Annotated in this window: 42 protein-coding genes (2 of these 42 only partly in view); 30 read left to right on the forward strand and 12 right to left on the reverse strand. The window is 57.9% G+C overall.

The genetic code is table 11. The features are described from left to right. Both MTX78_RS22805 and MTX78_RS22810 read right to left on the reverse strand, forming a co-directional pair. Window positions 1-1,879: the 5' portion of a vWA domain-containing protein gene (locus tag MTX78_RS22805; RefSeq protein ID WP_243798640.1), read on the reverse strand. The gene continues 113 nt to the left of window position 1, outside the view; only the first 1,879 of its 1,992 coding nucleotides appear in the window; the start codon lies at window positions 1,877-1,879; its stop codon lies beyond the left edge, outside the window. Window positions 1,880-2,040: 161 nt separating this feature from the next. Beyond that, on the reverse strand, window positions 2,041-4,269 hold the full coding sequence (locus MTX78_RS22810) for a beta-1,3-glucanase family protein (protein ID WP_243798641.1): 2,229 nt from the start codon (window positions 4,267-4,269) through the stop codon (window positions 2,041-2,043). A gap of 587 nt (window positions 4,270-4,856) precedes the next feature. On the opposite strand from MTX78_RS22810, the gene MTX78_RS22815 reads away from it, so the two are divergent. From MTX78_RS22815 to rpiB, 3 genes are all read left to right on the forward strand, one after another. Beyond that, entirely contained in the window at window positions 4,857-6,149 is a 1,293-nt protein-coding gene (locus tag MTX78_RS22815; protein WP_243798643.1) for a serine hydroxymethyltransferase, read from the forward strand. Window positions 6,150-6,345: 196 nt separating this feature from the next. Continuing rightward, on the forward strand, window positions 6,346-7,164 hold the full coding sequence (gene tatC, locus MTX78_RS22820; RefSeq protein ID WP_243798645.1) for a twin-arginine translocase subunit TatC: 819 nt from the start codon (window positions 6,346-6,348) through the stop codon (window positions 7,162-7,164). A gap of 138 nt (window positions 7,165-7,302) precedes the next feature. Then, window positions 7,303-7,731: a ribose 5-phosphate isomerase B gene (rpiB, locus tag MTX78_RS22825; protein ID WP_243798647.1), complete on the forward strand. Its 429-nt coding sequence runs from the start codon at window positions 7,303-7,305 to the stop codon at window positions 7,729-7,731. A gap of 66 nt (window positions 7,732-7,797) precedes the next feature. Here rpiB and MTX78_RS22830 read toward each other — a convergent pair whose 3' ends face one another. Beyond that, window positions 7,798-9,210 carry a hypothetical protein gene (locus MTX78_RS22830; protein WP_243798648.1) on the reverse strand — a complete coding sequence of 471 codons (1,413 nt, stop codon included), beginning with the start codon at window positions 9,208-9,210 and terminating at the stop codon, window positions 7,798-7,800. Between the two features lie 168 nt (window positions 9,211-9,378). On the opposite strand from MTX78_RS22830, the gene MTX78_RS22835 reads away from it, so the two are divergent. The 12 genes from MTX78_RS22835 to cobA all read left to right on the forward strand — a co-directional run bounded on the left by MTX78_RS22835 (window position 9,379) and on the right by cobA (window position 27,740). After that, complete coding sequence (locus MTX78_RS22835; RefSeq protein WP_243798650.1) at window positions 9,379-9,813, forward strand: ribosome-binding factor A; 435 nt, start codon at window positions 9,379-9,381, stop codon at window positions 9,811-9,813. Between the two features lie 51 nt (window positions 9,814-9,864). Further along, window positions 9,865-10,725 carry a class I SAM-dependent methyltransferase gene (locus MTX78_RS22840; RefSeq protein ID WP_243798652.1) on the forward strand — a complete coding sequence of 287 codons (861 nt, stop codon included), beginning with the start codon at window positions 9,865-9,867 and terminating at the stop codon, window positions 10,723-10,725. A 271-nt stretch (window positions 10,726-10,996) separates the two neighbouring features. Beyond that, window positions 10,997-12,229 carry an FtsX-like permease family protein gene (locus MTX78_RS22845; protein WP_243798654.1) on the forward strand — a complete coding sequence of 411 codons (1,233 nt, stop codon included), beginning with the start codon at window positions 10,997-10,999 and terminating at the stop codon, window positions 12,227-12,229. Between the two features lie 179 nt (window positions 12,230-12,408). Then, window positions 12,409-15,384, forward strand: coding sequence for a DEAD/DEAH box helicase (locus MTX78_RS22850; protein WP_243798655.1), 2,976 nt, complete (start codon window positions 12,409-12,411; stop codon window positions 15,382-15,384). A gap of 112 nt (window positions 15,385-15,496) precedes the next feature. Beyond that, a complete protein-coding gene (locus MTX78_RS22855; RefSeq protein ID WP_243798657.1) occupies window positions 15,497-16,081 on the forward strand; it encodes a hypothetical protein in 585 nt (194 codons plus the stop codon). Between the two features lie 617 nt (window positions 16,082-16,698). After that, complete coding sequence (gene nirB, locus MTX78_RS22860; RefSeq protein WP_243798659.1) at window positions 16,699-19,203, forward strand: nitrite reductase large subunit NirB; 2,505 nt, start codon at window positions 16,699-16,701, stop codon at window positions 19,201-19,203. A 151-nt stretch (window positions 19,204-19,354) separates the two neighbouring features. Next, window positions 19,355-19,705, forward strand: a complete 351-nt coding sequence (gene nirD, locus MTX78_RS22865) for a nitrite reductase small subunit NirD (RefSeq protein WP_243798661.1) — start codon at window positions 19,355-19,357, stop codon at window positions 19,703-19,705. Window positions 19,706-19,753: 48 nt separating this feature from the next. Next, complete coding sequence (locus MTX78_RS22870) at window positions 19,754-21,070, forward strand: MFS transporter (protein ID WP_243798663.1); 1,317 nt, start codon at window positions 19,754-19,756, stop codon at window positions 21,068-21,070. 41 nt (window positions 21,071-21,111) lie between these two features. Further along, the gene (locus MTX78_RS22875; RefSeq protein ID WP_243798664.1) at window positions 21,112-24,624 is read left to right on the forward strand and encodes a nitrate reductase; all 3,513 of its coding nucleotides are present in this window, start codon (window positions 21,112-21,114) and stop codon (window positions 24,622-24,624) included. Window positions 24,625-24,668: 44 nt separating this feature from the next. Continuing rightward, on the forward strand, window positions 24,669-26,168 hold the full coding sequence (locus MTX78_RS22880; protein WP_243798666.1) for a rubredoxin: 1,500 nt from the start codon (window positions 24,669-24,671) through the stop codon (window positions 26,166-26,168). A 44-nt stretch (window positions 26,169-26,212) separates the two neighbouring features. Continuing rightward, the gene (locus MTX78_RS22885; protein WP_317258918.1) at window positions 26,213-26,926 is read left to right on the forward strand and encodes a precorrin-2 dehydrogenase/sirohydrochlorin ferrochelatase family protein; all 714 of its coding nucleotides are present in this window, start codon (window positions 26,213-26,215) and stop codon (window positions 26,924-26,926) included. Window positions 26,927-26,948: 22 nt separating this feature from the next. Continuing rightward, window positions 26,949-27,740, forward strand: a complete 792-nt coding sequence (gene cobA / locus MTX78_RS22890) for a uroporphyrinogen-III C-methyltransferase (protein WP_243798668.1) — start codon at window positions 26,949-26,951, stop codon at window positions 27,738-27,740. Here cobA and MTX78_RS22895 read toward each other — a convergent pair. Further along, on the reverse strand, window positions 27,697-28,290 hold the full coding sequence (locus MTX78_RS22895; protein WP_243798669.1) for a DUF4202 domain-containing protein: 594 nt from the start codon (window positions 28,288-28,290) through the stop codon (window positions 27,697-27,699). The genes cobA and MTX78_RS22895 overlap by 44 nt on opposite strands. 156 nt (window positions 28,291-28,446) lie before the next feature. Between MTX78_RS22895 and MTX78_RS22900 the strand changes: the two genes are divergently transcribed. Then, a complete protein-coding gene (locus MTX78_RS22900) occupies window positions 28,447-29,031 on the forward strand; it encodes an HPP family protein (protein WP_243798671.1) in 585 nt (194 codons plus the stop codon). Window positions 29,032-29,119: 88 nt separating this feature from the next. Here MTX78_RS22900 and MTX78_RS22905 read toward each other — a convergent pair whose 3' ends face one another. Next, window positions 29,120-30,778: an FAD-binding dehydrogenase gene (locus MTX78_RS22905; protein WP_243798673.1), complete on the reverse strand. Its 1,659-nt coding sequence runs from the start codon at window positions 30,776-30,778 to the stop codon at window positions 29,120-29,122. Window positions 30,779-31,277: 499 nt separating this feature from the next. Here MTX78_RS22905 and MTX78_RS22910 point away from each other — a divergent pair, with 499 nt between their 5' ends. Both MTX78_RS22910 and MTX78_RS22915 read left to right on the forward strand, forming a co-directional pair. Continuing rightward, window positions 31,278-31,916 (forward strand): hypothetical protein, encoded by a 639-nt coding sequence (locus MTX78_RS22910; protein ID WP_243798674.1) that lies wholly within the window; start codon window positions 31,278-31,280, stop codon window positions 31,914-31,916. A 71-nt stretch (window positions 31,917-31,987) separates the two neighbouring features. Then, a complete protein-coding gene (locus MTX78_RS22915) occupies window positions 31,988-32,458 on the forward strand; it encodes an SRPBCC family protein (protein WP_243798676.1) in 471 nt (156 codons plus the stop codon). Here MTX78_RS22915 and MTX78_RS22920 read toward each other — a convergent pair. Continuing rightward, window positions 32,446-33,432: a Na/Pi cotransporter family protein gene (locus MTX78_RS22920; protein WP_243798678.1), complete on the reverse strand. Its 987-nt coding sequence runs from the start codon at window positions 33,430-33,432 to the stop codon at window positions 32,446-32,448. The two genes, MTX78_RS22915 and MTX78_RS22920, sit on opposite strands and share 13 nt — an antisense overlap. 188 nt (window positions 33,433-33,620) lie before the next feature. Between MTX78_RS22920 and MTX78_RS22925 the strand changes: the two genes are divergently transcribed. After that, the gene (locus MTX78_RS22925; RefSeq protein WP_243798680.1) at window positions 33,621-34,163 is read left to right on the forward strand and encodes a hypothetical protein; all 543 of its coding nucleotides are present in this window, start codon (window positions 33,621-33,623) and stop codon (window positions 34,161-34,163) included. 62 nt (window positions 34,164-34,225) lie between these two features. On the opposite strand, the gene MTX78_RS22930 is transcribed toward MTX78_RS22925, so the two are convergent. Continuing rightward, window positions 34,226-34,687 carry a GNAT family N-acetyltransferase gene (locus MTX78_RS22930; RefSeq protein ID WP_243798681.1) on the reverse strand — a complete coding sequence of 154 codons (462 nt, stop codon included), beginning with the start codon at window positions 34,685-34,687 and terminating at the stop codon, window positions 34,226-34,228. A 175-nt stretch (window positions 34,688-34,862) separates the two neighbouring features. Here MTX78_RS22930 and MTX78_RS22935 point away from each other — a divergent pair, with 175 nt between their 5' ends. Next, the gene (locus MTX78_RS22935; RefSeq protein WP_243798683.1) at window positions 34,863-36,050 is read left to right on the forward strand and encodes a class I SAM-dependent rRNA methyltransferase; all 1,188 of its coding nucleotides are present in this window, start codon (window positions 34,863-34,865) and stop codon (window positions 36,048-36,050) included. Window positions 36,051-36,074: 24 nt separating this feature from the next. Here MTX78_RS22935 and MTX78_RS22940 read toward each other — a convergent pair whose 3' ends face one another. Further along, window positions 36,075-36,596, reverse strand: coding sequence for a hypothetical protein (locus MTX78_RS22940; RefSeq protein WP_243798685.1), 522 nt, complete (start codon window positions 36,594-36,596; stop codon window positions 36,075-36,077). A gap of 242 nt (window positions 36,597-36,838) precedes the next feature. On the opposite strand from MTX78_RS22940, the gene crtD reads away from it, so the two are divergent. The 4 genes from crtD to MTX78_RS22960 all read left to right on the forward strand — a co-directional run bounded on the left by crtD (window position 36,839) and on the right by MTX78_RS22960 (window position 40,690). Continuing rightward, window positions 36,839-38,341, forward strand: coding sequence for a 1-hydroxycarotenoid 3,4-desaturase CrtD (gene crtD / locus MTX78_RS22945; protein WP_243798687.1), 1,503 nt, complete (start codon window positions 36,839-36,841; stop codon window positions 38,339-38,341). Window positions 38,342-38,419: 78 nt separating this feature from the next. Next, window positions 38,420-39,103, forward strand: coding sequence for a carotenoid biosynthesis protein (locus tag MTX78_RS22950; protein WP_243798689.1), 684 nt, complete (start codon window positions 38,420-38,422; stop codon window positions 39,101-39,103). Window positions 39,104-39,199: 96 nt separating this feature from the next. Next, window positions 39,200-39,811, forward strand: a complete 612-nt coding sequence (locus MTX78_RS22955) for a TetR/AcrR family transcriptional regulator (RefSeq protein WP_243798690.1) — start codon at window positions 39,200-39,202, stop codon at window positions 39,809-39,811. Window positions 39,812-40,105: 294 nt separating this feature from the next. Continuing rightward, window positions 40,106-40,690 carry an arylesterase gene (locus MTX78_RS22960; RefSeq protein WP_243798692.1) on the forward strand — a complete coding sequence of 195 codons (585 nt, stop codon included), beginning with the start codon at window positions 40,106-40,108 and terminating at the stop codon, window positions 40,688-40,690. Window positions 40,691-40,796: 106 nt separating this feature from the next. Here the strand turns inward: MTX78_RS22960 and glgP are convergent, their stop codons facing one another. Continuing rightward, a complete protein-coding gene (gene glgP, locus MTX78_RS22965) occupies window positions 40,797-42,449 on the reverse strand; it encodes an alpha-glucan family phosphorylase (RefSeq protein ID WP_243798694.1) in 1,653 nt (550 codons plus the stop codon). A 451-nt stretch (window positions 42,450-42,900) separates the two neighbouring features. On the opposite strand from glgP, the gene MTX78_RS22970 reads away from it, so the two are divergent. The 5 genes from MTX78_RS22970 (at window position 42,901) to MTX78_RS22990 (ending at window position 51,438) form a co-directional block, all read left to right on the forward strand. Continuing rightward, complete coding sequence (locus MTX78_RS22970) at window positions 42,901-44,343, forward strand: hydrolase (protein WP_243798695.1); 1,443 nt, start codon at window positions 42,901-42,903, stop codon at window positions 44,341-44,343. A gap of 189 nt (window positions 44,344-44,532) precedes the next feature. Next, the gene (locus tag MTX78_RS22975) at window positions 44,533-46,437 is read left to right on the forward strand and encodes a glycoside hydrolase family 13 protein (protein WP_243798697.1); all 1,905 of its coding nucleotides are present in this window, start codon (window positions 44,533-44,535) and stop codon (window positions 46,435-46,437) included. Between the two features lie 230 nt (window positions 46,438-46,667). Continuing rightward, a complete protein-coding gene (locus tag MTX78_RS22980) occupies window positions 46,668-48,431 on the forward strand; it encodes an alpha-amylase family glycosyl hydrolase (protein ID WP_317258919.1) in 1,764 nt (587 codons plus the stop codon). Between the two features lie 263 nt (window positions 48,432-48,694). Beyond that, on the forward strand, window positions 48,695-50,104 hold the full coding sequence (locus MTX78_RS22985; RefSeq protein WP_243798699.1) for an MFS transporter: 1,410 nt from the start codon (window positions 48,695-48,697) through the stop codon (window positions 50,102-50,104). Between the two features lie 233 nt (window positions 50,105-50,337). Next, window positions 50,338-51,438, forward strand: a complete 1,101-nt coding sequence (locus tag MTX78_RS22990; RefSeq protein ID WP_243798701.1) for a glycosyltransferase — start codon at window positions 50,338-50,340, stop codon at window positions 51,436-51,438. A 119-nt stretch (window positions 51,439-51,557) separates the two neighbouring features. Here MTX78_RS22990 and MTX78_RS22995 read toward each other — a convergent pair whose 3' ends face one another. Both MTX78_RS22995 and MTX78_RS23000 read right to left on the reverse strand, forming a co-directional pair. Further along, window positions 51,558-53,258: a M28 family metallopeptidase gene (locus MTX78_RS22995; protein ID WP_243798703.1), complete on the reverse strand. Its 1,701-nt coding sequence runs from the start codon at window positions 53,256-53,258 to the stop codon at window positions 51,558-51,560. 163 nt (window positions 53,259-53,421) lie between these two features. Further along, window positions 53,422-53,835, reverse strand: a complete 414-nt coding sequence (locus tag MTX78_RS23000; RefSeq protein ID WP_243798704.1) for a hypothetical protein — start codon at window positions 53,833-53,835, stop codon at window positions 53,422-53,424. Between the two features lie 272 nt (window positions 53,836-54,107). Between MTX78_RS23000 and MTX78_RS23005 the strand changes: the two genes are divergently transcribed. Then, window positions 54,108-57,140: a M16 family metallopeptidase gene (locus tag MTX78_RS23005; protein ID WP_243798706.1), complete on the forward strand. Its 3,033-nt coding sequence runs from the start codon at window positions 54,108-54,110 to the stop codon at window positions 57,138-57,140. Window positions 57,141-57,311: 171 nt separating this feature from the next. Here MTX78_RS23005 and MTX78_RS23010 read toward each other — a convergent pair whose 3' ends face one another. After that, window positions 57,312-57,671 carry the 3' portion of a hypothetical protein gene (locus MTX78_RS23010; protein WP_243798707.1) on the reverse strand. It continues 3 nt past the right edge of the window, so only the last 360 of its 363 coding nucleotides appear in the window; its start codon lies beyond the right edge, outside the window; its stop codon occupies window positions 57,312-57,314.

Here is a 57,671-nt window from a genome sequence, read left to right on the forward strand (position 1 = left end):
GCTGGGCTGTACTCGCGAAAGTAGCAGTGCCTCTGTGGGTTGACTCCCGTAGTAGCATTCCAAATTGAGCAACAGCAGTAGCGAAACGTATGTTTTCGGAAGCTCGTTCCAATGGCATTACAGGTCCGCGCAAGGTGCGCTCAAACAACCGGCTGGTACTGCCCTGCGGCTCTTTATAACGCAACTTCACCGTCATCACGTCGGCGGATGCTGGGGCTGGCTTTTCGGGGTTGGAGCTGGGCTGGTATTTCAGCTTATCAACGGTAGTGGGAGCCCCAACGGGCACCACTTCGTAGAGGGCCGTGACGGTGTGACCCGCGCCCATTTCGCCGGCGTCTTTGCGGTCATTGTTGAAGTCTTCGGCGGCCAGGGTGCGGTTCTCATAGCCGATGAGGCGGTACTCGCGCACCCGGGCGGGGTTGAACTCCACTTGCAGCTTCACGTCTTTGGCTAGTGTGAAGAGCGTGCCGCCGAACTGCCGCACTAGCACCCGCCGGGCCTCGTCGAGGTTGTCGAGGTAGGCGTAGTTGCCATTGCCTTTGTCGGCCAGCAGCTCCATTTTCTTGTCTTGGTAATTGCCCTGACCCACGCCGAGCACCGTCAGGAACACGCCTGATTCCCGCTCCTGCTCTATCAGGTGTTCCATGGCGTCGTCGCTCTGCTCGCCTACGTTGAAGTCGCCGTCGGTGGCGAGCAGCACGCGGTTGTTGCCGTTCTTGGTGAAGTTTTCGCGGGCTACTTGGTAGGCCAGGCGCAACCCGGCTCCGCCCGCTGTGGAGCCACCGGCCCGTAAGTCGTCAATAGCCCGCAGAATCTCGTTGCGTTTGTCGCCGGCTGTGGGAGGCAGCACCAGGCCAGCAGCCCCGGCGTACACCACCAAGGCCACCTTGTCCTGGGGTCGTAATTCCTTCACCAGCAGCCGTAAACCAGCCTGCACGAGCGGCAGCCGGTCTTCTTCATCCATGGAGCCCGACACGTCCACTAGAAACACCAGATTGGCGGGCGGCAGCTTATCGGTAGCGACTTGCTTGCCTTGTAATCCCACGTGCACCAGCTGATGCGCCGGGTTCCAGGGGCAGGCGGCCAGTTCGGTAGTCACCGAGAATGGCTCGGGGCCGGTGGGCTGTGGGTAGTCGTACTGAAAGTAATTCAGCATCTCCTCGATGCGGACGGCGTCGGGGGGCGGAAGTTGGCCCTGGTTGAGGAAGCGGCGTACGTTGCTGTAGCTGGCTGCATCCACATCAATGCTAAAGGTGCTAAGGGGGTCTTTGGTGGTGAGATGAAACCCGTCTTCCTTGACGTGCGCATACGACTCCCCAGCACCAGGCACCGGGCGCGGCGTAGGAAAAGAGTGCTGACCTATTATAGAGCTTGCACTCTGGCTGCGGGCACCTGACTTCTTTGATTTAGCGCCCCTCACTCTTGAACCGGATGTGACGCGCACGCCGGCAACTCTGCCGGATAATACTTGGCTTACGTGTGCGGGCGCAGTACCCGATACCACCACTTCCTGTAGTTGGTGTACGCTCGGAGTAAGCGTCACATCCAGTGTACGGAGGCTTCCTACTTTCACTTCTCGCGGATCATACCCCACAAAGCTCACGACCACCGTGCGGCAGCCCTTCGGCAACAGCAACGCGTACGTACCGTCTTGGCTGGTGGAAGTACCTGTGCTTGTACCCTTAGCAACCACTGTCACGCCAGGCAAGCCTTGTCCCGTGCTGGCATCGGTTACGCGGCCGCGAACGGTTAGGGTGTCGGCCGGGGCTGCCAGACGGGATGACTTGGTGGGTTTGCGTTGCGCTTCGGCAACCGGCGCAAAACTGAACACCATACTACCAGTGGCAACCAGCAGCGGCAGAAGCAAAGAGTTCTTCATAACAGACAGGATTAGGTGAAGCGGATACCTGTCTGATGCTCACGCATTCCGGATTCCATACCGAGACGCAAGAATTTTTGTGGGGTACTCTACTAGTGTCCCACAAAAAAGCAGGCCACCCAATCTGTGGGTGGCCTGCTTTTCGTGCTAGCTAAGTTTGTTTATTTCTGGAAGCGGCGGACAAGGATTTGCTGGTCTTTTGTACTGACTTCCAACAGGTATAAGCCAGCCGGCAACGTGCTAACCGGGGCCGTACCCTCGTTGAACGTACCGCTGCCCACCACGCGGCCGCGCACATCGAGGATGCGGTAGCGGCTACCGACCAGCTTCAGCCCCGAGTTGCTGAGGTGCAGTTGGTCGACTACGGGGTTGGGGTAAAGCTGTACATCGGCGGTGGCGGCATCAGAGTTTTTGGTGGCCAGTGCCGTGCGGGCACTACCGTTCTGGGTGATGCGCACCCAATTGATGTTCCAGCCGCCGGTCTGGGCGTAGATGCCGAAGTTGTAGGTGCCAGCATTGACGGTGACGGTCCGCGACACGGTGGTCCAGTTCTGCCAGCCGCCCGTGCCGGGAATCGTGGTGTTGCCAAGTTGGACGGTGCCCCCATTCAGGTCGGCCGACACGGTACCGCCCGCCGCGCCGCTGGCTACGCGGTACTCGATGGTATAGGTGCCTGAGGTCGGGAAATTGATGCCGTTCCACACCAGATAGTCGCCCTGGTCAACGAAGCCCATATTCTGGCCACCCTCGGCGCAAGCTTCCACGGTCATGCCGTTGTTTACGTTGGCGGCTTCGGCTTCCAGCTGCCGGCTGGAGGCGGCGGTAGCCGTTTGCACTCGCACCGAAGTAGCCTTGTCGTTCCAGTTGCCGGTCCCGAGTGGGGTGTTCACTAGGCAGCTGTTGCCAGCACTGCCCACCGTGAGAGAGGCGCCCGTGAAGTTGTCGTTTTCATAGAGCACCACCTGGTAGCCACTGTTGACCCGGAGCGAAGAAATGTCGTTGTCCAGTATGCCCCGGCTCTGGAGCTGGCTTAGCGTGTAGTTGCCGACCGGCAGCGCAACGGCGGTACCGGTGTAGTTGCAGTCTTTATAAGAGGTAGCCACGCCGCCGCTCGGAGTGGTGCCCGTGCCTGCGTAGCCGCCGAACGTGGCCACCACGCGGGTTGGCTGCGGAGTTTGGAGCGTAGCCGACTGGTCGTTCACGTCGTCGTAGGCGAAGCCGTAGCTAAGCTGGTCTACGCTGATGCCGGGCAAGTGCCAGAAGCGCGCGTAGTAGTTCATAGGCGCGGTTTGGTAGTAGCGGCTGGCGTCGTACCAGTTCTGCTGACCGGGGTTGGGCGTGGTGGTATTTACTACGTGGCGGTTGATGGCGGCCGTTAGCTGGGCCTGCACCACCAGGTCGCAGTCTCCGTCGCCCACGCGGTTGTCGAGCACTCCTTTGCCCTCGAATGCTTCTTGCGTGGTAGGCTTGCGTGCCACAACCCCCGTCCGGCCCGTGAAGGCCCCCGACTGCCCCACCACCGTGAGCCGGCCGTTACTGATGCGCCCCTTGAATACGCCCGCGTTGCCGGCGAAGAAAATCAAATCCTCGTTCACGTACTTGTTCCAGATGGCGTCGATGTAGGAGCCGAAATAGTTGCCATAGGGGCCGGGGGTGGTGCCATTGGTACCGTCGTAGAAAGCCGCCGTTTTGGAGGGGAAGGTGATTTCGCCGGTGGTGTTGTTTACCGTACCCTGAAACTCAGTGGGCACGTTGGCTTTGTAGGCCGCCACAATATCGGGGTGCGACTTCAACTCGCCGGTGCGCTTCTGGTAGCCGTTGCCGAACAGCTCTAACCCCATCGGGTACTTGTAAGAATCGACGCGGGTGGTGTTGCCGAAGAAGCCGAACTGGTTGTTGGTCAGCTCGATGAACTCGTACAGAATACCGCGGTTGGGGTCACTCGGGTTCTGGGCGTTGGGCGCTGCGTAGCCCGAGGGCGCCCCCGTCGAACCGTAGAAATAGAAGTACAGCTGCTGCCCCTGCGCAATGAACACCCGACAACCCGCAATGTAGGGCAAGGTGAAGGTCTTGTTCGGGATGTCGCTCAGCCGATAAAAACAGGAGGCATAGCGCGAGTTCTGCCCCGGTCCGGTGTTGCCGTTGTAGGTCGGGCCGAGTACGGTGTTGTACGAGGAGTTCATGGGCAGCACTTGGCTGGTCCGCGGGTCAATCCAGACGTGCTGCCCCGCGGGGTTGAGCCCCACAATGGCCACGTACAGCGTGTTGTCGGCATAAGGCGAGTTGTTGGCAATCGTAAACGGAATGCTGCCCTGGGCCAAGCTGCTGGCAGGCAGCAGCCAGGCGCCTAGCAGCAAGACAAGGATGGATAGTAGAGGTAGCTTTTTCATACGGGTAAGGGTTGTGGTGGGAAAAGGATTGGACAGGGCACGCGGACTAGTTCTACCTCAAGGGCAGGCAAAACCAGTGTGTAGGGGTGCTTTCTCGGCAGCAGAACGCCAGAAACAGGCGAGATTATCCTCTATCAGTTAAGCAGTTGCTTTGCAATAGTGCTACTAGGTGCGGGCCAAGAACGGAAGGGGTATGCCGAGACGCTGATAGGATATTGCCAAGGTAATGGTGTTCAACCGGAAAGAAAAAGCCGGGAAATGTAGGCCAACTGCCCGCTAGTTGGTGGCTGCTCACTTACGTCACACGGCGCCAAGGCGCGCTGTACTTCTTACCCACCCACTGGCCCGCGCTACACTGTTCTAAACCCCATATATGCAGCGCGGTTGAACACTTACAGCACAAGTAGCCGGCTGCTTACATCACCACCCCACCCCCAAATCTTGTAACATTTTTCAGGAGAGTGTACTGGGCAAAGGAAGTGGGCGACTTCATCTGCTCGCTCCCTACGTGGCAGCAACAGCATCCTCTGTTCTACCAGTTGCCTCGCAACTTGGCAGTTCCGGGCGGTGGGTGTACCTTTGAACTTATGGAAACGCAAGCCCCAACCCTGACCCAAGACACCGCCATCTTCGACCTGATTCAGCGCGAAAAAGAGCGGCAAACGCATGGTATTGAATTGATTGCCTCCGAGAACTACGTCTCGGAGCAGGTGATGCGGGCACAGGGCTCCATCCTAACCAACAAGTACGCCGAAGGCCTACCCGGCAAACGCTACTATGGTGGTTGCGAAATCGTCGACCAAATCGAGCAGCTGGCTATCGACCGCGCCAAGGAATTATTTGGCGTGGAGTGGGTGAACGTGCAGCCGCACTCCGGCGCGCAGGCCAACGCCGCTGTTATGCTGGCCATCCTCAACCCCGGCGACAAAATTCTAGGCTTCGATTTGAGCCACGGTGGTCACCTCACCCACGGCTCGCCTGTCAACTTTTCGGGCAAGCTCTACCAGCCTAGCTTTTATGGTGTGGAGCGCGAAACAGGCCTCATCGACTGGGAAAAAGTAAAGGAAACTGCCCGCCGTGAGCAGCCGAAGCTTATCATCTGCGGCGCCTCGGCCTACTCCCGCGACTGGGACTACAAAGCCCTGCGCGAAGCTGCCGATGAAGTAGGCGCCTTGCTGCTAGCCGATATTTCGCACCCCAGCGGCCTGATTGCCAAAGGCTTGCTCAACAACCCCTTCGAGCATTGCCACATCGTCACGACGACCACGCACAAAACCTTGCGCGGCCCCCGCGGCGGCCTTATCCTATTGGGTAAAGACTTCGAGAATCCGTTTGGCTTGAAGACGCCGAAAGGTGAGCTCCGCATGATGTCGGCGCTACTGGACTCAGCCGTATTCCCCGGCACACAGGGTGGCCCCTTGGAGCACGTTATCGGCGCGAAGGCCGTGGCCTTCGGTGAATGCCTGAGCGACGCGTATACCGACTACACCCAGCAAGTGATTCGCAACGCGCAGGCGCTAGCCAAAGGCTTCACCGACCGTGGCTACGAAATCATTTCGGGCGGCACCGACAACCACCTCATGCTAATTGACTTGCGTAGCAAAGGCCTTACCGGCAAGCTAGCCGAGAACACGCTCATCAAGGCCGACATCACCATCAACAAAAACATGGTGCCCTTCGACGACAAGTCGCCCTTCGTGACCAGCGGTATGCGCATCGGGTCGGCGGCGGTTACTACCCGTGGCTTGCGCGAAACCGACATGGCGCGCATCGTCGATCTGATTGACGACGTGCTCATGCACAACGACGACGACGCTTACTTGCTGCGCGTACGTGGCCAAATAAACGAGTGGATGCAGCAGTTTCCACTCTTCGCCTAAATTCAGTACCTGAGTAGCGGAGTAACGGCGTATTTACCAGTGAATCGAGGCTTGGTACATCTTGGATGCTCCAGATTTCGTTTGTGCTGTACGCTTTGCCTTTCGGCTTACTCAGTTACCCCGCTACTCAGTTACTTTTTCCGTGGATCAACAACACCTTTCTTCCGGGCACCCTGTGATGGGGCAACAGCAGGAAATGTCTTTCATTGACCACTTGGAGGCCCTGCGGTGGCATATCATCCGCTCGGCTATTGCCATTGTGGTGTTTACTACGGCTGCTTTCTTAGCCAAGGATTTTCTGTTTCATGACTTGATCCTGGGCCCATCCCGCGGCGACTTCTGGACTTACCGCGCTTTCTGCAAGTTCGGCCAGTGGGTTCACGCCGAGGGGTTGTGCATCGGGGAGCCAACCTTCGATTTGCAGAACCGCCAGATGAGCGGGCAGCTAACTATGCACATCAGTTCCTCCTTTGTGGTGGGGCTGGCGCTGGCGTTTCCGTACACGTTCTGGGAAATCTGGCGCTTCATCAAGCCGGGGCTTTACCCACACGAGCAAGCCAACTCGCGCGGCGCGGTGTTCTTCGTGTCGGTGTTGTTTATAATTGGGTTGCTGTTTGGCTACTTCATTGCTGCACCGCTCAGTATCAACTTCTTGGCCTCGTACCAACTGGATTCAACCATTGAAAACCAGATCGACTTGCAGAGCTACATCAGCACGCTGACCACCATGAGTTTGTCGTGCGCCGGGGTGTTTGAGTTGCCCATGATCGTGTTTTTCCTGGCTAAGGCCGGCATCGTGACGCCCGAAATCATGCGGCTTTATCGCAAACACGCCATTGTGGTTATCCTCGTCATTGCAGCCGTCATCACGCCTCCCGACATTTCGGCTCAGATCATTGTCACGATTCCGATTGTGCTGCTTTATGAGCTGAGTATCAACATTGCTCGCGTCGTGACCCGCAACCGCACCAAAATGCTGAACGACCGGCTAGCCGAAAACGGCGGGGTAAGCTAAATTCTACAGCATGCATTAGTTCTGGATGTGCAGAAGAAAAGAAACTACAGCTGTAACGGCTCCTGCTTCTCTCCTTCTGCACATTCTTATTTTTACGCGCCACTACTTCTTCACATCGAACCACATTTTCACTGCTCTATGATTATTGCCCTCGGTTCCGACCACGCTGGCTTCGAGTACAAGCAAATGCTAGCCCACTGGCTGCGCGACAACGGCTACGAAGTGCGCGACTTCGGCACCCACTCCCCCGACTCGGTGGACTACCCCGATTTTGTGCACCCCCTCGCTGAATCCATTACCAGTGGCGAGCTGGAACGCGGCATTTTGGTATGCGGCTCAGCCAACGGGGTGTGCATCACGGCCAACAAGCACCGCGGCATTCGGGCGGCTATTGCCTGGGAACCGGAATTGGCTTCCCTTGCTCGTCAGCACAACGACGCCAATATCTTGTGCGTGCCCGCTCGTTTCATCAGCGAAGAAAATGCCCGTGCTATTGCCAGCCAGTTCCTCAACACCGCTTTCGAGGGGGGCCGGCATCAAACCCGCGTCAGCAAGATTGATTGCTAGGCGCCTAGCTGCTGCCATAGGAAAGGCGGGTTGCTGTTCCCCTGGAACGGCAACCCGCCTTTCCCTTTATTTTAGTTGGTATACCCGGGGGGTTTTGGTGAGCTGATAGCGGCCGAAGATGGCGGGTGCCTTGTATTGCAGCTCTTTGAGGTGGTTGGTTTGATCGATGATGACTGTGGGCGGGGCGGCCGACAAATTGCGGGAGATACGATAGATAGCAGCGTACTGCCCCAGGTGGCCGAAGTCCGCTTGCGCCAGGCGCCAGTCGAGGTAGGGAGACCCGATGGAGTTGGTGAGGTAGGGGCGCAGGTCGGCGCCGAGTACCAGCAAGCGCTGTCCGCGCAGGTTGGCGTAGTGCGGGTTGGGCTGCACGGCGTACCGAGCTTCCAACGGAAACTGCAGCAACCCATCGAGGGCTAGCACACCCCGGTAGCGCACACCTACTACCAACCCTAGCAGCCCCAGAAACAGCACTTCAGCCACCCAGGCCCGCGGCGCCTTCTGCCACAGAAACAAGCTGAAGTACGTTACGGGCGGCAGCAACAGTCCGAGTGTACCGGGCGCTGTGCCTCGGCCAACCGCCATCATGAGGGCCGCTACCAGCAGCCACACCAGCATCAGCTGCTGAAACTTCACTTGGAATACCAACCCAAGCGCGGTGGTGAACGACCGGGCTAGCGCCAACACCAGCACCACGCCTGGCAAGATCAACAACCGCCACTGCAAGGGCAGCGGCAAGCCGTCGGCCCCCATCACGAGGCCACTAAGGGTGGGCACCAAGTGAAACTGCCGGAAAGGGGGTATGGCGTCGTTGTAGAGGAAGAACGTGGCGACCACCGCATACGGAAACCCAAAGCCGCACAGCAGCAGCAAAAAGCTTCGGAACGAGTTGGCCGCAAACACGATAACGGCAAACAAGCCAACCAGCAGAAACAGCGCGAGCGGCAGGTAGCATAGCGCCGCCACTCCTATCAGAAACCCCGCTCGAAACAGCCGGCGGTTGTCGTAGCCCTCACGCGAAGTAGGCAGCAAGGCACTGAGTCCCAGAATAATAAACGTGTGCCCCACCAACAGCGGCGACAATGTATCCAAGTCGGTGGTGACGCTGGCCAGCAGCAGGTACGTAACGGCCGCCAAGTACCCCCGCTCGGGATGTACATCGGCACGGTTGAGCACGAAGTTCAGGCGGAACGCTTGGGTTAGGAGGAGGGCCAGCGCCAGAACGCGGTACAGCCACAGGGGCCGCGACGCTACCACGTCGAGCGAAGCGAAAAGCGCAGCAGCCAGCGGGGCCGTAGCGTCGTACAAGTCGCGGTAGGGCAGGGCCCCGGCGTGCAGCCGCTCCCCTACCAGCATGGCGCGCAACTCGGCCATGGTGAGCGGCACGCCAAACCACAGCAGCGGCAACCGCACCGCCAGCACCAGCAGCAGCAGCAGTACCAGACGAGTTGGCAGTGGGCTTTTAAAGAATTGAAGCACTATTCAGGCAACGGGATTGACAGGTGAGTAGCGGACAAGGGCTTGGGTTGCAAAGCTACGTGCATCGCCACGTATTAGTCCGGTATTCTCTTCCAACAGTATAATACCCGTTGCCTTTTCACTTCGCACCGCATCACCTCATCCCCTTTCGTACCTTTGTCGACTCTTATGGAAAGCAAACGACAGCAAAAAGTATCCAGCTTGTTACAACAAGAGCTGGCCACCGTATTTCAGCGCGATTTACCGCACTTGTTTCCGGGCCTAGCACCAGGTATTGCCGGGGTGCGCGTGTCCCCCGATTTGGGGGTAGCCCGCGTGTACCTAAGCCAGTTGCTGATGCGGGAAGGCAGCGGGCAGGAGATGCTGGATCTGGTGCAAGACAACCTGAAACAAATCCGCCAGGCCTTGGCTAAGCGTGTCCGTCAAACGCTACGCATTGTGCCCGACTTGGTGTTCTTCCTCGACGACTCGGCGGCATACGCTGCCAAGATGGACGAGGTGCTTAGCAAGCTCGATATTCCAGCCCCCGAGCCCGAGGCAGAGGATCAGCCTGAACCGGAGGCCCCCAAACGCCCCAAACTCTTCACCGACGACAGCGAGTAACTGTGAAGCGGTGGCACAACATCCGGTGGTGGGTGTCGATAACTCACCTGTTTGTTGTTCCTATTTTCGCAACTTCACACCTTCACAAACGCACCAGATACCTTGCATTACGACCCGATAAAACGCTCTTTGGGCGAGGTCTTCAACCGCACTCCGTTGCTGCGGCGCCTGTTCTATCACATGCTCGACCTGCTCTTGTTGCGCACGTGGCATGTGCATCGGGAGCTACGGCAGTGGGCGAAAGGCCGCACCAACGAAGCGCTCAATATCCTGGATGCCGGCTCTGGCTACGGGCAGTACACCTACTGGCTTTCCGGGTTAAGCGAGAAGTGGCACATTCTGGCGGTTGACGTGAAAGACGAGCAGATTGCCGATTCCAACAAGTTCTTCCGAGAGATTGGCCGCACCAACGTGCAATTTGCTGTGCAAGATCTGGTGCTCTACCAGGAGCCCAACACCTTCGACATGGCGCTGGCCGTGGACGTGATGGAACACATTCTGGAAGACGTGGAAGTGTTTCGCAATGTGCACGCCTCACTCAAAGACGGGGGTATGCTGGTCATCTCCACTCCCTCCGACCAAGGTGGCTCCGACGTGCACTCCGACGGCGAGACCAGCTTCATTGAAGAGCACGTTCGGGACGGCTACAACATTCACGAGATTCAGCAGAAGCTGCGCACAGCTGGCTTCGAGCGGATAGAGGCGCAGTATAGCTACGGAGAACCCGGCCAGATATCGTGGCGCCTCAGCATGAAGTACCCCATTCTGATGCTTGGCAAGTCCAAGCTGTTCTTTATCCTGCTGCCCTTCTACTACCTCGTCACGTTCCCGTTCTGCTTGCTACTGAACTGGCTTGACGCCAACACCAAGCACGACTCCGGCACCGGCCTCATCGTGAAAGCTTGGAAGTAGACCTTTTTGCGTGCGGCGGCGTATCTTGCTCCAAAGCAGTAACGCTAGCCACCACCCAGATAATGCGTCGAACAAGCCTGATTCAATGCGTGTCAAGAAGACTTTGGACTTCGTGCAGACGAGCGGAACAAGTAGCCGCAACCATGGGCGTAAGCCCCCGTTTACTTTCCATATCACTGAGGAACGTTTGCCAATTTCACGGAGTCTATGCGTGGCGTTAGCTAAATAGTAGACCTTTTTTACCTCCCAAGCCCCACCTTCCACGCCCCGCATGGACGTACCCTTGCTCATTGCCCGGCGTTATTTTCTCTCGAAGAAGAAGCGCAACATCATTAGCATCATTTCCAACATCTCCATGATTGGCGTGGCGGTGGGAACCATGGCGTTGGTTATTGTGCTGTCGGTATTCAACGGACTAGAAGACCTCGTCCGCACCCTCTACGGCAAGTCTGACCCCGATTTGCTCGTGACGGCCGTGCAGGGCAAGTCATTCCCCATAGAGGCCAAAATGCTCGACAACCTGCGCCGGCTGCCCGGTGTCGGGTTACTGACGGAGGTTATCGAAGACAACGCCCTGCTCCAATACCACAACCGCCAGATGGTGGTGAAAATGAAGGGAGTATCGGAAAACTACTACACCCAAAGCCGCATCGACTCGGCCATTGTAGAAGGCGACCACCGGCTGCTTAGGGGCACCAACGAGCCGTATGCGCTGCTAGGAGCGGGCGTGCAGCACGAGCTAAGCATTGCCCTCAACAACCGGCTTTCGCCCTTGCACTTGCTGTATCCGCGCAATACCGGCCGGAAGACCCTTTCGATGAACCCGGAAACGGCTTTCACCGAGCAAACCATTCTGGCCGGCGGCGTCTTCCTGATCGAGCAGCACATGGACGACAGCTACATCTTCGTACCGCTGGAATTTGCTCAGAGCTTGCTGCAATATGGCAACCGCCGCACGGCGCTGGAGGTGAACGTCGGCGATGAGCACGACATTCAGGAAGTGAAAGCCTTGGTGAAAGAGCAGCTCGGTTCCAATTTCCAGGTGCTTGATTCCGATGAGCAGCATGTGAGTTTGCTGAAAGCCATTAAGGTGGAGAAGATGTTCGTGTTCATTACCTTCGCCTTCATCCTGCTTATTGCGTCACTGAACATCTTCTTCTCGCTCTCGATGCTCGTCATCGACAAGCGCAAGGATGTAGCTATTCTGCTGGCCATGGGTGCTACGCCGCAAAATGTTCGGCGCATTTTTCTGCTGGAAGGTGCCATCGTGGCATTTGTAGGCGCCTTCACCGGCTTGGCGTTGGGCATTGGCATTTGCTGGGCCCAGCAAACGTTCCATATCGTGAGCATGGGCATGGCCACTAGCGTTGTGGATTCCTATCCCGTGAAGATGCAGTTCTCCGACATTGCCCTCACCGGACTAGCTATTATTCTTATCACGCTAGTTGTCTCGATCCGGCCAGCTCTCAACGCCGCCCAAATCGACGTACGCGAAAACCTGTAAGCAACCCAGGTAAGCGTTCCTAGCTGTATACAGGCCAGATTTGCTTCTGGCCAAGGAAACTGTGTCCTAAACTCATCAATATAATTATTTAGATAATAAGTTTTATTATTTGCTTTAAACTGTAATATTTAACATCTGTAGTTACTTTTAAAGCTTCATATTGGTCGGTCTTTATTATTATGAAGGTTTCTACTTCTCAGCCTTTTCAAATTGTTTATTCGTTGCTGGAGCACGAATATCTAGGCTATCTATTTGAATCTTACGTAGTTCAGCGAAACGCTAAGGGCCAACTTACACTCCAGCACCAGACCGTATCTGCAAAAAACGCGTCGGAATTCGCTGACGGTCTCGATGCCGTTGATTTCGAGTTGATTGCCCTGACCGACCAAATTCAACAGGACGCCGTTATCAAGGAATACTCAGCTAAGAAGACTACGCCGGCCGATTTTTTCCTGAAAGTATACGACCCTGAGAAAGGCGACAAAGCCCTGCAGGAAGAGATTTGCCGCTACGTGCAGGAGCGTATGGGCCAGGTACTGGCGCGCCTATCGGGGAAGCTGGTGTTCATTATGGGCAAGGACGGTGAGCCCACTTGGCACGAGATAGGAATGGCGGCTGAAGCGGCTTCTATCCTGTTCCACTTTCGGCGCAACGACGACAACACGCACTATTTTCCTACTATCCAGTACCAAGGCCAACGCCTTGATTTCCAGTATAAAAACGCCGTTATCGTGTGTGAGCAACCGGCGTGGCTGCTGCTCAACGACACGCTCTACTATTTCCGCCACGAGGTCGACGGCAAGAAGCTGCGGCCGTTTCTAAACAAGAAGTTTATCGTTATTCCCCGGCAAGTAGAGGACAGCTACTTTCAGCGCTTCGTGGCGCCGTTGGTGGAGTCGTTCGATGTGCACGCTCGGGGCTTTGATATTCGCTCGGAGCGCTACGCCGCGCAGCCGCAGCTTACGTTTTCAGACGTGCCTACGGCCACTATTGTGGCCGAGGAAGACCGGCGGCGTCCCACGCAAGGCCGCGGCCGCGCGGCTTCCGTTGCTACGGCTTCCGCGGTGGCGGCCATGCCCGTATCCGACCACATTCACTTCGACCTTTCGTTCCGCTACGGCAACTACACCGTACACAACGGCCACGACAAGCGCGTGTATGTGCAGCTGGAGAAGAAAGAAGACAACTACATTTTTCATCGCCTAGTACGCAACCTCGACCAGGAGCAGGAAATCATCCGGGAGCTAGCCGACCGGGCCCTCGAAGTGCGCAATGGCCGGGCGGTGCTGGAGAAAGCCACGGCCTTCCGCTGGCTGCACCACAACTCCGACGAGCTAGCGCGCCTGGGCTTTACGGTGCAGCAAGGCAGCACCTCCGGCAAAGACTACTTCATTGGGGCAGTGAGCGTGCAAGTGGGTATTTCGGAGGCCAACGACTGGTTTGACGTGCGCGGTACCGTGCGCTTTGGCGATTTCGAGATTCCGTTCATCAAGTTGCGGCCTTACATTTTGCAGCGCCGCCACGAGTTTCGGCTACCCAACGGCCAGATTGCCATCATTCCCGAAGAGTGGTTTACGCAGTACTTAGAGTTGTTTGCCTTCGCCGAAGAGCACGAGCAGACGCTTACGCTGCGCAAACATCACCTGGCCTTGGTGTCGGACCTGCAAAACGGCAACCTGGCCACCGTAGTGATGAGCCACAAGCTGGAAAAGCTACGCGGCTTTGAAACCGTGGAAGACCAGCCCATGCCGGTTGGTTTCCGGGGCGAGTTGCGGCCCTACCAGAAGGCTGGCTACAACTGGCTGCACTTCGTGAAGGACTACCACTTCGGCGGCTGCCTCGCCGACGATATGGGATTGGGCAAAACCATCCAGACGCTGGCGCTGCTGCTGCACCGCAAGGAAAGCGGCGAGTCGGGCGGTGCGGCTTCCTTACTGGCCATGCCTACCTCCTTGGTGTACAACTGGTTGAGCGAAGCGCAGAAGTTCACACCGGGCTTGCGCATCCTCACCTACACCGGCACCTACCGCGACAAAAACGTAGCCCAATTTGCCGACTACGACGTGGTGTTGACCAGCTATGGCATTGTGCGGCTAGATGCTGAGCTACTGAAAACCTACAAGTTCGACTACGTCATTCTGGACGAATCGCAGGCCATCAAGAACCCTGGCTCCACCACTTCACACGCCGTGCGTGGCTTACTCTCGCGCTACCGCCTTATTCTGACTGGGACGCCCGTGGAGAACAGCACCATGGACTTGTGGTCGCAGATGTCGTTTATTAATCCGGGGCTATTGGGCACGCAGGCCTTCTTCCGCAAGGAGTTCCTCAAACCCATCGAGAAAGGCAAGGACGAGGGCCGCACGCGCAAACTCCATGCGCTGATCAAGCCCTTCATTTTGCGCCGTCACAAGGCCCAGGTAGCCCGCGAGCTGCCCGACAAAATCGAGCACCTGAGCTACTGCCCTATGACCGAGGAGCAGGAGCACTGCTACGAGGAAACCAAGAGCTACTACCGCAACAAGATCCTGCAAAACATCGAGGAGCACGGCACGGCCAGCACGCAGTTCATGCTGCTGCAGGGCCTCACCAAGCTCCGCCAGATTGCCAACCACCCCCGCATGGCCGATGAGGACTATGTTCACGAGTCGGGCAAGCTGCGCGAGGTAATCCGGATGATCAAAAGTGTGGTTTCTGAAGGTCACAAGGTACTAGTGTTCAGCCAGTTTGTGAAGCACCTCGACATTGTGCGGGCTTCGCTAGACGAGCGCCAAATAGAGTACGCCTACCTGGATGGCAACACCCGCGAGCGGCACAAAGTGGTAACGCATTTTCAAGAAACCGAAGACCTGCGAGTGTTCCTTATCTCGCTGAAAGCTGGGGGCGTCGGCCTCAACCTCACCGCTGCCGACTATGTGTTCATCCTTGACCCGTGGTGGAACCCTGCCGTGGAAGCCCAAGCCGTAGACCGCGCCCACCGCATTGGGCAAGAGCGGACGGTCTTCACCTATAAGTTCATCACGAAGGGTACCGTGGAAGAGAAAATCCTGGCGTTGCAGCACAAGAAGATCCAGCTCGTCACGGACCTTATCACCACCGACGAGGCCATTATCAAGAGCCTGACCAAAGAGGATATCGAGGAACTGCTGGGCTAAAGGTCACTTGCCGTACTAGCGACTATCGTTGCGCTCTGCCTGCAAACCAAAGTATCTGGCTCTATAGCTCAGGTTGAACTGTTATATACCTGTTATTCAAGTGTTTATTTTTATGAAAAGGATTCCCTGCATTGCTGTTGCGCTGAGTGGCCTATTCTTCTCTCATTGCACTAGCAAGCCAGACGTGGAGCCGGCACTCAACTACGACCAAGCCAGCCAGGCGCTCATGCAGGAAGTAGCCCTGCAACTGGTAGGTACATGGAAGCTGCGCCAAGTGCATGTTTCGTACAAGCGGTTGTCGGGCCATGCCTTCATTCCCTTGACCCGCGATACCCTATTTCAGGAATTTGCCACTCTGCTCGTTCAGCGTGCTGTTGCTCCGCGCACCTCACCTGAGCACCCGTTGTATCCCGAGTTTCAAGGAACGCTTACGTTCCGTGGAAAGGCCCTCCCAGTGTACTTTCAATTGATTGCCAACCCTGAACAGGTTGTAAAGCAACAGGGTCCGCAGGCCTTGTTTATGCTGGACACCAATTTTCCAGCAGGCTCACGCACTAGTGGGCCAGAAGAAGACTTTATGGAAAACCTGGGACTTCTACGAGAGAACTTCTCGCTGGAACTCACCTCCGGGCAGCCAACGATGATTTGGCGCGGTCTAAATCACGGCGTTGACCGAATCGAACTGCAAAAGCAGTAACCGCCCGTACGCGTCGATTTCTTGCGGCGCTACACTACACCTGCCTACCCTACTCACACAGTCTGGGTAAATGCGTTGTTTTCTGCTGCCTTCTACCTACTACGTGAACAGCAGGCGTCATTGGTGTGTCCTTCTAATTCTTTCTCGTTGCCATTGGCCGGGGCTGGTAGCTTCCTTGCTGGAAGCTAGTCGGGGTCTAGTACGCTCCGGAAAGCCAAATGCTCTGGCACTAGACTCTTCTGTTTTCAGGGTTGTTTACAGGCTTCCTGCCCTGCCATAGCAGGGCCTCTGCACCATAGGAAAGCTCCACGATGTGCACCTGCGCAGTATGGCTCTGCGGTGGCTCAACACACTCTTCCATTACCCACAATCGTGTATATACACCCCATAAATTTGAAGGCCATTTGGAATAATAATTACCTGTTTTATGAAAATACACCTTGCCAAATAGGGTCAAATATGCTAGACTTGTAATTACACGGCTGAAAGCACCCTATTTTTTTAGGCATTTAACGCCTTTGCTTGCTTTTTTCACTAAGCTGTGTATCCCGCTCTACCTCATCCTTCCCACCCACCTTCTAACTCGTCTTATTTCGCACCTCTAACCACCGGGTAGTATGGCACCGCAGTATCTCCGCACCGTTGTTGTCATTGGCAATGGCATGGTTGGTTACAAGTTTTGCGAGAAGCTTCTTGCTAAAACTTCCGCCTTTAAGCTGGTCGTTTTCGGGGAAGAGCCCCGCGTAGCGTACGACCGGGTGCATCTGAGCGAATATTTCGGGGGCAAAACCGCCGACGACCTGCAAATGGCGCCCTTACAGTGGTACGAGGAACACGGCATCACGCTGCACCTCGGCGACCCGGTGCAGGAAATCGACCGGAGCAGCCAAACGGTGCATTCGCGCGGCGGCCTGGTGCAACCCTACGACTACTTGGTGCTAGCCACCGGCTCATCGGCTTTCGTGCCCGACATTCCGGGGGTGGAAAAGGAAGGCGTGATAGTGTACCGCACCATTGAGGACTTAGAAGAAATTAAAGCGGCAGCCGCTACAGCCCGCACCGGGGCAGTGCTGGGCGGGGGCCTGCTGGGCCTGGAAGCCGCCAAGGCACTGCTCGATTTGGGTGTGCCGGAAACGCACGTAGTGGAATTTGCCCCACGGCTGATGCCTCGGCAAATAGATGCCGCTGGCAGCCAGATGCTGCAAAGCAAGCTGGAAGCGCTGGGCCTACAGATTCATTTAAGCAAAGCCACGTCCAGCATTGGAGGCGAAGGCCGGATAGATGCGCTGCACTTCGGCGACGGCTCCATTCTGGAAGTGGATATGCTGGTGATTTCCGCTGGTATCCGGCCCCGCGACGAGCTGGCTAAGCTTTCGGGCCTAGAAGTGGGCATGCGGGGCGGCATCATCGTCAACGACGAGATGCAAACCAGCGACCCGTGCATCTTTGCCATCGGAGAGTGTGCCTTGCACAGCGGCATGATTTACGGTCTGGTAGCTCCCGGCTACGACATGGCCGAGGTGGTAGCCAGCCAGCTCACCCAAGGCGCGCGCGCCTTCACCGGCTACGATATGAGCAGCAAGCTCAAGCTGATTAGCGTGGACGTGGCCAGCTTCGGCGACCCGTTTATTGCCGAGCCGCACAGCCGCTCCATCGTGTTCGAAGATGCGCATAATGGCGTGTACAAGCGCATCAACATCAGCCCCGATGGCAAGTACCTGCTTGGCGGCGTGCTCATCGGCGACGCCGAGGCCTACAACATGCTGCTGCAAACCGTAAACAACAAAATCGTGCTGCCGCCGCATCCCGAGGACCTGATTCTGGGCGCCAGAGGCGGTGAAGCTGCGGAAGGTGCTGGGGTAATGAGTTTGCCCGAGGAAGCGCTGGTCTGTTCGTGCGAGGCCATAACCAAAGGCGCCATCTGCACTGCTGTGACCGAGCTGAACGTGACGTCGGTGGAGGGCATGAAGAAGTGCAACAAGGCCGGTACCGGCTGCGGCGGCTGCATCCCCATGGTCAAGGATTTGATTAATGGCACGCTCACCGCGCAGGGCGCCTACATCAAAAACGTGCTGTGCGAGCATTTCGACTATTCGCGCCAGGAGCTGTTCGACCTGTTCAAAATCAACGACATCCGCAGCTACGATGCCGCCCTCGACCATTTCGGGAAGGGCGACGGCTGCGAAACCTGCAAACCGGCCGTGGGCAGCATCTTGTCGGGCCTCTGGAACGACTTGGTGGTCAAGCACAACACCATTCAGGACACCAACGACCGGTACCTAGCCAACATCCAGAAGGGCGGCAGCTACTCGGTGGTGCCTCGAATTGCGGGCGGCGAGGTGACGCCCGAGAAATTGATTATAATTGGGTCGGTGGCCAAGAAATACGGTCTGTACACCAAGATTACCGGCGGCCAGCGTATTGATATGTTCGGGGCTCACGTCGGCGACTTGCCCGACATTTGGGAAGAGCTTATCAATGCCGGTTTCGAGAGCGGACACGCCTACGGGAAGTCGTTGCGCACCGTGAAAAGCTGCGTGGGCAGCACCTGGTGCCGGTTTGGACTGCACGACAGCGTATCGTTTGCCATCGAAATCGAGAACCGCTACAAGGGGATTCGCTCGCCCCATAAGCTGAAAAGCGGCGTGAGTGGCTGCGTGCGGGAGTGCGCCGAGGCGCAGGCCAAAGACTTCGGCATCATTGCCACCGAGAAAGGCTGGAACTTGTACGTGTGCGGCAACGGCGGCTCGAAGCCCCAGCATGCCCAGCTGCTCGCCACCGACCTCGACAGCGAAACCTGCCTGAAATACCTGGACCGGTTCCTGATGTTCTACATCAAAACCGCCGACCCGCTGGCCCGCACCGCCACCTGGCTCAACAAGATGGACGGCGGCATGGCTTACCTCAAAAACGTGATTATTAACGACAGCTTGGGCATCAACGACCAGCTGGAAGCGGAAATGCAGTTGCTCATCAACACCTACCACTGCGAGTGGAAAGAGGTGGTGGAGAATCCCGAGCTGCGCAAGCAGTTTGCGCACTTCGTGAATGCGCCCAAGGAAAAAGACCCAACCGTAGCCTTCGAGCCGGTGCGGGGGCAAAAGGTGGTGAAGGCCTGGTAGCCTGCCACGCGCAAAATTCTTGCATGCCCTAGTGTGCCTAGCTGCTCTTGCGTGGGAGTAGGCTCGGCAGCCCAACAAGCAACCTTTTTCGGGTAGACGGCGCAGTTGCGCTGCGTGCCCTCCTGTTCACTCTTCATTGCTTTGAAACCCTATGGAAACTGTCATTGACATAGCATGGCTGCCCGTGTGCAAAACCACGGATATTCCGGCCGATGGCGGCGCTTGCGCCCTGGTAGAAGGCGAGCAGATAGCCATTTTCAACTTTGCCCGGCGCGGCGAGTGGTACGCCACCCAGAACCTATGCCCGCACAAGCAGCAAATGGCGTTGGCCCGCGGCATGATTGGCAGTACCGGCGAAGCGTGCGAGCCTAAAGTGGCTTGTCCGTTCCATAAGCGCACCTTTTCGCTGCTCACGGGCGAGTGCCTGAACGGCGACGAGTGCAGCATCCAAACCTACCCCATCAAGGTCGAGGGGGATGTCGTGTACATCGGTTGGGCGTGATGCCGCCCGCTGCCTGCTTCACTTTCACCCGTACCCAACCTCTTGCTTATGGACGCTCCACTTGCCAATCAGCAGCCGCTTAGCTACCTCAACATCTTCGCTACCAAGGGTGTGCAGATGCGCACGTTCCATCTGACCTGGCTTACGTTCTTCTTCTGCTTTTTCGGGTGGTTTGGAATTGCGCCCCTGATGCCGTTAGTGCGCGAGCAGCTGCACCTCGACAAAGGGCAGGTGGGCAACATCGTTATTGCGTCGGTGTCGGCTACTATTCTGGCGCGCCTGCTGATGGGCAAGCTCTGCGACACGCTGGGGCCGCGCCTGGCGTACACGCTGCTGCTGGTGGTGGGCGCTATTCCGGTGATGCTGATTGGGCTCAGCAACAGCTACGAAAGCTTTTTGCTGTTCCGTTTGGCCATTGGCATTATTGGGGCGTCGTTCGTTATCACGCAGTTTCATACTTCCATGATGTTTGCGCCCAACGTGGTGGGCACGGCCAATGCCGTAGCTGGCGGCTGGGGCAACCTGGGCGGGGGCATTGCCAATATGGCCATGCCGCTGGTAGCGGCGACTTTCGTGTCGTTGGGTTACGTGGACAAGGCCAACTCCTGGCGCTTGGCCATGGTGGTGCCCGGTTTGGTGCTGCTGCTGATGGCCTGGCTGTACTACCGCTACACCACCGACACGCCCCGCGGCAACTACGCCGACATCCAGCGCGCCACCGCCGAAAAGCCGAAGGGTACGTTTCTACTGGCCTTGCGCGACTACCGCACCTGGGTGCTGGCGTTGGCCTACGGGGCCTGCTTCGGCATCGAAATCACCATCGACAACGTGGCCGCGGTGTACTTCGTCGACCACTTTCAGGCGAGTTTGGTAATGGCGGGCATGCTGGCGGGCATCTTCGGCTTCATGAACATTTTTGCCCGCGGCCTGGGCGGCTGGGTCAGCGACCGGGCCGGGCGCGCCTACGGCTTGAAAGGCAAATGGCTGCTGCTGAGTGGGCTGCTAGTACTGGAAGGCATTGGTATTGTGCTGTTTGCGCTAGCTCCTAGTCTGCCGTTGGCTATTGCCGCCATGCTCGGGTTTGCCTTGTTTCTGAAAATGGCCAATGGCTGCACCTACTCCATTGTGCCGTTCGTCAACAAGAAAGCCATGGGCAGCGTGAGCGGCGTGGTAGGCGCGGGTGGCAACCTGGGTGCTATGCTGGTGGGCTTCCTGTTTAAGTCGGCTACCATCAGCTACACCACGGCGTTTTTGTACATCGGGCTGGGGGTAGCGGCCGTGGGCGGACTGGTGCTGCTGGTACGGCTGGTGCGCAAAGAAATCGGCGAAGCCGCTCCGGAATCGTTAACGCTGGCCCGCGCCTAAGTAAATCCTTATCAACCTCCTGCACAGCTAATCCACTGCCTATGTTGTTGCCTTCCGCCGCTGTACCTTCTGTTTGCTGCTACTGCGGCGTGGGCTGTGGGGTACTGGTTAAGCCGGAAAAGAACGGCGACGTATCGGTGGTAGGCAACCCCGACTACCCCGTCAACCGCGGCGCGCTGTGCAGCAAGGGCCTCAACCTGCACTACACCGTCAATGACCGGAGCGACCGGCTGCTGTACCCGCAGATGCGCTACAGCAAAAGCCGCCCGCTTCAGCGCGTAAGCTGGGACGAAGCGCTAGCGCGCACGGCAGCCGTATTCAAAACCTTTATTGCGCAGCACGGACCTGAATCGGTGGCCTTTTATGCCTCGGGGCAGTGCCTGACCGAAGAGTATTACGTGCTCAACAAGCTGATGAAAGGCTTCATCGGCAGCAACAACCTCGACACCAATTCGCGTCTGTGCATGAGCAGCGCGGTGGTCGGCTACAAAATGGCTCTGGGCGAAGACAGCGTACCAGTATGCTACGACGACATTGAACTTGCTGACTGCCTGCTGGTAACCGGCGCCAACCCCGCTTGGTGCCACCCTATTTTGTGGCGCCGCGTGGAAGCGCACAAAGCCGCTAACCCCGACACCAAGATTATCGTCGTTGATCCGCGCGTGACGGATACCTGCGCCTTGGCCGACGTGCATTTGCAGCTGATTCCGGGTACCGACGTGGTATTGAACCAAGCCCTGGCGCGGGCCCTAATAGAAAACGGCGACATCGACCTCTCATTCATCGAGCAGCACGCCGACGGCTTCGAGGAGTATCAGCGCCTGGTGTTCGAGCGTACTGTGGCGGAAGCGGCGCAGCTGTGCGGAGTGCCGGAAACTGATATTCGGCTGGCGGCCCGCTACATCGGGGCGGCCAAAGGCTTCGTTTCAATGTGGACCATGGGCCTCAACCAAAGCGTGGTAGGCGTGGATAAGAACCTGAGCTTGTTGAATCTGCACCTGATTACGGGGCAGATTGGCAAGCCTGGTGCGGGCCCTCTTTCCCTCACCGGCCAGCCCAACGCCATGGGCGGGCGCGAAGTGGGGGGCCTGTCCAACCTGCTGCCGGCTCACCGCAACCTCGCCAACCCCGCGCACCGCGCCGAAGTACAGCAGTTTTGGGGTAGTGGCCCCTTGGCCGACAAGCCTGGCTTCACGGCTACCGAGATGTTTGAGGCGCTGGAAGACGGGCGCCTGAAAGCTATTTGGATACTCTGTACCAACCCGCTCACCAGCTTGCCCAACGTACGGCAAGCCGAAGCAGCTCTGGCCAAAGCCAAGTTTGTCGTGGTGCAAGACATCAGCAACAAGCCCGAAACCCTGGCCTATGCCGACGTGGTACTGCCCGCCGCTGCTTGGGCGGAAAAAGAGGGCACCATGACGAATTCGGAACGGCGCATCAGCTACTTGCCTCGGGTGGTAGCTGCTCCCGGCGAAGCCCTGCCCGATGCCGAAATCATCTGCCGTTTTGCCCAGGCCATGGGGTTTGCCGGCTTCGACTATGCCAGCCCCGAGGCCATCTACCAGGAGCATACCCGCCTGACGGCCGGCACCACGCTTGATATTTCTGGGCTCAACTACTCTATTCTGCGCGAGTTAGGCTCGGTGCAGTGGCCCTACCGCGCCGGCCAGACTGCCCCCGGTACTCCCCGCCTCTTCACCGACCAGCAGTTCTACACCCCGTCCGGCCGGGCCATGATTCATCCGGTGGCCGCCGTGTTCCGCAGCGAAGTACCCGACGAGGCGTTCCCCTTCATTCTGACCACCGGCCGCATCCGGGACCAGTGGCACACCATGACCAAAACTGGGAAAGTCAGCAAGCTCAAGCAGCACCTGCCGCAGGCTTTCCTGGAGTTGCACCCGCAAGACGCCGCCGCTCTGGCAGTGGAAGAAGGCGACCTGGTGACGGTAGAGTCGCGGCGCGGGAGCGTGCGGGTGGCCGCGCGCCTGAGCAGTGGCATCCGGTCGGGGGTGGTGTTTTTGCCCATGCACTGGGGCAAGCAACTGGGCTCCGACCTGCACCGCGCCAACAACGTCACGTCAGGCGCAGTGGACCCCATTTCCAAAGAGCCCGACTTCAAGTTTTGCGCGGTACAGCTAACCAAGTACCGCAAGCCCAAGCAGCGCATTGTAGTGGTAGGTGCGGGCGCGGGCGCGTATGGCTTTGTGAAAGCGTACCGCCAGCTGAAGCAGGACGACGACATCACCATCTTCAGCAAAGAAGACCTGCCCTTCTACAACCGCGTGATGCTGCCCGACTACATCAGCGGCCACCAGGATTGGGCGCAGCTCGTGAAGATGCGCGACGAAGAAGAGCCCACTTATAATATCTCGCTGCTGCGTGGGGTGAGCGTGGAATCGGTAAACCGGGCCGAAAAGTACGTGGTGGATTCTCGTGGCCAGCGCACCCCCTACGATGTGCTGATTTTGGCTACGGGCAGCCGCGCGGCCGTGCCCCGCAACGTGCCCACCCTACCCGGCATCTTCACGATGCGCAGCCGCACCGACGCCGACGAATTCAAAAGCCACCTGCCCGCTCAAGCGCATGTGGTGATAGTGGGCGGCGGGTTGCTGGGGCTGGAGATGGCGGCTTCCCTGCGCGAAGTGGGCACTAAGATCTCGATTATCCAGCGTACCTCCCGCTTCCTCGACCGGCAGCTCGACCCCTTAGGCAGCCAGCTGCTCCAAGACGAAATGCGCGACCAAGGCTGCGACCTGTACTTCAACGACGAAGTGGAGCTGTACTACGGCCGCGCCCGCCTCACCGGCGTGGGCCTGAAAAGTGGCCGCCGCCTGGAATGCGACGCCCTGATTCTGGCCATCGGGACGGTGCCCAACCTGGAACTGGCCCGCGAGTGTGGCCTGGAGTGTCGGCGCGGCGTGGTGGTCAATGAGCGGCTCGAAACCAGTGACACGAGTGTTTTTGCGCTGGGCGAAATTGCTGAATTTCAAGGTGTACTCTACGGCATTACGGCCGCCGCCGAGCAGCAAGCGGCCGTGGTGGCGCGCTACCTCAGCGGCGACGTGGGCAGCCACTACCACGGCAGCACGTTCATGAACATCATCAAGATTCATGGCTTCGACTTGTGCAGCATTGGCCTGCCCGAATGCCCTGCTACCGGGGGCTACGAGGAAATTGTGTTCATCGACAAAGCCCAGCGCTACTACAAGAAGTGCATCATTCACCAAGACCGGCTGGTAGGCGCCATCCTGATTGGCGACAAAAACGAAATGCAGGAGTTCCGGGCCCTGATTGCTAACAAAACCGAACTCAGCGACAAACGCTTGCGCCTGCTGCGTAGCGGCCAGCCCGCCGTACCGGTGCTAGGCAAGCTGGTGTGCAGCTGCAACAACGTGGGCGCCGACAACCTACGCCATGCCATTGCCGCCGGGTGCGAAACCCTGCCGGCGCTATGCGCCAGCACGGGCGCGGGTACGGGCTGCGGCTCGTGCCGCCCCGAGGTCCAACGCATTCTGGCGGCTGAACTGGCGGTGCTGGCCCCCGTCATCACCTAAACTACCCGCTGGCAATAGCCGCCTCACTTGCTTGTGCTTATTTTATGACGCCCTCTGACTCCTCGCTTTCCATCGTCGCTGTGAACCTGCCGGGCGGTATTGTGCCGACCGGCGACCTGCTGGCCGTGCTGGCTGCGGCGGAGGCTGCCGGGATTGAGCACGTGCAACTGGGGCACCGTCAGCAGTTGTTGTTGGCGGTGGAGCCTGCCCGGCGCCGGGCGCTGCTGCAAGCCCTGGCAGCGGCCGGGGTGCTGGCCGAACCCGACCCCGAGGCCCACCCCAACATCGTCAGCTCCTATGTGGGCGAAGACGTGTTTTACAATGCGCCCTGGTTGCGGGAAGGGGTCTACAAGGATATTTTGGATTTGTTTGACTACCGGCCCCGCCTGAAAATCAACCTCGTAGACAGCCGTCAGACCTTCGTGCCGTTCTTTACGGGCCACCTGAATTTCATTGCTGCCGATACCAGTAACTACTGGCACCTCTACCTGCGCTTCCCCCGCACGGGCACCCTCTACGCCTGGCCTCACCTAGTGTACTCCGAGGATGTGGCCGTGCTAAGTGCCGCCGTAGAGCGCGTGCTGCTAGCCGACCCGAAACAGTTTACGGACCCCACCACGGCCGGCGAACGGCTGCACGCCCTAGTAAGTGCCGCGCAGCCCTTGGGGCCGCGGGTGGTGGCCGGGCCGCTGGCCTTGCCGGCCTTTATGCTCCCCTACTACGAAGGCTTCAACCGCAGCGGGCAACAGTTGTGGCTGGGCATCTATCGGCGCAACGAGCTGTTTGCCGTGGCTTTTTTGCAGGATTTGGGCCGGGTGTGCTTGCAAACCCGAGTAGGCCAGCTCTGCACCACGCCCTGGAAATCGTTGATAGTGAAAGGCATAGACCCCACCGACCGGGTGCTTTGGGACGCTGTGCTGTGTCGGCACCGCATCAATGTACGGCACGCGGCCAACGAGCTGAACTGGCAGGTGGAAGACAGTTGCCCGCAAGGGGTGGCACTCAAGCACGAGCTAGTGCGCTACCTCAACGAGGAAGATGTGCGCACGTATCAGCTTTGCTTTGCCATCAAAACCCGGCCGCAAACCGGCTTGTTCTGTTCCATTGTGGTGCGCACCCAGGTGGAGCGCGCCAGTGAGCAGTACGAGATTCTGCACACCCGCGACTTCAACCCCAACTCCCGCGACTTCGTGCTGTTCCGCCAGCACGTGCGCCGCGACCGGCTAGGCTGGTACTTGGCCGAGCTTTGCCACCAGTTCTACGCCCAAGTAGGTGCCACTCTTGAACCCGCGGCCCCCGACACATTCCCCTCACCGCTTCCCGAGCATCCGGCCACCGTGGCCCCTCGCCTGCCTCGGTGCCGCCACTGCCTAACGGTGTACGACGTGGTGTACGGCGACCCAGCCCAGGCAGTAGCCGCCGGCACTCCCTGGGACACGCTGCCCGACTATCACTGCCCGACGTGCGAAGCACCCGCTGCTGATTTCGAGTGGTGGGAAGAACCGATTACTGCCGGAAAGGAAACCCACGGGGCACTCACCTGAGTACTACCTGTAGTCGTTTTTTCTCCCTTATTCTTCCCAGCCTGATGTCTACCCTACCCATCGCCAACCCCCTCTTTCCGGTTTTTCTGAAGCTAGAGCAGCTTCGGGTGCTACTAGTAGGCGGCGGCAATGTGGGCCTCGAAAAGCTAACGGCTATTCTGCGCAGTAGCCCCGCCACCACCGTCACGGTGGTCAGCATCACATTTCTGCCGGAGCTGCGGGAGCTAGCCGCCCGGCACCCGGCCGTACAGCTGCACCAACAAGCGTACAACGATACGTTTCTGGACGACGCCGACGTGGTATTTGCCGCCACCGACGACCCCGCCCTGCACCGCCGCATCAAGGAAGCGGCCCGCACCCGCCGCCTGCTGGTGAACGTGGCCGATACCCCGCCGCTCTGCGACTTTTATTTGTCATCGGTCGTGCAGAAAGGTGCTTTGAAAGTGGCTGTATCCACCAACGGGCAGTCGCCGACGGTGGCCAAGCGGCTGCGGGCCGTCTTGGAAGAAGCCCTACCCGACGAGCTAGATGCCGTGCTGCAAAAGATGCCCGCTATTCGGCAGCAGCTAGCCGGCGACTTCGCCGAAAAAGTCCGGACCCTGAACGCCGTGACGGCTGGGCTGGCGGGTGGCCCCGGCTATGAAGCGCCCGCAACCCGGTGTTGGCGGCGCGTGGCCCTGGGAGCCCTGCTGGCCGCTGGCGCCTTAGCTGCGGCACGCTTCCTGCCGGCGCCGGAAGCTCGAAAAAACATCGAATAACCCTGATAACGCTACCGTGAGTATGGCTGACATTGTGCCGGAGTTGTATGTGGTAGGTGCCGGCCCCGGCGACCCAGAGTTGCTGACGATGAAGGCCTATAAGGTGCTGCAAACCGCGGCCGTTATCCTATATGATAACCTCGCCAACCAGGAACTACTAGCGCTGGCCCCCGCCGCCTGCGAGTGTATCTACGTGGGCAAAAAGCCCTACGGCGACTACACGCCCCAGGAAACCATCCACGAGCTTATTGTGGAAAAGGCACTGGCGCGGGGCCGCGTGATTCGCCTGAAAGGTGGCGACCCATTCATCTTCGGGCGCGGGTTTGAGGAGGTGTTGTTTGCCCGCGCCCATGGCATTGCTACCCACTACATTCCGGGCATTTCCAGCATGCAGGCCGTTGGCTTCGAAGACATTCCGCTTACGCACCGGGTGGTGAGCGAAGGCGTCTGGATGCTGACAGGCACCAAAAAAGACGGCAGCCTATCCGCCGACCTCCGGCTGGCCATGCAAAGCAACTCCACGGTGGTGGTGTACATGGGGCTCAAGAAAGCGGCGGAAATTGCGGCCACCTACTGCGAGATGGGCAAAGGCGACACGCCCGCCGCCATCATTCAGCACGTATCATTGCCCCACCGGAAACTAGCCGTGGGGCCGGTGCGGCAGCTGCCCGAACTAGTGGCCTCCCACGGCATCACCTACCCGGCACTCCTGGTGATTGGTGGCGTGGTAGCGCTGGGCCACAGTGCAGTGTGCGGCAAGCAGAACGCTACTACGCCAGCGCCTTGGCTATCAGCGCTTGTGCATCAGGCGTAAGGGGCAGCTGCAATGCCAGCTCGTGGCCGCGTGGGGTCATCTTGCCCCAGGTTTTCTGTACGATGTCTATTACCTTCTCTTCAGGGTGCTGGCGGGCGAAATCCAGGAAGTAGTGCTCTAGAAACACCAGACAAATCACGTCTTCCAGCAGTTGCATATCCGGGTCGCGGGTGAGCTGCTGCTTCTGCAAGAGGGCCTGCACGCGGGCAATGGTCGGCGGGTCGTAGCTCACCTCGGCGAGTAGCTGCCCGGCCACCTCGGCGTGATATTTTTTGAGCGTATTGCGCCATTGATGGTAGCCCACCCGGTCCATGGGGAAGCTCTGGCGCGGAATAGACCAGCGCCGGATGTGCTGGCAGCGTGCGGCCAAGTGTACGGTTTCAGGGGCCTCGGGCGCAACGCGGGTCAGGCAGGCGCTCATGCGGTGGCCATAGAGCAACTCTTTCGGCCAGGTCTGGCCTGTGGCGTCGGCTTCCTGGTTGGGGTCTTCGGCGTTGGCCGCGTCAAACTTTTCGAGGGCTGCCTGGAAGTGGGGAGAAAACGAACTCATACAGGGAAGAACGCAAAAATCAGCCAATCTAAGCGGGGCTGCGCAACTAAGGTATGGGTAAACCACCCCCTTCTTGCCGGCGCGGGTGCTGAAATCTTGCTCGGTAGTGGTCATCTTTGCCTGCGAATACCCGTAGCGCCCACCCGATTTTCAAGCATGCGAACCAGACTGCGCAGACACGCCCGCCGCATCAAGGTCATTGTCTACCAAGAAACGTTATTCGATTACAAGGAACACTTCTGGACCTTTTTAGGCGCTTTTGTGGGCATTGCCTTGGTGGGTTTGATGAACCGTTATCGGCTGCCCGCCACCGATGCTCCCTTGCTGATTGGCTCGTTCGGTGCGTCTTCAGTCCTGATTTACGGGGTCATCAACAGCCCCTTGGCCCAGCCCCGCAACCTGCTTGGCGGCCACGTACTAAGCGCCATCATTGGCGTGACTATGCAGCGCTGGATTCCGCACGAGATGTGGCTGTCGGGGGCGCTGGCGGTGTCGCTTTCCATCGTGGGTATGCAGGTCACCAAAACGCTGCATCCGCCGGGCGGTGCCACCGCCCTTATTGCCATTATTGGCTCTCCGCAACTTAAGGCGCTCGGCTACTGGTATGTACTGACGCCGGTGCTAACGGGCGTGCTGGTGCTGTTGGGAGTAGCCTTGCTATTCAACAATATCACAACAACACGCCGCTACCCGGCCAACAAGAATTGGTACCGTTTCTGGCTGCGAAAATACGAAGGCTAAGCGCTAAAGGCACGACGGGCACAGTTACTAATGGTTTGATATTAAATACATTACCTTAGCTACAGCGCCTTTCACACCCCTCTGTGCCTTACTGCACCGCTTGCGCCGCCGCTCGTCCGGCAATGCGACCGGAGAACAGGCAACCGCCCAAGAAGGTACCTTCCAGAGCCCGGTAGCCGTGCATGCCGCCGCCCCCAAAACCGGCTACCTCACCGGCCGCGTACAGCCCCGGTACAGGCTGCCCATCGGGGCCGAGCACGCGGCTGGAAAGATCGGTTTTCAAGCCGCCCAGGCTTTTGCGGGTGATGATGTGCAAGCGAACCGCAATGAGAGGGCCTTTGGTGGGGTCGAGCAGTTTGTGGGGTTTGGCTGTCCGGATTAGCTTGTCGCCGAAGTAGTTGCGGGCACCGCGGATGGCCGTAATCTGGCCGTCCTTGCTGAACTTGTTGTCTAGCTGTTGGTCGCGGGCTATGATTTCGCGCTCCAGTGTCTGGAAGTCAATGAGCTGCTCCCCGGTCAGGTCGTTCATGCCTCGCACCAGGTCGGCGAGGGTGTCGCGCACCACAAAATCAACGCCGTGCTGCTTGAAGGCCTCCACCGGCGCCGGCGCCCCTTTACCAAAGGCCCGGCCCAGGGTTTGGCGCCAACTTTTGTTGGTGAGGTCGGGGTTCTGCTCGGAACCCGAAAGCGCAAATTCGTGGCGGATGATTTTCTGGGTGAGCACAAACCAGCTGTAGTCGTGGCCGGTTTGGCGCAGGTGCTTGAGCGTGCCCAGCGTGTCGAAGCCGGGGTACAGCGGACCCGGCAGGCGGTTGCCGCGCGCATCCAGCCACAACGACGAAGGTCCCGGCAGTATGCGAATCCCGTGGTTGCCCCAAATCGGGTTCCAGTTCTGGATGCCCTCGGTGTAGTGCCACATCCGGTCTTGGTTGATGAGGTGCCCGCCTGCCGCTTCCGTGATGCCAAGCATCAAACCGTCCACGTGTTCGGGCACCCCGGAAAGCATGTGCTTGGGAGCCCCGCCCAGGCGCGCTGGCCAGTTCTTGCGTACCAGCTCGTGGTTGGCCCCGAGGCCGCCCGCCGTCACGATAACGGCCTGGCTACGAAAGCTGAATTCTTTTACCATTAGCCGGGACGTTTTCTCGCCCCGTGGCGCCGCACTGGGTTCCAGGATTTCGCCTCGCGCCCCTACTACTACCCCGTTGCTTACGGTAAGCTCCGTTACCCGATGCCGGAACTTCAAGACTAGCAAGCCTTTTGCCACTGCTTCGCGGACGCGTTGCGCAAAGGGGGCAACTACGCCCGTGCCCGTACCCCAGGCCACGTGGAAGCGCGGTACTGAGTTGCCGGGCCCGCGGGCACCGTAGCCGCCCCGCTCGGCCCAGCCCACCACCGGAAACAGCTTGATACCCGCTTGCTGAAGCCAGCTGCGCTTTTCGCCGGCCGCCCACCCCACGTACGCTTCCGCCCAGCGGCGGGGCCAGGTGTCTTCGGGCCGGTCGAAGTCGGCGTTGCCGAGCCAGTCTTGCAGGGCTAGTTCGTAGGAGTCGTGGATGCCCATGCGGCGCTGCTCAGGCGAGTCAACGAGGAACAAGCCGCCGAGCGACCAGAAGGCCTGGCCTCCCATATTCTGCTCGGGCTCCTGATCCAGCAGCAGCACCCGCTTGCCGGCGTCGGCTAGTTCGGTAGCAGCTACCAGGCCGGCTAGGCCCGCCCCAATAATCAATACGTCCGCCTCGGTTTGCATGAGCTGCGCGCTAGCTACCCGTTGCAGAGGCACGGCGCTTCTGACAACAGATGAAGTTGGTTTGATTGCTTGTCTAGCGAATATAAGCAGGATGTTGGCTAATGACGGCCCACCTTGGCAGCTGCGCTGGCCGGCTACCGACAGGACTTCATTTACAGGCTATTAGGTCCGCGCGAAGCGTGGCAACACGCCTGAATATGCGCGGATTTTTAGCACTTCATGGCGCATAGTGCAAATACTAGCTTCTTGGTTTGCAGTTTTCACCAAACAAACCTTGCCCTCTTATAAAGCTGGTTGTCATTCAGTAGGTACAGCTGTTGTAGCCCTGGCCGCGCAGCCCCGAAATGTGCTGGCAGTACTTACCTGGTGCTTCAGGTATTATGTAATTGTAACTATTCATTTTTCGGCCGCCCATTCGTTTTTAATCTGGGTTCGTGGCCTGTCATTTGTATACCTATATAGCATAAGCAAGAAGTATTGATACGAAACATACACGCCGATGCCCCTTACTACACTTACTATCTCGCGCCGACTGCTGTTGGCTGCTTTACTTATTTCTTCGGCCACTGTAGCTACCGCGCAGGTTTCCCAACCCCAACTGCCACCGGCGTACAACAGCATGGTGCGGCTGGGAGTGGACCACTTGGCAATGCCCGAGCACGTGGGGGCGCGGTACCTGGGGCAGTATGCACGGCACCTTCTCCACGACCGGGTGGTGGTAGCTGGCAGCGTTGGGTACTTGAACGTGGCTAATCCGTACCAGCTTGGTGGCGTGCCTTACGTGGTGCAGGGCCGGCGGATCGTGCGTCTTACAACCGACCTAACGGCCTCGTATGACTTCCTGCGTAGCGCCACGCAGGCTCTCCGGCTAGGCGCGGGTCCCTCGCTCTGGTATTGCCAAGACGAGAGTGCCTTGTACACCAATCAAACCGTCAACCCTGATGGTAGCCTGGCCAGCGTAGAGCTTCGGGTGGCTCGTTCGCAACGGATGAACGTAGGGCTCAATATCCTGGCGGAATATGAGCTGGCGCTAGGCTCTCGTACCGCTCTTGGTACACGGGTAGGAGTAGCCAGCATCCGCCATTCGGGTGGTGGCCTCACTGGCATCTTGGGCCTGACGCTGGGGTATCGGTTGTAGTAAGTTGGCACGCTTCCCTGGTGGGCAGCCCAATGGTGTCGAACACCATCGGACCGTTTTGGTTGTAGGGTATGCACCTCTACATTCGCACCCACGTAGCTGCCACCCCTACTCAGGTCTGGACGGGCTTCACCCGGGAATTGTTTCTGGCTCTGGCCCCTCCCTTCCCTCCTTTTCAGTTGTTGCGCTTCGATGGCTGCCACCGCGGCGACGAGGTGCATATTCAGCTGGGGGTCGGACCGCTCAGCACCCGCTGGAACTCGCTCATCACCGACCACGGCACCACTCCCGATGGCACCTATTACTTCGTGGACAAAGGCCAGTTGCTACCGGTGCCGCTACGCTATTGGCAGCATCGGCACCTCATGCAACCCGCCCCAGGCGGAGGCTGCTTTATAGTGGAAGACATTGAATACCGCACCGCTTCGCCATTGTTGGACCGCCTGCTGTGGCCGGTGATGTGGGCGCAGTTTGTATGGCGCCGGCCCATCTATCAGCGCCTGTTTGGCACGCCTGCCACGCCTAATGCTCAGGCCACCTGAGGCTTCAGGGTGCTGCTTGGCTGCGGGTCGGTGGTATCCGGCAGGGCCGCTTCAAGCAAACGCTGGCAGAGCGGCAATAGTGGGGCAAACAGCAACACGCCCGCTACATTGAACAGCACATGCGCGTGGGCAATTTGCCGGGCCACATCGGCATGGCCAGCCAGCAAAAGAACAAGGGCCGTGAACGGCTTGACTAGCAGCAGCCCCAAACTGATGCTGATTAGGTTGAATACCAGATGAAACACGCCCGTGCGAACGGCGGGCCGGCCGCGGCCTACGGTCGCCAGCAACGTATCGGAGCAGGTGCCTAGCTCGGCGCCTAGCATCACGGCAATACCTGCCGGTAACGTCAGCAACCCTTTGCCTGCCAACTTGATAACCATGCCTAGCGTAGCCGACGAGGACTGCACCAGCAGGGTAATGAGGGCCCCGGCGCCAGCACCCCGGACCGGATTTTCCAGCTTCAGCAGCCACGCCTGCACTCCTTTATATTCTTTGAGTGGGGCCGCTGCTTCGCCAATAATAAACAAGCTGAAAAACAGCAGCCCGAAACAAAACAACGCCCGGCCGGCAGTGCGCCCGTTGCGTTTCTTGCTGAGGGAGAGCAACAGTAGCCCGGGCAACATGGCCAGCACCGCATATTGCCCTAAATCAAACGCAAACAATTGGCTGGAAATAGTGGTACCGATATTGGCCCCCAGCACTACGCCCAGCGAATTACGAAACGGCAACGCTCCGGCACTTACCAAAGCAATAACCAGAATGATAACCACCGACGAGGAATCGAGCAGGGTGGTAACCACCGTGCCGGTGATGATGGCGGCCGGAATACTCTTGGTGCAGCGGTGCAGAATGTCTTTGGTCCGCTCGCCGGCCACGTGACGCAGGGCCAGCGCCAGCCGGCTCACCGCGTACAAAAATAGTACGAGTCCGGAAGCAGCTAGCAAGCTGATAGAAAGCGGAGAAGAGGCCATATGGGGAAGCTGGCTACGTAGGAAACCAACCGGTACCTTTCAACGCAGAGCTAGCACCGGATGCCACTGTTGGGTCATGAAGAAATTGTTACGTCACCCGACCCCACCGCTTTCACGTACCTTCCGTTATTCCGATATCTGGCAAGCTGCCGGATTCGTTTGCTTTCTCCTGCCGCTTTTCTATGCTTATGCGCTTTCTGCCCGTCTGTCGGCCGTCGTTTCTTTCGTTGACATCTGGAATCCTGCTGTTGCTGGGAGTGGGCACCTCTAGCTGTCAGAGCACCAAAGTGGCGTATCAGTTTCGGCCAGCGGCGGCCTCATCAACTGCCGCACGGGTGCCGAAGCCGAAGGCGCAACCCGCTCCTGCTGTTTTCGCGCAGCCTGTTTCAACTCCTGCGCCTGTTGTAGCAACCCCTTCTACTCCAGTCCGGATACCGGCACGCCGCCTGGCTCGGCTCCAACGGCAAGTAGCTTCGGCTGTGGCAGTTGCTCCTAAGGCTGTAGTTCGGCTACGGCAGGAGTCGGCCACGCAAAAGGTGCAGCGGCACCAGGCCCGACCGCACAGCACCACGGAAGTCGGCTTAGGCACTACGGTGTTAGGGGTACTGGGGCTGGTTGTACTGCCCATTTCGCTGATCGGCCTGTTGATCTGGGGCGGACCTGTCTGGGCTATTCTGGCTGGACTTTCTGCGTTGGCTATCCTCGTTGCCTACCTCGATCCTTTCGGGTAAGCGACGCGCACCCCTGAACGCTTCAGTGGGTTGAAAGGCCGGATTTCTCCCAGAAAACTGCGCTACATATCGAGCACCATTTTCACGTCGGTGCGCTGGTAGGGGCTGGCGGGTACGGGCACATGGCGGAAGCCTAGCTTGCGGTACAGTGCCAGCGCGGGCACCAGGCGGGAATTCGACAGCAGCTCCACCTGACGGGCACCCAACTCACGCGCTTTCACAACGGCGGCTTTCCCCAGCGTATACCCAATACCAAGCCCTTGCACCGCCGGCGACACCGCCATTTTGGCTAGTTCAAACACGCCGTGCCCTTCGTTGAGCAAAGCGCACGTACCAACCAGGGCACCCTGGTATTCCGCCATCAGAATAGCGCCTCCGGGTTCCAAGATGTAGCGTTGCGGCTCGTCAAGCATTTGGTAATCTGGGGCTTCCATTGTAAAGAACTGCATTATCCACTCTTCGTTGAGCTTGCGAAACACTGGCTGGTGCGCCGGGATGTAGTCGAGGATTTGGGTGGCGTGCATGAGCAAACAAGATAGATTCTTCCACTGAAGATAGGACGGCCAACCCGCTACCTGCGTTTGGTAGGCGCAGCCAGGGGCTACTACGTGTCTTTCATCAAAGGAATGGCCGGAGGTGAAGACCACCAAATGGCTTTGGCGTACCTTTGGGCTTTCTTGTTTTGTTTGCCTCCCCCTCATGCCCGCTACCATCACGCTCAAGCCCGGTAAAGACCAATCCCTCCGTCGTCGTCACCCGTGGGTGTTTTCGGGGGCCATTGCCCGCATGCAGGGCGAGGTAATAGAAGGCGAAGTGGTGCTGGTGCAAGCCTCGAACGGCGAGGTATTGGGCATGGGCCACTATGCACCCGGCTCTATTGCGGTGCGCATGCTGGACTTTGGCCCCGCCGCCCAGCTGCCCGACGCCAGCTTTTGGGAAGCTCGTATCCGCAACGCCTACCAGCTTCGGCAGGGCTTAGGCTTAACGGGCACCGGCAGCACCAACGTCTACCGCCTTACCCACGCCGAGGGCGACGGGCTGCCCGGCCTTATCATTGATGTGTACGGCGACGTAGCCGTGGTGCAGGCCCACAGCGCCGGCATGTACAAGGCGCGTCCGCTGATTGCGGCAGCATTGCAGGCGGTGATTCCCGGCCTCCGCGCCATCTACGACAAGAGCGCCGAAACCGTACCTACCAAAGCGGCTCCCGATGCCAAAAACGGCTACTTGCTGGGCGAAAGCAACGGCGCGGAGCATATTGTGCAGGAAAACGGCCATCCTTTCGCGGTGGATTGGGAAACGGGTCAGAAGACTGGTTTCTTCATCGACCAGCGCGACAATCGCAGCTTGCTAGCGCGCTACGCCCCTGGCCGCCGCGTGCTCAACACGTTCTGCTACACCGGTGGCTTTAGCTCCTACGCCCTGCAAGCTGGGGCCGAGCTAGTGCACTCCGTTGATTCCAGCAAGAAAGCCATCGAGCTAACCGAGCGCAACGCCGCCCTCACTGGCCTCGACAACAAGCACGCTGCCTACGCCGAAGACGTGTTCAGCTTCCTGAAAAGCAGCCAGGAGCAGTACGATCTTATCGTGCTCGACCCACCGGCGTTTGCCAAGCACCTCTCGGCCCGCCACAACGCTTTGATGGGCTACAAGCGCCTCAATGCCGCTGGTATCAAGCAGATTGCGCCGGGCGGACTACTCTTCACGTTCAGCTGTTCGCAGGTGGTATCGGCCGAGCTGTTTGAGGGCGCCGTGCTGGCGGCTGCTATCGAAGCAGGCCGTCCCGCCCGCATCCTGCACCGCCTCACCCAACCCGCCGACCACCCCGTGAGCTTGTTCCATCCCGAGGGCGAGTACCTCAAGGGGCTGGTACTGGCCGTGGAGTAGCAGCCAGGGTAGCAGTTGCTTGGCTTATGCTCCTGCCTTCCGTAGCCGGGGCATAGCTTTCAACGCCTTCTTCACCAAATGGTCGGTAACGTAACCGGAACTCGGTTGAAAGAAGCCGGGAGTACCCCGCTCAGTGTGCTTCGAAACCACTTCCCCAGTGGCCCGATATACGGTTAGATCTACCCTCACTTCTTCGATAAAACCCGACGCAGTAGGCACCAAGGTAACAGTAGCGGGCGTGGTAGACTCAGCGGCTACTGCCTGCACCTGTTGCAGCGCCCCGTGGAATATTCGCTGATGATACACGTGCGTGACCACTACCAGCGCACTCTTTTCACTAGCCGCCAAAGAACGGGCCCAAACGGCATCTGACTGCATGGCAGTAACAGGCTTCGCGGTTTCACCGGGTATCGCCACGGTGGCTTTGCGGGCGTGCTTCAGAAACCATACCTGCAACCGGTCATGGATTTGGTTGGCCTCGGCAGCGGCCACAATAGGCTCCGGGAGCAATATAGAACCATTGGGCGGGGTAACGATGTACGACACGATGGGTAGAGGCAACGCCACTATAAGTGCGGCTCCTGTAGCACCAGAAGATGTAGTGTGCGGGGGCAACCACTCGACAGCAAGGCCACCAGGGCAACCATCATGGGCGGATGTGTAAAAGAAGAAAACATATAGCAGCTGATAATGGTAGAACGGGTAACCTATTTTCGGGTACTGAGGCCAGCATGATGCCATTGTCAGTACATGCCCCGCTGCTGGCTATTACATTTTAATTGCGCTGTTTGAAAGCCACTTCCATTACACCTGCTTCCCAGCCTGCGGCCATTGTTGGGGCGGGCATTGGCGGTATTGCCACCGCCGTACGGTTGGCTGTGCGCGGGCACCGCGTTACGGTGTTTGAGGCGCAGGAAAGCTTTGGGGGCAAAATGCACCAGTTGGAGCTGCCGGGCGGCTACCGGTTCGATGGGGGGCCGTCGTTGTTTACGCTGCCGCACCTCGTCGATGAGCTGTTTGAGCTAGCGGGCCGCAACCCCGCCGTTTACTTCCGCTACCAGCGCCTCGACCCGATTACGCAGTATTTTTTCGCCGATGGTACCCGCCTCACGGCCTGGGCCGACGAAGAGAAATTTGCGGCCGAAGTGGAAACCAAGCTGCACGTCCCGGCCGCCGACGTGCTGGCTTTTCTGAAGCGCAGCCGCCACGCCTACTCGGCCACGGCGGATACGTTCCTGCAAAAATCGTTGCACAAAGTCGGCACCTACCTCAGCCCCGATGTGCTGAAAGCCATGGCGGCAGTGCCTCAGCTTGGCTTACTGGAAACCATGCACCAGCGCCATCAGGCGGCCTTCCCGCAGGATGCACGCCTTGTGCAGCTCTTCGACCGGTTTGCCACCTACAACGGCTCCGACCCCTACCAGGCACCGGCCACGCTCAGCATGATTCCGCACCTCGAGCATGGGCTGGGCGCGTTCTACCCCGAAGGCGGCATCTATGCCATTGCACAAAGCCTGGTGCGGCTAGCCGAAGAACTAGGGGTAGAGTTTCGCTACCAAGAACCCGTGCTGGAAATTCTAACGGCGGAAGGCCGCGTAACGGGTGTCCGTACCGAGCAAGATGTGTACGATGTCGGGCTGGTGGTCAGCAACATGGACGTGGTGCCTACCTACCGCCGGCTGCTGCCTACGCAGCCTGCCCCGGAGCGTACGCTCAGCCAGCCACGGTCGTCCTCGGCCCTGATTTTCTATTGGGGAGTGGCGCGGCGGTTTCCGGAGTTGGGGGTGCACAACATCTTTTTTTCGGAAAATTATCAGCAGGAATTCGAGGCTATCTTTCAGCAAAAGACCGTTAGCCCCGACCCTACGGTGTACGTCAACATCACGAGCGGCCACACGCCCGCCGATGCGCCACCCGGCCACGAAAACTGGTTTGTGATGGTGAACGTACCCCATGACCAAGGCCAGGATTGGTCGGCCCTCATCAACCAAACCCGGCAAGCCGTGCTAGCGCGCGTCAGCCGGGCTCTGGGTACCGATGTAGCCGCGCTGATCCGGGCCGAGCACGTGTGGGACCCGCCGGGTATTGCCGCGCGTACGTCGTCGTTTGGGGGAGCCTTGTATGGCAGTTCCAGCAACAACACCATGGCAGCTTTTCTGCGGCATCCCAACTTTTCGCGGAAGCTGGAAGGGCTGTACTTTTGCGGCGGCTCGGTGCACCCAGGTGGCGGCATTCCGTTGTGCCTGCTCTCGGCCCGCATCGTTTCCGACTTAGTTAAGAACGAGAAATGACAAACGAAAAAGGGGCCTGAAACGTCAACAGACGCAGCCCCGCGTTGCTTTTCTCTTCTTGATTCATACTTCCTTTCTATGCCCGATCCAACTCAACAATATCCAGCCCCAGCCACCACACAGTTGGCCGCTCAGCAACGACGGCTGCGTATTGCACAAGGCATTCTGCTTTTGTTTCATGTAACGGGCTTCATCGGCCTTGGCTTCTCCCAAGATCCTTCGTTCTACTTGCAGTTTGTGCCCCTCAATCTGCTGCTCACGGTTGGGCTGCTGCTGGCGTTTCAACCACAGCGCAACATCACGTTCGTGTGGTTCTGCCTCGTGACTATGGCCGTGGGCTTCTTTGTGGAAGTAGCTGGTATCCGAACGGGGTTGCTGTTTGGCCAGTATGAATACGGCCCAACTCTGGGTAGTAAGTGGTTAGGCGTTCCCTTGATCATTGGGGTGAACTGGCTGATGCTCACTTACACCACGGGTATTCTGGCGCGCTACCTGCCATTGCCAGCCTTCGGCCGAGCCTTGGTGGCTACGTTCCTGATGGTAGGCCTCGATGTGTGTTTGGAGCCCATAGCCGTTCGTTACGACTTCTGGCAGTGGCGTTTCGACGTAATTCCTTTCCTCAATTTCAAAGGATGGTTTATCGTCTCACTTATCTTACAGGTGTTTTTCAACCGCTCGGATTTTGTGAAGCGTAACGACTTGGCTCCCTTCGTGTACATGGTGCAGCTGTTGTTCTTTTTCGGCCTGAGTTTTTTAGGCTAACGCATTCAGTGAAAATAACTTCGTTTAGGAATACTATTTGCTAGTGCTAATTACGTTAACATCCGAAGCCCACGTCTCATCCAATTAGTTTCTCCTATGGAGCAAGTAGTACTCCATCAATTACTTGATAAAGCAAACCTATTGTTCCGGTCCGTGGGATTAGGTCTTTTGCACGAAGAGCAAATAGCCGTGGCGCTGGACCTAAGCTTGCTGGCATTTCGGAACCAGTTCGGGTCCAAAGCAGAGCTAGTTACGCAGGTTATTCGCCGCAACTTAGAGCGGCAGCGTTACGAGCACGACCAGCTATTCGGCAACTTAGGTACACCGGTGGAATGTCTGCTGGCGTTGCTCCACCACAGTCTTCACGAGTTGCGCCGCTCGCCCCACTACGACTACCATGTGATGCGTGACCAATATCCGCAGGCTTGGAATGCTATTCAGGACTACCTGGAGCAGTACTCGTACCCGCTGCTCACGCGTTTGCTGCAGGAAGGCATCATCGAAGGGCAGTTCCGCGCCGACCTCAACGCACCATTTATTGCCCGCATCATGCTGGCACAGTTCAGCCTCGTAGTCAATGAGCAACTCTTCCCCCCTGACTACAACAACCTGGCTGATGTGTACCGCAACATCTTCTTTTATTATGTACGTGGCCTTTGCACCGAAGAAGGTGCCCGTCTGGCTACCACGCACTTTCTTCGCATGTAGTGAGCGAGGTTTGTCTGCCAGCGCGGACAGTCCCTACAAACCAATCGGGCCCCGACTTCTTGAAGTCGGGGCCCGATTGGTTTGTAGGGACCATAGACCACCTTGCGCAGGAACCCACAACCCTTCCTAGTCGTTTGGTTTAGTGTAACCCGGAGCATATCAATGGCCTGTTGGCCTTTGCTTCCCTCCTACTGATTTCACGCTCGTTAACAGCCACTTACACTTGCTCAGCGCAGCTCGGCAGCTTGTGCTAGGCGTAGCGTTGCGCGGGTCTTTCCACTGCTTTTCCTTTCTATGCAAAACATAATTTTCTTCGGTGACAGCCTGACGGCCGGCTATCAGCTACCCGCCAGCGCGTCCTTCCCAAGTGTGCTCCAGCAGCGAATCGACTCGCTGGACTTACCCTACAAGACTTTCAACTACGGCGTAAGCGGCGAGACTAGCGCGGGCGGCCGACTGCGCCTTGCCAGCGTGCTGAACCGCCAACCCGTTGATGTATTTGTGCTGGCATTGGGCGCCAACGACGGCCTGCGCGGCATCCCGGTCCGCGAAACCACCCAAAACCTGCAAACCATCATCGACCAAGTAAAGCTCAAGTACCCGGATGCCCGCATTGTGTTGGTTGGGCTGGAGTTCCCCTTCGACTTGGGTCCGTTGGGTGGCCACCGTATGGCGCGTTATGCACTCGAATTCAAGGCTTTATTCCGTGAATTAGCCGAGAAAAACAGCGTGCCCTTCGTGCCCTTCTTGCTGCAGGGGGTAATCGGCCGCCGCGAGCTAAATCTCCCCGATGGTGTGCACCCCAACGCCGCTGGCCAGAAGATTCTGGCGGACAACGTGTGGGCTGTCTTGAGCGATGTACTAGCAGCTAAGGTCTGAAGCCAACGAAAAGACTAGTGGCTAACGAACTAGTTTCCCTCCTTGAAAGAAAGGGGAAGCTAGTTTGTTAGCCACTAGTCTTTTCAGCCGTTAATTATGTCTTGGGCTACTTGGCGTTGTACAGCTTCTGGTAGTACTCAGTGGCCATGCGGTGTGACTCGAACTCGGGTTCTACTTCGCGCATTGCGGTTTTCACTACTTCCAGGTACTTATCGGGCTGGCCGTAGTAGAGCGGCACGATTTCGTTTTCCAGTACATCGAGCAAGTTGGTGGCTTCGATGTCGTCCTTCACATTGTCGGCCTGGTAAGGGTCGGTGTGGGGGATGATGAAGCTGTTTTCGCCGTGACGAGCAAATTCGGGTACCCAACCGTCGGCGATGCTGAGGCTAACGGAACCGTTCATGGCGGCGGTCATGCCGCTGGTGCCGGAGGCTTCGCGGGGGTAGCGGGGTGTGTTCAGCCAGATGTCGGAACCGCGCTTGAGGTAGCCTGATAGGGTCAGCTCATAACCCGTCAGCACCGCGCAGTTGTTGAGCGGCTTGACTTTGCGGATGATGTCGTTGAAGAGGCCGATGGCGCCGTAGTCCTTCGGATAGGGCTTGCCGGCCCACAAGACCTGCACGGGACGGTCGGTGTTGTTGATGATGCCAAGGAACCGCTCGAAATGACGCAGAATCAGGTCGGCGCGTTTGTAACCGGCGAAGCGGCGGGCCCACACTACGGTCAGGACGTCGGGGTTGAGCAGAGTGCCGGTTTGGTCGGCTACGATGTCGAAGAGTTGCTTTTTCAGCTTGCGCTTGCGGGCGAGCAGGGCCGTATCGTCGTTGGCTTCGAGGGCGGCGTGCAGTTGCTGGTCGCGCCAGTAGGTGCCGTTTTGGGCGTTGGTGATGGCAATGATGGGACAGATGCCTTTGTTGCTGCCCCACATTTCGTTGGCAACGGTGCCGTGCACTTTGCTTACGCCGTTGGAGAGGCGCGAAAAGCGCAGGGCGGTAAGTGTGTAGTTCAGTTGGCCGTTTTCCACGCCCGCTACGCGGGTGATTTCCTCGGCGGGCACCGACCCGAAGAACGACATCTTCGCCAGCAGTTGCAGCGGGTGCTCCTCGTTGCCGGCTAGCTCGGGCGTGTGCGTGGTGAATACCAAGCGCTTCCGCACTTCTTCCAGCTGCCGACCGTGCTTTTCGTAGAGGTAGAACGCCAGCGGCAAACCGTGACCCTCGTTGAGATGGTACACATCCACGTTCACGCCTAATATGTCGAGCAGCTTACCGCCGCCCACGCCGAGCAAGATGCTTTGCGCGATACGAGCGGCCGTGTCGGCGTCGTAGAGGTGGTGGGAGATGGTGCGCGAGATAAAGTCGTTTTCGGGAATGTCGGTGGTGAGGAAGAACATCGGGGCCGTGCCGAACGTGTCGGGGGCTAGGTAGAGGGCCTTCACGTGCACATCCACATCGTGGATGGTGATGGGGAAGGTGATGCCGGTGTCCTGGAGGAAGGAATACGACTTCTGGCGGAAGTCGGCGCGCATGGTTTGGTCTTCGTTGCGACCTTGGTCGTAGTAGCCGAAGCTCCACAGAATGCCAATGCCCACCAGGTTTTGCTTGAGCTCGTAGGCCGAGCGCATGTGCGAGCCAGCTAGGAAGCCGAGGCCCCCGGAATAGGTTTTCAGGGCCTGATCCAGGGCAAATTCCATGGAGAAGTACGCCGCCTGCGTCGTGAATTCGGCAGCGGGAGAGTAGGGTTTAAATTCGAAAGCCATTGAAAAAGGAGGTCAGAGAAAAGGTAGCTCAACCAAGCCACCCACAGCCCCGGCATACGGCCAGCACAGCAATACGTTCGGGGCAAGCGCCGGCCAAGGTGCGGACATTCCAAGTGAAAAACAAAGCGTACTAGGTGCGCCTCAGTGTGCCCCAAGCGGAATCATCGGAAAATCAAGGGCAAGAGCAGCCGCACTTACGGCAGCCGGAAAACACATGTAAGGGGTAGCTACTCGGCGTTTTGTGGTTTGAAAAGCAGAGCTGTCAGGTTGGAGGGATACAGGTATAAATAGGCTAATTCATATGACTATATGGAGCAGTCTGCACAAGGCCAAGATTGGAAAACTGTTGTAAGTTGACACAACCGTAACATTTAGTTTGGTCTAACTAGCTGATTGACTAGGTAGTTTTGCGCTCTTGTCCTACTCCAACCCCAACCCTAAACAAGCTTAGATGAAGTTCACTCCTTTACTTGCCACCGCGCTACTGACGCTGTCGATTGCCTGCTCCAAAGTAGAGCCTACGCCAAGCGCTGCTCCTAGCGTAACTACTGCCGCTGCCGATGTTAGCGCCGCAGGATTTCCGGAAGGGTTTGAAACCGGCACCAAAACCGCCTACACCACCGGCTCCGTCACACTCGGCTCCGGCTCCTGGACCTTGAACGACGCCCTGATCGGCAACACCACCGCCGACGCCAAAACCGGCAGTCAATCGGTGCGAGTGCGCAACGTGGGCACGGTGGGCATGAACTTCAATACCACTACGGGCGCGGGTGTCGTGACGGTTAACCACGCGGTGTATGGCACCGATGCTAGCTCGCAGTGGGAGCTATGGGCAAGCCAAAACAGCGGCAGCTCCTACGTGAAAGTGGGCAGCACCATCACGAGCAGCAGTGCTACGCTGAGCACGGCTTCGTTCAGCGTGAACCTGAGCGGCAGCGTGCGGCTGCAAATCCGCAAGATTTCCGGCGGCACCAACCGCATCAACATCGACAACGTGACGGTGGAGCAGTACGGCAGCGGGGGCGGCACCACGCCCCCACCTGCTACCGGCGGCAAGAAGTTTCTCTTTGACGGTTCGCACGGCGAGCTGGCCGGCAATGCCGATTGGGTGCTCGACGTGAACAGCGGGGTGGCTTCGCGCTACCCATCGCCGGCCCAAAGCGGCATCACCAGCACCACCTCCGAAACCTACTGGACCGGCGCTATTTCGGCGTGGGGCGTGGCCTTGGCCAAGCAGGGCCACACCGTGGAGCAGCTACCGGCCGGCGCGGCCATCAGCTACGGCAACACCGCCAACCCGCAGGACCTGAGCTACTACAGCGTATTTGTGGTCGATGAACCCAACATCATCTTCACGGCCACCGAGAAAACGGCCATCCTGCGGTTTGTGCAGAACGGTGGCGGCTTGTTCATGATTTCCGACCACGACATCTCGGACCGCAACAACGACGGCTACGACTCACCCGACATCTGGAATGACTTGATGCAGAACAACTCGGTGCAAGCCAACCCCTTCGGCTTCACGGTGAACCTCGACAACATTGTGGAAAACAGCAGCAACGTCCGCACCGGCACCAACCCCATCCTGAATGGCTCGCAAGGCGCCGTGTCGCAGCTCTCCTTCCACAACGGCGCGACCATGACACTTAACCCCACCGCCAACAGCACGGTGCAGGGCCTAATCTGGCGCAGCTCCGCCACGCAGGGCAACAACTTGGCTATGGCTGCCAGCAGCACCTTCGGCTCGGGCCGCGTGGTTATCATCGGCGACTCTTCTCCTGCCGACGACGGCACCGGCTCGCCCGGCAACACCGTGTACGACGGCTGGGGCGAAAACGTAAGTCACCCCCGCTTGCACCTCAACGCCTCGCTCTGGTTGGCCAAGCTGCAATAGCGTCCTCGTAAGAGATAGAACAAGCTCACTTAGCTCTTCCTATTCGTTTCCGAAAGCCCTGCCAGCCGGTGGGGCTTTCTGTTTTTAGACAGTACCTGACCTGTGGTGACAAACGACGACAACCGAGGATACTAGGGTTCTACGGAGGTGCTTGTTACCTTACCGCTCCCATTCAAGTCCCAAATTCCCATGAAATCGTCCCACTTCCTGCTGCCAGCGCTGGTAGCTAGTCTGTTGGCGGCACCTGTTGCCCAAGCACATTCTAGCACTGACTTAACCAGCTCCCCAACTGCTCCGGCTAAAAAGCCCGCCGGCATCACCCGCATAGACCCAACTTTCTGGTGGGTGGGCATGAAGAACCCGAAACTCCAGTTGCTGGTGCACGGTCCCGGCATAGCCAGCAGCACGGCTAGCTTGCGCTACGAAGGTGTGACGCTGGACGGCACGCAGAAGTTGGAAAGCCCTAACTATTTGGTAGTCAACCTTACTATCAGCCCCACCGCCAAGCCGGGCCAACTGAAGCTGGAGTTTAAAGGAGCCAAGAACTTCAGTTACAGCTACGAGCTGAAAGCCCGCTCCACGCCCGGCGACAAAACGCAAGTGCAGGGCCTTAGCACGCAGGATTTCATCTATTTCCTGATGCCAGACCGGTTCTCGAACGGCGACCCCAAAAACGACTACATCAAAGGCATGAAGGCGCCCGCCGCGGCCCGCGACTCGATGTACAGCCGCCACGGCGGCGACCTGAAAGGCATTGTCAATCACTTCGACTACTTCAAAACGCTCGGCGCAACGGCCTTGTGGCTCACGCCCATCGTGGAAAACGACCAGCCCAAGGCCAGCTACCACGGCTACGCCCTCACCGACTACTACACCGTGGACCGCCGCTACGGCACCAACGAAGAGTACCGAACCTTTGTGCGCAACGCCCACCAAAACGGCCTGAAAGTGGTGCAAGACGTGGTGCTCAACCACATGGGCTCGGAGAGCTACCTGTTCCGCGACCAGCCCGCCAAAGATTGGTTTCACCAGTGGCCCACCTTCACGCGCAGCTCCTTCCGCGACGCGGCCTTCAACGACCCGCACGGCTCCCAATACGACCGGAAGCTGTTCGGCGAAGGCTGGTTTGACACCACCATGCCCGACCTCAACCAGAGCAATCCGCTGGTGGCCACCTACGTCATCCAGAACAACCTGTGGTGGGTGGAAAACACGGGCATCGACGCCTACCGCATCGACACCTACTCTTACTCCGACCGCAACTTCCTGATGCAGTGGGGCCAAGCGTTGCTAGATGAGTATCCGCAGCTCGGCATGTTCGGCGAAACGTGGGTGCAGGGGACGGCGCAGCAGGCCTACTTCGCCCGCAACATCCTGCCATCTACCGACGGGTTCAAGAGCAACCTGCCCGGCGTCACCGACTTTCAGCTGCAATACGCTATCAACGAGGCGCTGACCAAGGACGCTGGCTGGACGGAGGGCATCAGCAAGCTCTACTACACCCTGCATGACGACTGGCTTTATGAAAATCCCATGCGCAACGTGGTCTTCCTCGACAACCACGACATGAGCCGCTTCTACTCGGTGATAGGGGAGGACTTCGCCAAGTACAAGATGGGGCTGGCGTGGCTGCTCACCACCCGCGGCATCCCGCAGCTTTACTACGGTACGGAGGTGCTGATGAAGAACTTCTCGAACCCCGACGGCAAAGTGCGCGAGGACTTCCCCGGCGGCTTTCCCGGCGACAAAAAGAACCTGTTCACGTCGCGCTCCGGCCAGGAAGCTGAGGCGTTTGACTACGTGAGCAAGCTGGCCAACTACCGCCGCACGCACGAGTTTTTGCACGCTGGCAAGCTCATGCAGTTCATCCCCGACCAAGGCGTGTACACCTACTTCCGCTACTCCGATGTGGGTACGGTGATGGTGATGATGAACTCCAACAAAGAAGAGAAAACCGTGGACATGGCGCGGTTTGCGGAACGACTCAACGGGTTTTCCTCGGGTGTAGAAGTGACCACAGGGGCAGCCATTGCAGATTTGAAAACCGTAAAGATTCCGGGGCGGACGGCGTGGGTGGTGGAGTTAAAGAAATAGCGCTTTATTTATAGTGGTTTCACGACTCTTAGTGGCAGAAGGCGTTGATGCTCCCTGTTTGCCAGAACCGTGTAAGCCTTCTGCCTAACCGTGTGCGCTAACTGTGAGCCCGCACAAATGCTCGCAGCCACGCAAACTTCTGCCCCCCGCCCCGTATGAAGAAACTTGTCTTGCCGGCAATGCTTGCGTTGGCCGCTTTTACTTTTCCACTTTCGCGTATAGCTCAGCCCGTGTCCGATACTGTCTTCCTTGCGGATCCCAACACCACCGAAGAGGTTCCTCAGGACCACAAACTGGTCGTCTATCAGTTGATGACCCGCTTGTTTGGCAACAAAACCACTGTCAACAAACCCTACGGTACCGTGCAGGAAAACGGCACCGGCAAGTTCAACGACATCACCGACAAGGCGCTCCAGGAAATCAAAAAAATGGGGGTCTCGCACGTGTGGTACACCGGCGTGATTGAGCACGCCACCATGACCGACTACACCGCGCAGGGCGGCCCCGGCCCCGACGATGCCGACATCGTGAAAGGCCGCGCCGGCTCGCCCTACGCCATCAAGGACTACTACGACGTGGCCCCCGACTTGGCCGTGAACGTGAAAACCCGGATGACCGAGTACGAAGCCCTCATCAAGCGCACCCACGCCAACGGCCTACAGGTGCTTATGGACTTCATCCCCAACCACGTAGCCCGCAGTTATAAGTCGGATGCCAAGCCGGCCGGCGTCATCGACCTCGGTGCCCAAGACGATAAGACCAAGGCTTTCGCGCCCAACAACAACTTCTACTACCTGCCCGGCCAAAGCTTGGTGGTACCCAAAGAAGGCAACCCGCTCGGCCCGGCCCTCGGCCCGCGTGAGGACGGCAAATTTGCTGAAACGCCCGCCAAAGCCACTGGTAATGATGTGTTTTCGGCCACGCCGAGCGTGAACGACTGGTACGAGACGGTGAAGCTTAACTATGGTGTCGATTACCAAAACAACCGCAAAACCTACTTCGAGCCGATACCGGACACCTGGAAGAAGATGCGCGACATTCTGCTGTTTTGGGCCAAGAAAGACGTGGACGGCTTTCGCTGCGACATGGCCGAAATGGTGCCCGTCGAGTTTTGGGCGTGGGTGATTCCGGAGGTGAAAAAGGTGAAGCCCGACATCGTGTTCATTGCCGAAGCCTACAACCCCAAGGAGTACCAGACCTACTTCGAGAAAGGCAAGTTCGATTTCCTCTACGACAAAGTGGGCCTCTACGACGCCCTGCGCCGCTTGATGACGGGGGGCGGCAACACCGAGGAAATCACGAAAGTGTGGCGCGAGGAAAGCCGCGGCTACTCGTCCCGGATGTTGCGCTTCCTTGAAAACCACGACGAGCAACGCATTGCCTCCAAGGACTTTGCCACCGACCCGCGCACCGCTATTCCGGCTATGGTCGTCACGGCTACGTTGGGCTCGGGCCCGGTGATGCTGTACTCGGGGCAGGAGGTGGCCGAGCCAGCGCTGAAGTCAGAGGGCTTCTCTAGCGAGGACGGCCGCACCACCATCTTCGATTATTGGGGCGTGCCGGAGCACCAGAAATGGATGAACGGCGGCAAGTTCGATGGTGGCCAACTCTCGGAAAGCCAGAAGCAGCTCCGCGACTTTTATTGCCGCTTGCTCAACCTGAGTAGCACCAGCGAAGCCATCCGCAAGGGCAAGTTCTACGAGCTACAAGATGCCAACAACCTCGGCAAAGACTACGACCAGAAGCACGTCTACAGCTACCTACGCTACACCGACAACCAGCGCCTGCTCATCGTAGTCAACTTCAGCCGCGACAAAACCTCGAAGCCGACCATCCAAATCCCGCGGGAGGTGCGCCAGCGCATGGGCCTCAACCCCGACCAGTTCTGCACCTACACCGACCTGCTCAACAACACGCCACCCACTGAATACCTAACGCTCAACCTGCCCCCGCTGAGCGCCTACGTGTTCGAAATCAAGCCGAAAGGCAACTAGACCAGGGTCAAGAACAAAAAGAGAACGTCATGCTGAGCGAAGCCGAAGCATCTCGCTAGGGTGGTAAACCCCAACGCTTGCCTAACGATTCGAGCGAGATGCTTCGACTACGCCTCCGGCTTCGCTCAGCATGACGATGTACCATTGAAGTACCTGCATGCCAGAGCTTCCACTTTGCCTGCCGCTCTGTTCAGCATGACGTTCTTTTGCTATCTTACTCGTTGTCCCCTTCACCGCATCCCCACCTAAAATTCCCACACCTTATGGCAACCGGCGTAGCGGCGGCTCCTAGCAGCACCCGCACAAAACCTCGTTTGAGCTTCTGGCAAATCTGGAACATGAGCTTCGGTTTCATGGGCATTCAGTTCGGGTTTGCTCTCCAGAATGCCAACACCAGCCGCATCTTCTCGAACCTCGGCGCCAACCCCGACGACATTCCGATTCTGTGGGTGGCGGCCCCGCTGACGGGGTTGTTGGTGCAGCCCGTCATCGGCTATATGTCGGACCGCACGTGGAGCCCTCGTTGGGGGCGGCGGCGGCCGTTCTTTTTGGTGGGCGCCATCTTAGCGTCGATAGCTATGCTGATTATGCCCAACTCGCCCACGCTGTGGATTGCGGGTGGCATGCTCTGGATCATGGATGCCAGCATCAACATCAGCATGGAACCGTTCCGGGCGTTTGTCGGCGACAAGCTGCCGAACGAGCAGTATACCAGCGGCTTCGCTATGCAGTCGTTTTTTATTGGGGTTGGGGCCGTGGTGGCGTCGTTGCTGCCTACGCTGCTCACCAAATTTGGGGTAGCCAATGAAGCCGCTGCCGGCATTGTGCCCAACTCGGTGAAGTACGCTTACTACCTCGGCGCGGCGGCATTTTTTCTGTGCGTGCTCTACACCGTGCTAACCTCAACCGAGTACCCACCCGAAGACATGGAGGCGTTCGAGCGGGAGAAAAGTTCGGTTACGTTCATGCAGGGCGTCAAGGAAACCTTCTCGGGCGCTTTGCACATGCCGAAGGTGATGAAGCAGCTGGCAGTGGTGCAGTTTTTCACGTGGTTTGGCCTGTTTTGCATGTGGATTTTCACCACGCTGGCCGTTACCAAGCACCTTTATGGCACCACCGATTCTAAGTCGGCGGCCTTCAACGAGGGCGCCAATTTTGTGGGTGAGGCCTTTGCCATGTACAGTGGAATATCGGCTGTATTTAGCTTGCTGCTGCCTTGGGTTGCTCGCAAACTGAGCCGCAAACTAACTCATATGGTTTGCTTAACGGCTGGTGGTCTTGGTCTTATGTCAGTGGCCTTTATCACTGAGCCCTGGATGCTGCTCGTATCGATGGTGGGCGTGGGCATCGCCTGGACTTCCATCTTGTCGGTGCCGTATGCTATGCTGGCCGGCTCGATTCCGGCGCACAAAATGGGCCACTTTATGGGGGTTTTCAACGCCTTTATTGTGCTGCCGCAGGTATGCGCTTCGTTGGGCTTGCCAGCTATCATGAAACAGTTCCCGAGTCTCGACCCACTGAATGTGGTGGTATTGGGCGGAGTGCTGATGGTTATAGCCGGCATATTCACGCTGCGCGTCGACGACAACGAGAAAGTGGCGTTGCCGCTTGCCGACGACCAGCCCATCAACCCCGGATACGACCCCGGTGCTATTCCCGACACAAGAGTTTGACTTTCTCTCCTGCACTTCTCGCCCCGACTGCTTCTGCGGTCGGGGTTTTTTGTTGTGCTTGGGCTTGCCGATGTGCTTGAAATACTGCGTGTTTATACGGACAGCGCAAGCAGTAAAATACGCATTTACCTCACAACGCATTAGCAGCTACGCGCCGTACACCCTAAGCAAACCAGGGCTGCACCTTCTCTCCTGCTTCGAACGGTGCGACCTATTCCCCCATATAGCCGCCTATGTTGCTCTCGATTATCTTTTTGGGCTTGTTTTTCGGGCTCTTTATTGTGTTTTTGGTGCTGCTGCTGCTCGCCAAACCGGCCCCGGCCGGTACCAAAGCCCGGCCCCGAGTAAGCATTCTGATTGCGGCGCGCAACGAAGAAGCGACTATCGAGCGGTGCCTTACTTCCCTAACCCGCCTCAATTACCCGTCGGAGCTGATGGAAATTCTGATTGCCGATGATGCGTCTACCGACAACACGGCGGCCGTTGTGGCGCACTTCATCAAAGACAAGCCGCAGTTCCAGCTGCTGAGCGTGCGGCACCGCTTGGGCACGGCTCGCGGCAAAAGCAACGCCTTGGCTCACCTCTGCCGCGCCGCCACCACCGACTACTTTCTGCTCACCGACGCCGACATGGCCCTTGCGCCCGAATGGGTGGAAACCATGCTGGCCGCCACCGAAACCAACAACGTGGGCGTCGTAACGGGCATTACCACCGCCAATAGCACCGTGTTTGGCCGCCTCCAGGGCCTCGACTGGCTGTTTGGCCTCAACGTCATTCGGTTGCTGTCTGACACTGGCGTGCCAGTTACATCGGTTGGCAACAACATGCTTGTTACGCGGGCAGCCTACGAGTCCATTGGCGGCTACGAGGCGTTGGCTTTTAGCATCACGGAAGACTTGCAACTCTTCTCCAAGATTGTCGCGCAAGGTTGGGGCTTCCGCAACCTCTGCGACCCACGCATACTAGGCGTAACGGTGCCGCAACCTACTATGCGCCATCTGCTTTGGCAGCGTAAGCGTTGGATGAAAGGCGCTGTCCGGCTCCCTAGCCAACTTTCGTTGCTGTTTGGAACCTACGGCATCTTCTACCCCTTTTTGTTTTGGCCTGGTTTGCACACTCCCCTATTTATGCTTGGGGTATACGCCGCTAAGATTCTGTGTCAGACGCTGTTTCTGGCCATCACGCTCCGGCAAGTAGGCCGCCGCGAATCGTTGGGGCTGCTGTTACTTTACGAGCCCTACCTCTGCGTTATGTCGCTGGCTGTTATTGGCTACACTCTTTGGCCCGGCTATATCCAATGGAAGCAGCGCCGCTATCAGTGGGCCGAAGGTTGAGTTGCCTATTGTAGATAGTCACAAAAAAGAAGCCCTGGCGCATATTGCCAGGGCTTCTTTTTTATGACTCACTGAAAGTAGCTAGATCATATACGACTGTCAGCCACTGCTATCAATTTCTATTTGCTAGCTAGGCTTTTCTCGCGGGTAGCCTTGAACTCAGAGCCGGGCTTCCACTTGGGGAACGTGCTTTCTTCGGCGAGGCGCTGACCAATGCGGAAGAGCAAGCGTGCATCCTGCTCCATGCCGCGCAGGTCCCACTTGGGGTCGTATTCGTCGGAGGGCTGGTGGTAGTTTTTGGCGGTGTAGGCTTGCATCTGTTGGGCGGCGTACTCTTTGCCGCGGGCGCGACTGTCGAAGGCACCTTTGGCATCAAGAGCAGGCACGCCCACGAAGGCAAAGCTGAAGTGGTCGGAGCGGTAGAAGCTGCCTTTTTCGGGGTGCTGGTCGGGTAGGATGTAGCGGTTCTGCTCTTTGGCCGCGTCGCGGGCATAGTCGTCTAGCTCCGATTGGCCGAAGCCGATAACTGTTAGGTCGCGCATGGGACCGAAGGCTGCTAGAGCGTCCATGTTCAAATCAGCCACCGTTTTCTTGAGTGGGAACACGGGGTGAGCAGCATAGTAAGCCGAGCCTAGGAGGCCTTGCTCTTCACCAGTCACGGCCAGAAACACGATGCTCCGGCCGGGCGCTTTAGGCAATTGCGTGTACGCTTTGGCAATGTTCAACAGCGCAGCGCAACCGCTGGCGTTATCCACAGCACCGTTGTGGATGGAGTCGCCGTTGATGGCCGCCCCGATGCCGAGGTGGTCCCAATGCGCGGAGTAGATAATGTATTCGTCGGCGCGGGTGGAGCCGGGCAGCACGGCCAGTACGTTTTTGGAGGCGGTGCGGCGCAGCTTGTTTTTCACGCTCGTGCTCATGGTCAGGCCACCGAGCGGGCGAGCCTTGAAGCCAGGCTTGTTGGCCGCGGCATAGGCTTCTTCGTATGATTGGCCGGCGGCCGTAAACATCTTCTTCGCGGCATCCAACGTCATCCAACCTTCAATCACGCACTTGCTGGCGCCTTTGTCGGCGCGCTGCGGCCGGAGTTTGGCCCCGGAGTAGCTGCTTTGCACCACCGACCACGGATAGGCGGCTGGCTCAGTGTCGTGCACGATAATTAGGCCGGCAGCGCCTTGGCGGGCGGCTTCCTCGTATTTGTAAGTCCAGCGGCCGTAGTAGGTCATGGCCCTGCCCTTGAAAAGGGTGGTGTCGTTGCCGGCGTTACCGGGGTCGTTGACGAGTACCACCACGGTTTTGCCTTTCACGTCGAGGCCAGCGTAGTCGTTCCACTTGTATTCGGGAGCTACCACTCCGTAGCCGGCAAACACCATTTCCGAGTTTTGCAGCGCTACGGCAGGCTTCTCCTGCTCCGTGAAAGCCACATAATCGATTTTGTAGTTGAGCGTGATGGGGCCGCCTTTGCCGCCACTTATTTGCATAGTGGGGGCCGGCTGGCCCGTAATTTCCACCAAGGGCACGTTTTGGAAGTAGGTACCATCGGGGCCGGGCTTCAAGCCAAGCTTCCGAAATTGGTCGGTGAGGTAGGCTACGGTTTTCTCTTCGCCCACCGTGAACGGCTTGCGCCCCTGAAACTCATCGGAGGCCAATATTTTAGTTTGCTCACCGATGTACGCCGCCGTAATCCCATCGGGCGGCGAAACAATAGTGGTATCGGTAGGAGCGGCGGCCGTGCCCCCAGCTTCCGACGACGAAGTGGACTTGCTCTGGCAGCCGGCTAGTGCCGCGAGTACCAGCAGATAGGAAACAGAAATGCGCATACGACAGAGTAGGTGGAGAAATAGGCAACAAAAGTTGCCCGCACCCCAAGGTGTCGAAAATGTCGCAAATGATAGAAACGGAACTGCCTCTGCCTCGCAGTAATGCTGCGCTAACTACTTGAACAGCAAACGCCGTAGTTGCCGACAGGGCCTGGCAATCTACTTATGAGCGGCTTTGCAACCACTCCTGCGCGGCTTGCTCTTCCGTGAAAACCCGCATGGCCATGCTGTCGGACACCGAATCAGTGGCCATTTCTTCGGCCAAACGCTGGCTTAGCGTCTCGGCGTGGTAGGGCAACACGAGGTAGGCGAGGCAAGGCCGAACGCCGGGGAGTGCGCTAGTTAGCTGCTCGCGGAAAGAAGTAACCACCCAACGAAAATCGATAGGGTCGGCTAAGCCGCGGCTGCGTAGGTCAACCAGCCAGCGGCCTACCTTCTCGCGCTGCGCTAGTTCGAGGGCTGCTTGATACCCACTCCGGTGCTCTTGTGAGGTAGCCGGGCGAGTCCAACGTAAAAACACCTGGCCCAGGTCGGGGCGGTGAGAAAGGTGCAGATATTCGAGGTTGGTTACAAGCATGACAGCAGCAAAAGCCGGTAAATATAAGTGCCAATTCTAGTAGTCAACCTATACTCACTTTATGAATTTGTAATGAAGTGCCCGTTTTCTTAACAAGTTTCAGAGCAAGTAACCCGACTCACCTTATAAGTTGCATCAATTTGACATAAAAAGCGGTTGTTGGAATCAATTTTTGTGTGTGGTTTGTACTAACCTCATGCGTCCGTGTCTGATAAGATCCGTCTATTGGGTGTTTATCGTCACAACACAGTTTTTCCTTTTTTATATACCATATGACCTTGAAATCGATTTGGCTGCTAAGTCTGGGTATGGCATTGGCTTTGCCGCCTGCTACGGCGCAGCAGAAGCCCGTTAGCAAGCCTGCCACTGCTAGTACGGGCGGTACTCGTCTGGTGGAGAAAGTGACCCGCAAAGGCAACGAACTGATGATTCCATACGAGAAGTATGTATTGCCGAACGGCCTGACGTTGCTGATCCATGAAGACCATTCCGATCCGCTGACCCACGTTGATGTAACCTACCACGTAGGATCAGCGCGCGAGCAAATCGGCAAATCGGGATTTGCGCACTTCTTCGAGCATATGATGTTCCAGGGTTCCGACCACGTCGGCGATGAGCAGCATTTCAAGCTTGTGTCGTCGGCCGGCGGTACCCTCAACGGCTCCACCAACCGCGACCGAACCAACTATTACGAAACCATCCCGAACAATCAGCTGGAAACGGCGCTGTGGTTGGAAGCCGACCGGATGGGTTTCTTGCTGGATGCTGTAACACAGCAAAAGTTTGAAGTGCAGCGTTCGACCGTGAAAAACGAGCGGGGCCAGAACTACGATAATCGTCCGTACGGGCTAGCCAGCGAGAACATTGCCAAGACGCTCTACCCGTATGGCCACCCCTACAGTTGGCTAACCATCGGCTACCTCGAAGATTTGGATCGATCGGACGTCAACGACCTGAAAAACTTCTTCTTGCGCTGGTATGGCCCCAACAATGCCACCATTACGGTAGGCGGCGACGTGAAGCCCGCCGAAGTAGTGAAGATGGTGGAAAAGTATTTCGGCCCCATCAACCGCGGCCCTGCCGTGCAGAATATGAAGCTGCCCGAGCCGGTGCTTTCCGCCGACCGGTACGTGAGCTACGAAGACAATGTGCGCTTCCCAATGCTGCAAATGGTATTCCCGACCGTGCCGCAGTACCACCCCGATGAAGTGGCCATTGATGCGCTGGCAGAGATAATTGGGGGTGGCAAAACGTCGTTGCTCTACAAAAACCTCATTAAAACCCAGAAGGCGGTACAAGCGCAAGCGTATCATCCTACCACCGAGCTGGCTGGCGAGTTTACCATCACCAGCAGAAGCTTGCCAGGGAAAGGCCTCGACAGCACGGAAGTGTTGGTGCGTCGTACGTTAGCTGAGTTCGAGCGCATCGGCGTAACCGACGACGATATAGCTCGCTTTAAGGCTAGCCGCGAAACCGACCTCATCAACGGCCTAAGTAGTGTGAGCGGCAAGGTCAGCCAGCTGGCGGCATTCCAGACGTTTTCGGGCAACCCTAACCGCCTGCCTCTGGAGCTGCAAAAAGTGCGCAGCCTCACCAAAGCCGACGTGCTACGCGTTTACAACAAGTACATCAAAGGCAAGCACGCCATTGTTCTGAGTGTAGTGCCGAAGGGTGCCGGCAACTTGGTAGCCAAAACCAGCAACTTCACGGTGAGCAAGGAAGGCTATAAGGCGCCGCAAGACGAATACTCAGGCTTGACGTATGCCAAAGCAACCGACAGCTTCGACCGGAGCCAGCAGCCCAAAAGTGGCGCCAACCCCGTAGTGCAGGTACCGACCGTGTGGCGCGAAGATTTTGAAAACGGGTTGCGCGTGATGGGTAGCCGCAACACCGAAATTCCAACCGTGACCATGTTGCTGACTTTGCGCGGCGGCCACCGTTTGGAGCAAGCCAACCCCAACAAGGCAGGACTTGCCTCTCTCACGGCAGCTATGCTCAACGAGGGCACCCAGAAATACACTGGCGAGCAGTTCTCCGCAGCCTTGGACCGGTTAGGCAGCACTATTCAGGTGTATGGCGGCGAGGAGAACACGCAAGTGGTGGTGAGCAGCCTTACCAAAAACCTGCCCGCTACGCTAACCTTGTTGGAGGAGGCACTGCTGCACCCACGCTTCGATCAAGCAGATTTTGACCGGGTGAAAAAGCAAACGCTGGAAGGCATTGCCAACCAAAACACCCAGCCCGTGGTCATTGCCAACAAAACGTACACGCGTCTGCTCTACGGCCTCACCGACATCATGAGTGTGCCCGTATCAGGCACTAGCACCACCGTTCAAAGCCTGACGCTCGACGACGTAAAGAAATTTTACGCCGAAAACTATGCGCCCAACGTGAGTTACCTCACCCTAGTAGGCGACGTAGACCAGAAGACAGTGGTACCGCGCATGGCCTTCCTGAAAACGTGGGCTCGCAAGAACGTGACGCTGCCCGCTGGCAACCGTGTCGTGCAGCCCGACAAAACGCGCATTTACTTCGTCAATAAAGATGGCGCTGCGCAGTCGGAAATTCGGGTGGGCTATCTAACTGACCTACCCTATGATGCCACCGGCAATTACTACCGCGCATATCTGGCCAACTACATCCTGGGCGGCGCTTTCAACTCCCGCATCAATCTGAATTTGCGCGAAGACAAAGGCTACACCTATGGCGCCCGCTCTGGCTTCCAGAGTTCCCGCTACGTAGGTCCCTTCACGGCGCAGGCCGGCGTTCGGGCCGATGCTACGGCGGCTTCAGTGAAGGAGTTCATGAATGAAATCAAGAACTACCGCACCGGCGCCACCGACGAAGAGCTACAGTTCCTGCAAGCGTCGGTGGGTCAGCAAGATGCCCTTCGCTACGAAACCGGCCAGCAGAAAGCCGCCTTCCTTGGCCGCCTGCTCGAGTACGACCTGCCCAACGATTATGTGCGGCAGCAAAGCGAAATCTTGAAGAACCTGAAGCGCGAAGACCTGCAAGCCAGTGCCCAGAAATACCTACCAGCCGACAACATGTACGTGGTAGTAGTAGGCGACCGGGCCAAGGCTTTCCCAGGCTTAAGCGAGCTTGGCTATGAAGTGGTAGAACTAGATTTGGAAGGCACCCCCGTTACGGCTCCTGCGCCCGCAACAGCCCCTTCTGCCGCCACCCCAACTCCTGAGGCGGCTACTGCCGAAAAGATGAAGATGGTAACCAAGGACAGTAAAGGCAAAAAGGAAAAGCGTAAGCAGAAAACTAACGAAGATGGCACTGCTGGCAAAGGCAAATAATTGCTGACAATCACTTTTCAATGCAAAGCCTGGTTCGGAAACGAACTGGGCTTTTTTGTGCACTACACAGCCTTCAGCCAGCATCGGAATTCTATAATGCTCCACCAAAAGACAAACAAAAAGCCCGCTAGCAATACCAGCGGGCTTTCTACGATAAGGCAGATCTACTACTTAGTTCAGAACAGCCGTCTGAGACTTCAAAATCTGACGAGCAACGGCTAGGTTGGTGTCGCGGGAGTTAACGGCCAAGTAGATGAACTTGTCACCTTTAGGCGACAACTTGATAACGTGCAGTTGGTCGGTTAGCGTGAGCAGGATGTCCTGTACAGTCTGGTTCAACTTAAGGGCTTGTACAGCCTTCAGTTTCTGCTTTACCACTTCCGTGTTGTAAGCAGCAGCAGTTTCAATATCGAAATCAGATAGGTTGGAGTGCGATGCCAGGGGCATACCAGTTTCGGTTTCTACAACAGCAACGGCTAGCAGAGTAGGCAGTTCGTTTAGGATTTCTTTTACGGCTTGTTTAGCGGATGA

The sequence above is a fragment of the Hymenobacter tibetensis genome, assembly GCF_022827545.1.
GTDB classification, from domain to species: Bacteria; Bacteroidota; Bacteroidia; order Cytophagales; family Hymenobacteraceae; genus Hymenobacter; species Hymenobacter tibetensis.

Bases quoted from the DNA above. Each gene is read 5' to 3' on its own strand.
- MTX78_RS22810 (WP_243798641.1), bottom strand. From the start codon at position 4,269: ATGAAAAAGCTACCTCTACTATCCATCCTTGTCTTGCTGCTAGGCGCC.
- MTX78_RS22815 (WP_243798643.1), top strand. From the start codon at position 4,857: ATGGAAACGCAAGCCCCAACCCTGACCCAAGACACCGCCATCTTCGAC.
- tatC (WP_243798645.1), top strand. From the start codon at position 6,346: ATGTCTTTCATTGACCACTTGGAGGCCCTGCGGTGGCATATCATCCGC.
- rpiB (WP_243798647.1), top strand. From the start codon at position 7,303: ATGATTATTGCCCTCGGTTCCGACCACGCTGGCTTCGAGTACAAGCAA.
- MTX78_RS22835 (WP_243798650.1), top strand. From the start codon at position 9,379: ATGGAAAGCAAACGACAGCAAAAAGTATCCAGCTTGTTACAACAAGAG.
- MTX78_RS22845 (WP_243798654.1), top strand. From the start codon at position 10,997: ATGGACGTACCCTTGCTCATTGCCCGGCGTTATTTTCTCTCGAAGAAG.
- MTX78_RS22850 (WP_243798655.1), top strand. From the start codon at position 12,409: ATGAAGGTTTCTACTTCTCAGCCTTTTCAAATTGTTTATTCGTTGCTG.
- MTX78_RS22855 (WP_243798657.1), top strand. From the start codon at position 15,497: ATGAAAAGGATTCCCTGCATTGCTGTTGCGCTGAGTGGCCTATTCTTC.
- nirB (WP_243798659.1), top strand. From the start codon at position 16,699: ATGGCACCGCAGTATCTCCGCACCGTTGTTGTCATTGGCAATGGCATG.
- nirD (WP_243798661.1), top strand. From the start codon at position 19,355: ATGGAAACTGTCATTGACATAGCATGGCTGCCCGTGTGCAAAACCACG.
- MTX78_RS22870 (WP_243798663.1), top strand. From the start codon at position 19,754: ATGGACGCTCCACTTGCCAATCAGCAGCCGCTTAGCTACCTCAACATC.
- MTX78_RS22875 (WP_243798664.1), top strand. From the start codon at position 21,112: ATGTTGTTGCCTTCCGCCGCTGTACCTTCTGTTTGCTGCTACTGCGGC.
- MTX78_RS22880 (WP_243798666.1), top strand. From the start codon at position 24,669: ATGACGCCCTCTGACTCCTCGCTTTCCATCGTCGCTGTGAACCTGCCG.
- MTX78_RS22885 (WP_317258918.1), top strand. From the start codon at position 26,213: ATGTCTACCCTACCCATCGCCAACCCCCTCTTTCCGGTTTTTCTGAAG.
- cobA (WP_243798668.1), top strand. From the start codon at position 26,949: ATGGCTGACATTGTGCCGGAGTTGTATGTGGTAGGTGCCGGCCCCGGC.
- MTX78_RS22895 (WP_243798669.1), bottom strand. From the start codon at position 28,290: ATGAGTTCGTTTTCTCCCCACTTCCAGGCAGCCCTCGAAAAGTTTGAC.
- MTX78_RS22900 (WP_243798671.1), top strand. From the start codon at position 28,447: ATGCGAACCAGACTGCGCAGACACGCCCGCCGCATCAAGGTCATTGTC.
- MTX78_RS22905 (WP_243798673.1), bottom strand. From the start codon at position 30,778: ATGCAAACCGAGGCGGACGTATTGATTATTGGGGCGGGCCTAGCCGGC.
- MTX78_RS22910 (WP_243798674.1), top strand. From the start codon at position 31,278: ATGCCCCTTACTACACTTACTATCTCGCGCCGACTGCTGTTGGCTGCT.
- MTX78_RS22915 (WP_243798676.1), top strand. From the start codon at position 31,988: ATGCACCTCTACATTCGCACCCACGTAGCTGCCACCCCTACTCAGGTC.
- MTX78_RS22920 (WP_243798678.1), bottom strand. From the start codon at position 33,432: ATGGCCTCTTCTCCGCTTTCTATCAGCTTGCTAGCTGCTTCCGGACTC.
- MTX78_RS22925 (WP_243798680.1), top strand. From the start codon at position 33,621: ATGCGCTTTCTGCCCGTCTGTCGGCCGTCGTTTCTTTCGTTGACATCT.
- MTX78_RS22930 (WP_243798681.1), bottom strand. From the start codon at position 34,687: ATGCACGCCACCCAAATCCTCGACTACATCCCGGCGCACCAGCCAGTG.
- MTX78_RS22935 (WP_243798683.1), top strand. From the start codon at position 34,863: ATGCCCGCTACCATCACGCTCAAGCCCGGTAAAGACCAATCCCTCCGT.
- MTX78_RS22950 (WP_243798689.1), top strand. From the start codon at position 38,420: ATGCCCGATCCAACTCAACAATATCCAGCCCCAGCCACCACACAGTTG.
- MTX78_RS22955 (WP_243798690.1), top strand. From the start codon at position 39,200: ATGGAGCAAGTAGTACTCCATCAATTACTTGATAAAGCAAACCTATTG.
- MTX78_RS22960 (WP_243798692.1), top strand. From the start codon at position 40,106: ATGCAAAACATAATTTTCTTCGGTGACAGCCTGACGGCCGGCTATCAG.
- glgP (WP_243798694.1), bottom strand. From the start codon at position 42,449: ATGGCTTTCGAATTTAAACCCTACTCTCCCGCTGCCGAATTCACGACG.
- MTX78_RS22970 (WP_243798695.1), top strand. From the start codon at position 42,901: ATGAAGTTCACTCCTTTACTTGCCACCGCGCTACTGACGCTGTCGATT.
- MTX78_RS22975 (WP_243798697.1), top strand. From the start codon at position 44,533: ATGAAATCGTCCCACTTCCTGCTGCCAGCGCTGGTAGCTAGTCTGTTG.
- MTX78_RS22985 (WP_243798699.1), top strand. From the start codon at position 48,695: ATGGCAACCGGCGTAGCGGCGGCTCCTAGCAGCACCCGCACAAAACCT.
- MTX78_RS22990 (WP_243798701.1), top strand. From the start codon at position 50,338: ATGTTGCTCTCGATTATCTTTTTGGGCTTGTTTTTCGGGCTCTTTATT.
- MTX78_RS22995 (WP_243798703.1), bottom strand. From the start codon at position 53,258: ATGCGCATTTCTGTTTCCTATCTGCTGGTACTCGCGGCACTAGCCGGC.
- MTX78_RS23000 (WP_243798704.1), bottom strand. From the start codon at position 53,835: ATGCTTGTAACCAACCTCGAATATCTGCACCTTTCTCACCGCCCCGAC.
- MTX78_RS23005 (WP_243798706.1), top strand. From the start codon at position 54,108: ATGACCTTGAAATCGATTTGGCTGCTAAGTCTGGGTATGGCATTGGCT.